Genomic DNA, 57,671 nt, shown 5'->3' with positions numbered 1-57,671 from the left:
TCAAACCGGGGATGGTCTTCACCATCGAACCGGGGCTCTACTTCCGCGAAGATGACCTCAAGGTTCCCGAACGTTTCCGCGGCATCGGGGTGCGTATCGAGGACGATATCCTCATCACGGAAAACGGCGCTGAGCGCCTCTCGGAAGATATACCGCGGACCATCGCTGATATCGAAGAATGGTTCACGCGGGTGCAGCGCTAATGAAAACCTCGCAAAATTCTCGCGTTTTTATTGGGCGGCTGGCCGGTACCCCCGTCTACGATCCCATTGGCGACCAGGTGGGTACCGTCCATGATGTCGTCGTGGTGTTCCGCGTCAAAGGGGTGCCATCCGCGGTCGGGCTCACCATTGATGTGGTGGGGCGGCGGCGGGTCTTCCTGCCCATTACCCGCGTCACTTCCATCGCAAACGGCCAGGTCATCATTACGGGTGTGCTCAATATGCGGCGCTTCCAGCAGCGCAGTTCGGAAACACTCGTTATGGCCCAGCTCATTGACCGCGAAGTGGTGGTGCGGGAAACCGGCACCCGCATGAGCGTCGTGGACGCGGCCATTGAGCCGCTGCGCGGGCGCGAATGGGGCCTCACCCAGGTGTATGTGCGCGGAATCGGCACGAATTCGCGCCATTCGGAAATCCTCAAGGTGAGCGAAGTGGCCGGCCTGTCCACCGCGAGCCACACCCAGGGAGCCGCTTCAATAGTCTCCCAGCTGGTGGATCTCAAGCCGTGGGATATTGCGGAAATTTTGCGTGATTTACCCGAGGAACGTATGCAATCGGTCGCCCGGGAGCTTACGGACGAAAAGCTCGCGGACGTCCTGGAAGAACTCGGTGATGAGGACCGCGTCACGGTGCTGGCCGGCTTGGATGTGGAACGTGCCGGTGACGTTCTGGACGTGATGCAGCCCGACGACGCGGCCGACCTCATGGCCGATCTGCCTTCTGAAACGGCCGCGATCCTCCTCGACTCCATGAGTGAGGGCGAAGCGCAAGATGTGCGCCGCCTCCTCACCTATGACGAGCGCACCGCCGGTGGTCTCATGACCCCCAACCCGGTGATCCTCGGCCCGGATGATACGGTCGCCCAAGCCCTGGCCGCAGCCTCCCGCCCGGATATTCCGCCGGCGTTGGCCGCGGTAGCTTTTGTGTGCCGCCCGCCTTTGGAAACTCCCACGGGGCGGTATCTGGGCGCGGTACATATCCAGCGGGCACTGCGCGAACCCCCGACCACAATGCTCGGTTCCATTCTGGATCGCAATACCGAAGGTGTGGATCCGGAAGCCCCCATCGGTTCGGTCACCCGCGAATTAGCCACCTATAACCTCACCGCTGTCCCGGTAGTAGACCAGGGGCTCCTCCTCGGGGCGGTCTCCGTTGACGACGTTCTCGACCACCTCCTCCCCGAGGATTGGCGCGATATGGATGATTCCTGGGAGGGCGCGGATTCTGAAAACGCCGCCGCATCCACGACGAACGAGGTGAACCGTGGCTAATGATTTCAATGAACCACTCGAACGCCGCAGCCGCTTGTTTCGGCGCCGGCGCCGCAAAGATCCGGAAGCTGCCGGGCGCGCCGCGGAAAGCATTGCCCGCTTCCAGGGCACCGCGAGTTTCCTGGTTTACTTGACCATTTTCGTGGTGGCGTGGCTGGCGTGGAACACCATGGCCCCCGAAAAATGGCAATTCGATTCCGCCGAATTTGGTTTCACCGCGCTCACGCTCATGCTTTCCTTGCAGGCCTCCTACGCCTCGCCCCTCATCCTGCTGGCCCAGAACCGCCAGGATGCCCGGGATAAAGTGAGCGCTGAGCAGGATCGCCAGCGTGCTGATCGCAACCTGGCGGATACCGAATACCTCATGCGTGAAATTGCGGGTTTGCGCGATGCGGTCGGCGATATGGCCACCCGTGATTTTGTGCGTTCGGAATTGCGCGATTTGCTCCACGAGCTTGATGACCGCAATATTGACCGCGCTGCCGAACGCGAAGAACGTATCCGCGAATTGCAAGAAGAACTCGATGCGGTCAAGGCCCAGCGCGAAGCCCGTGATGTCCCGGTTGATCCGGGAGATGACCACGCCCGCGCCGCGCTTGACCGCCCTAGGGAGGAGCCCGGTGCCCACGAGTGATCCTGTTTCCGATTCGGTGCCGCGCTCACCCGCGGCCACTGCCCTCACCAAGGATCGGGTTCTGGAAGCCCTCTCCGGGGTTATCGACCCGGAGCTACGCCACCCGATTACCGAACTGGATATGATCCACGGGCTGCGGGTGAGCCCGGAAGGTGATGTCACCCTCACGGTGCTTCTCACCACCGTGCACTGCCCGCGCCAAGACGTCATTGAAAAGGAAGTCCGCGAAGCCATTTCCCCGCTTGAGGGCGTGGGTACTATCACCATCACCATGGGTGCCATGACCCCCCTCCAGGTGCAACACCTCCAGCAGAAGCTGCGCGGAGGGCGCACCACCCGGGAGATCTCTTTCGCGCGCCCCGACTCCCCCACCCGCGTTATCGCGGTGGCCTCCGGAAAAGGTGGGGTTGGTAAATCCTCCGTCGCCGCGAATCTCGCGGTTGCCCTGGCCGCCACCGGCCAGCGCGTAGGCCTCATCGACGCCGATATTTACGGTTTTTCCATCCCCGGGATGATGGGAGTGGATACCCCCGCCCAGCAGCTCAACGGCATGATCATCCCCCCGGTCGCCCACGGCGTGAAAGTCATGTCCATCGGCATGTTTGTGCCCGGGAATACCCCGGTGGTCTGGCGCGGCCCCATGCTCCACAAAGCCCTCGAACAATTCTTTGCGGACGTCTACTGGGGAGATCTAGATTTTGTTTTCCTCGATTTACCGCCGGGAACGGGCGACGTCGCTATTTCTTTGGCTCAGATGCTGCCCCGCGCAGATATCCTCGTTGTCACGACGCCGCAAACTGCCGCCGCGGACGTGGCTGAACGGGCCGGTGCAGTTTCCAAGCAAACTGAGCAGACTGTTATCGGCGTCGTCGAAAATATGTCCTACCTGGAACTACCGGACGGAACAAAAAATACTATTTTTGGTTCCGGTGGCGGGCAGCTCGTCGCCACGAATCTCAGCGCGACCCTCGGGTACCCGGTTGAGCTTCTCGCGCAGATTCCGCTGGAGCCGGCGCTGCGGGAAGGCTGCGACGCGGGAACGCCGTTCGTCCTCGATATGGTGGACTCCCCCGCGCGCGATACTCTGCGCGGCCTAGCAGCGCGCATCCAAGAGCTACCGCGGCGCGGGGCGCCGGCTGACTAACGTGCGTGCGCTCCGGCCAGCTAGCCCGGCGCGCATACCCCGCGTCATGGCGCAGCGCACTATGATAGAAACACTGCTGCGCACGATCCCTGTTTTGGAGGAGGCTTATGTCCGATCGGACCCTGGCGTGGACATACGCTGAAGACGCCGTTATCGAGGGGGATATTACCCGAGCGGCCCGTGCCACCGCCGCTGAATTCTCTATTCGCTGCGTGAGCCCGGCCTGCGGGAACTTCCTCACCGTGCTGGCGGCCTGCGCGAAGGTCACGAACGCGGTGGAAATCGGGACGGGCAGCGGAGTTTCCGGCCTCTACCTGCTGCGGGCCGGGGATATTCACCTCACCACGATTGACGTGGAGTCCGAAGCCCAGCACGTGGCCCGCTCGCTCTTCGCTCGGGCTGGGGCACGCCCCGGGAAAGTGCGCATTATTAACGGTCGCAGTGCGGATATTTTGCCGCGGCTAGCGGCCCGCTCCTACGATATGGTTCTTGTCGACGGCGATCCCCTCGAGGCTGCCGGCGACTGTGAAGAAGCCTTGCGGATTTTGCGCCCCGGCGGCCTCCTGGTGGTGGCTGGCGCCCTCCAGGGCGGCAAAGTCGCTGATCCGGCGCGCCGCGAAGAACCCGTCGTCGCGATACGGCATCTCATTAAGGCGCTTATGCGCGCCGAAGAGCTCGATAGCAGCCTGGTGCCCCTCGGCGATGGCGTGCTGGTCTGCCGCCTGCGTTAACCGAACCGCCCTCCGATCTAACCGGGCTGCCCTTCGAACCAACCGAACCGCCCTTCAGATCCAACCGCGCCATGCTTGAGCACGCCGGTTTCTGAACGCACACTATCCGCAGGTTTCCGAGAGCTCCGCGCGCTCCGAGCACTCCGAACGCATAACATCCGGGGGCCGCGCCCGCTGGCTGGCCCCCGGATAGGTAGTAGGTACAGGTACGTTGGTGGTGGTTACTTCTCCACGCTTGCGAGAGCTTCTTTGAGGCTGACGCATTCTTCGTCGTTGAGTTCCAGGACGAGGCGTCCGCCGCCATCCACCGGAATACGAACCACGATTCCGCGCGCTTCACGTTCGACTTCCAGCGGCCCATCACCTGTGCGTGGCTTCATAGCTGCCATAGTGGTTTCCTTCCTGTTCGCCGCAACTATGCGACTAACGTCACCCCTAATTCTACTAGAAGTCTGCCACCTGTTCGCGGCGAGCTTGTCGTGTGGCTTGTTCCGCCGTGAGGGAGCGCTGACCTGCGATAAGAGCATCCACAGCCTCGCGAGCGGTATCCACCACGGTGAAAATATTCGGATCTGCGGGCGAAATCATACCTTCGCTGACCAGGCGCCCGCGGATCCACTCCACGAGGCCGCCCCAGAAATCACTGCCCACCAGCACCACCGGGAATCCGGCAACTTTACCGGTTTGTACCAGGGTAAGTGCTTCGAAAAGTTCGTCGAGGGTGCCGAAACCGCCCGGGAGCACCACGAAGCCTTGGGAATACTTGAGGAACATTGTTTTACGCACGAAGAAGTAGCGGAATTCAATGCCGAGATTGACGTATTCGTTGAGGCCCTGTTCGTGCGGGAGTTCGATCCCGAGGCCGATGGAGAGGCCGTCATTGGCCGCGGCGCCTTTATTGGCGGCTTCCATAATCCCCGGCCCGCCCCCGGTAATAATCCCGAAGCCCTGCTGGCTGAGGATATCGGCGGTTTCTTCGGCCACCCGGTAGTAGCGGGATTCGCGCCCGGTGCGCGCCGAACCGAAAATCGAGACGCAAGGCGGCACGTGGGCGAGCGCCCCGAATCCTTCCACGAATTCGGATTGGATGCGCAGCACCCGCCACGGATCGCTGAGAGTCCAGTCCCCGTTGCTCCGGTTGGAGAGCAGCTTGGTATCCGCGGTGACGGGCGGAATCTGGGTGCCGCGCCGGGTTTGCGCCCCGCGCCGATAGTCGCGTGTGTTCATGGTTTCTATTGTCCTTCGCTGCCTGCGCGCCTTCCACCCCGCTACGCGGAGCGGAAAACTATCTCAGGTCCGCTAGCCCGGCCGCGTCCAGACCGTCCACGGCCTTTTTGACGTCCTGTGCTTTCTCCCGCGTGGTCACCAGGAGTGCGTTTTCGGTATCAATAACGACGGCGCCCGGCACTCCCACTACGACGACGGGCTTCGCCGAGCTGTACACCAGTGAATCCGGCGCATCAATGGCGAGCACCGGAGCCCCCGTGCTTCCCGGAACCCGCTGGGCGGTGAGTTCGCCGGCGGGGATGCCTTCGGCGAGGGAATCGTAATCCCCCACATCGGACCAGCCCATATCAGCGGGAACCACGGCCACTCGCCCGGCTGCCGCGGCTGGTTCGGCTACCGCCCGGTCGATGACTTCCTTCGGGATGGAGGCCCATAGTTCTTCTACCTGCGCGGATTGCTGAGCCGAGTCCAGATCCCACAGCTGGGCTAGCTGGCGCAGCGGGGCCGCGATATCGGGGCGGTATTCGGTGAGCATATCCATGAGGGTGGCCGCGCGGGCCACAAAAATTCCGGCGTTCCAGTAGTAACCACCCTGCGCCAGATAGCTTGCGGCAGTATCCGCATCCGGTTTTTCCACGAATTTTTCTACCGCTAAGGCAGCGGTATCGCCCGCGAGCGGCCCACTGGCGAGCGACTCGCCAGCGCGCGACCCGCCAGCGAGCGGCCCACCGGCGCGAATGTAGCCGAACCCGGTGGCCGGCCCGGTCGGGGTAATCCCGAGGGTAACCAGGTAGCCGTGCTCTGCGGCGCGCAGCGCGGTGCGTACGGCCGCGGTGAAGGCCGCGGTATTGGAGATGCGGTGATCGGCCGCGAAGGAACCGACCAGGGCATCCGGGTCGGAGCGATGAGCGAGTGCGGCAGCGATACCGATGGCGGCCATGGTGCCGCGCGGGCTCGGTTCAACCACGTAGTGGAGGGGCGTGTGGATATCGGTGAGTTGCTCGCGGACGGCCGCGGCATGGGCGGTGCCCGTCACGGTGTAGATACTCGATGCCAGCGGGGCGAGCCGGGTCACCGTATCGTGAATCATGGTGTGCCCTGATCCAAAATCGACCAGGAATTTCGGGTGGCTGGCCCGCGAGAGTGGCCACAGCCGTGAGCCGGCTCCCCCGGCGGGAATAATCGCATGGAATGTCACGCCTAGCTGTCCTTTCGCTGCGAGCGGGCGAGTTCGCGTTGCCCGTTCACGTAGTGCGCGCGAGCTTCCTCAGCTTTGAGCTGCGCCTCACGCGCCTTTGATTCTAGCTTTTCGGCCCGGCGGCGAGCCAGGTTCCCGGCCAAACCACCCCATTCGGGAAGCTCTTCTTCCTCATCTTCGGTGGCGTTATCCGGTTCGGGCAGCAGGGAACCCGTGATGGGATCATGCGGCCACGTGAGTGTTTCCGGAACGGAAAGGGTGACGTAATTGGGAGTGGTGGTAGCCCGCAGTTCTTCCGGGTCCTGCGCCACATAAGCCCGGGGCGGGTTCGCCATATAGGCGGAGACCATGAGCACGATACGCGAAGCGAGGTTGAGCCAGAGCAGCAAGGTGGCGATAGCGGCGAAAGGAGCGAGGAGCGGGTTGCCGGACACGCTGGATACCGCGGAGGTACCGACCACCCGAATGATGGAGAGGAGAAGCGCACCGAGGGCCGCCCCCGTGATGAAATCGCGGCGGGGTACCCGAATCCCGGAGGTGAAGCGAATAATGAACATGATGACGAGCGCATCGACGGTGGCCGCGAGCAGGAAGACCGCGATTTTAGTTCCGAATTGCACGAGGGCTCCGTCCAACCCCAGGTGGGTGAGGAGCAGGGTTCCTACCGAGCCGACGAGGGAGCCGATGATCGCGGAGGTGAGGATCCCCAGGGCGAGCACCACGAATCCGGCCAGCCTGAAGAGGATACTCACCGCCCCGTTTTCGGTTCGCTGATTCACGCCGAACATGGCTCCGATGGCGGTGGAGAGCCCGGCCATAATGGACATGGCCGTCCACAACAGCACGGCGCCCGCGATGATGGTTGCCACCACCGAGGTTCCCGAAAGGATGAGGTCATCGGGGTTGATGAGCCCTTCCCCGGAGGAATCTTGAAGGATGCCGGGCAGGGCCGCATTGACGGCATCCACCACGGTTTCCCGCAGCTGCGCGTTCCTGCCGAGGGTGGCCATAAACACGGTCCAGGAAATGGTGAGGGCCGCGGTGATGGCGAAAAGCGCCGAGTAGGCGATTCCACCGGCGAGCAGGCCCCCGCGGGCTTTACCGTAGCGGCCGATCCCCCGCATAATGCGCGTGCCTTGCACCCATTCAACGAGGGCTTTTCCTTTATGTACGACGCCGCCCATGCCGCTTTCCGCCACCCGGGCCCCGCTGGGTGCACCCCGCCGGGCGGCTTGCCGCCCGCGCTGATCCACCCCGAAAGCCCGGGAAGTCCTATCCATCACTGTGTTCTGCTGTGTCACATAGCCATGGTACGTGAGGCCTACGACAAAAACAGAAGTTTTTGATTCCTCAACGAGTTTAGCCTTCGAGTTGGTAGTCCACCGTGAGTGGGGCGTGGTCGGACCAGCGCTCAGCGTAGGAGGCTGCCCTCCCGATGGTGAAACTTTGCGCGGTGGTGGCAAGTGCAGGGCTGGCCATATGGTAGTCGATACGCCAACCCACGTTGTTATCAAAAGCTTTGCCGCGCTGACTCCACCAGGTGTAGGGACCTTTACCTTCGTGCCCGTTGTGTTCCAGCAGGGCGCGTTGCACATCCACCCAGGGCCCACCGAACCACCGATCCAGGTAGGCGATTTCATCGTCGAGCACCCCGGAGGTGCGATTGTGGTTAGACTTCCAATTCTCAATATCGGCTTCGGTATGGACGATATTGAAATCTCCGGCGACCAGGGTGCGGGCGGCCGGATCAAATTGCGCTAAGCGGGCGCTTACCCGTTCCAGATGCGCGTATTTTGCCGCCATCTTTTCTGGATTATCCGCCACTCCCGAATGCAGGTAGGCGCTCACCACCCGCAGCTGGTAATCCGGGAGTTCTACTTCAAGCCAGCGCCCGCTATCCACCGGAGCTTCTTCACTGACTGGCTTTCCATCCGCGCCCACGCCCAGGTGATTCCGGATCTCACCCACACCGATGCCTTCCCGCACCGCGACCGCAACTCCGGCCCGGCCTTTGATATCGGAAACGGCCGTGTAGATCCGGTAGCCGGTTCCCGCGAAAATATCTGCGGTGATATCCGCGGGGGCACGCACTTCTTGAAGCAGGATGATATCCGCGGCGGTGGCTTCCAGCCAGGCCGCGATTCCTTTACGCGCGGCCGCGCGAATTCCATTGACGTTGACGGTGCTTATCCGCATCTCATTCCCCTCCGTGCCCTGCCCCGGACTGCTCCGGGAGGATCTGTGCGGCCGCGTGCTCTTCTGTTGGGCCCTGCTGTTCGGTTGCGCGCTGCGCCGGCGCGTCCGGGCCGACTGCGCCGCCTACTGCACTGCGTGGCTTCGCCCCATCCTGCTCCGCAGCGCAGCGTTCGGCCATATCTACGACGTTGCTGAGCAGCATGACGCGGGTCATCGGGCCCACCCCGCCGGGATTGGGTGATACCCAGGCTGCGTGATCGCGCACGGCCGGGTCTACATCCCCGAGGGTGCGCCATTTTCCTTCCGCGGTGCGCTCCCGGGTTACTCCCACATCAATAACGACGGCTCCGGGGGCCACCCATTCCGGGCGAACGAAACCAGCCCGGCCCACCGCGGCGATAATAACATCAGCGCGCTGGCACAGCTCGGGAATATTCGAGGTGCCGGTGTGGCAGAGCGTGACGGTGGCATTGATATTTTTCCGGGTGAGCAGAAGGCCGATGCTTCTTCCCACCGTGATTCCGCGCCCGAGGACCACTACGTGTTTGCCGGCAAGGTTGAGCCCGTGGCGTTCGATCAGCTCCACGATGCCGGCCGGGGTGCAGGGCAGCGGGGAGGTGAGCTGGCAGCTCACGCTTGCCACCAAGCGCCCGAGGTTGATCGGGTGGAGCCCGTCGGCATCTTTATCCGGGTCAATCGCTTCGATGAGGCGAGCTTCGGGAAGCCCGGCTGGGAGCGGAAGTTGGAGAATGTACCCGGTGCAGGCCGGGTTGGTATTGAGATCGCGCAGCGCAGCGGCCACTTCTGCCGCGGTGGCGCTAGCCGGCAGTTCTACTTGCAGAGAGGCGATACCCACCTCCGCGCAATCGCGGTGTTTGCCGCGTACATACGCCGCGGAGGCCGGGTCATCACCCACCAGCACGGTGCCGAGTCCGGGAGTGTAGCCGCGAGCGCGCAGGGCTTCCACCCGCACCCGCAGTTCATCTTTGATAGCGGCGGCAACCGCGCGCCCGTCCAAAAGTTGCGCTGCCATTACTCGCCTTCACCGCTCTGTGCACAGGTGCTTCCAGGGGCGGCACTAGCTGCGTGCCCGCCGCAGCAGCCGTTTCCGGATGCGCCCGAAGTGCCCGATGCGCCTGGAGCGCCAGAACCGCCCCCGACCTGATCGAGGCCGGCGTAGAGCGGGAAACGGTCCGCGAGCGCGCGCACCCGGGCACGTAGCTCCTCCACCGGTGCGGAGTGCCCGGCGATGAGAGCGCGGGCGATAATATCGGCAACCTCCGTGAATTCTTCCGGGCCGAAGCCGCGGGTGGCCAAGGCCGGGGTGCCAATGCGCAGCCCGGAAGTGACGAAGGGCGGGCGCGGGTCATAGGGAACCCCGTTGCGGTTGACGGTGATACCGATGCTACCCAGCAGGTCCTCCCCTTCCCGGCCGTTGATCGCGGCATTGCGCAGATCCACGAGGACCAGGTGCACATCCGTACCCCCGGAAATAATCGAGATGCCTGCCTGCGCCACATCGGCTTCCGTGAGCCGGGCTGCCAGGATCTGGGCGCCTTCCAGGGTGCGGCGCTGGCGCTCACGGAATTCTTCTGTGGCCGCGTAGCCGAGGGCCACCGCTTTCGCGGCAACCACGTGCATAAGCGGGCCACCCTGGTTGCCCGGGAACACCGCGGAATTGAGCTTTTTCCCGTATTCTTCCCCGCGGGCAGAGAGAATCATTCCCGAGCGGGGCCCGCCCAGGGTTTTGTGGATGGTGGTGGTGACCACATCCGAGTACGGGAGGGGATTGGGGTGCAGCCCGGCGGCAACCAGGCCGGCGAAATGGGCCATATCCGTCCACAGCACCGCGCCAACTTCATCAGCGATGGAACGGAAAGCCGCGAAATCCAGGTGGCGCGGGTAGGCGGACCACCCGGCGATAATCATGGCGGGGCGTTCGCGCAGCGCGGTTTCACGCACCTCATCCATATCGAGAAGATAAGTTTCCGGATTGACGTGGTAGGCGGCTACCTCATAGTTGCGCCCGGAGAAATTGAGTTTCATGCCGTGGGTAAGATGCCCGCCCTGATCGAGGGCCATGCCCAGAACTTTGCCCCCTGGTTTCACCATCGCGTGGTACACGGCGGCGTTCGCCGAGGCCCCCGAATGGGGTTGCACGTTCGCGTAATCAGCCCCGAACAGGCTTTTTGCCCGCTCAATGGCGAGGGTTTCGGCCTTATCCACCCATTCGCAGCCCCCGTAGTAGCGCCGCCCGGGATAGCCTTCCGCGTACTTATTGGTGAGAACAGAGCCCTGGGCTTGCAGAACCGCGCGGGATACGAAATTCTCCGACGCGATCATTTCCAAGCCTTCTTGCTGGCGGCGCAATTCCCCGGTGAGAATCGCGGCTACTTCCGGGTCCGCCACGGCCAAAGGTTCATCCAGTGGTGTACTCATGTCTCTCCTCCACACCTTCCACGCCTTCGCTGTTAGGTCGACAGTCTACCGCGGGGGTGCGACACAAAAATTGCAGCGAAGCTTTCCGGACCACGCGGGCCGTTGCGGCGTCGTCGTGCTGCACGCGGATGGGAACGACGGCGCACGGCCCGCGAGCAGCGAGCACCCGCGCAACAACGCCGCGCCGCACGCAACAACGCAGCGCTTAGGAAATCTTGGGTGCGCTTAGATCGGCGTGCGCCAAATCCGCGGCGGGGCTCTTCGTGACGAGTTTGTGGCCCCACCACAGGGCGAAGAAAAGCGGCAATCCGATATAGGAGGAGAGCAGGTCGAGCGCACCGCCGCCGGAGGTAATAATGAGGTAGCTCTGCCCCACGATCACCACCGCGCACATCACCAGCGCCACGATGGGGCCGGCCGGGTAGAACCGTGCTTTGAAGGGGAGTTCGTCGAGGCTGCGGCCCTGGGCGATGAAGGCGCGGCGGAAATTGTAGTGGCTCCACGCGATGCCCATCCACGTGATAAAACCGGCCAGCCCGGAGGCATTGACGAGCCAGGCGTAAGCTTTGCCGTCGCCCATGAAGGAGGAGATGAAGCAGGCGGTGGCCACCAGAATCGTGATGATCATGGCGTTGAGCGGGACGCCGCGGCGGGTCAGGCGCGCCAGGAATTTCGGGGCGCTGCCCTGTTCGGCGAGCGCGAAAAGCATGCGGGTGGATACGTAGAGACCAGAGTTCCCGGCGGAGAGCACCGCGGTGAGAATAACGGCGTTCATGACCGCGGCCGCGAAAGCCACCCCGGCGCGCTCGAATACCAGGGTGAAGGGCGAGACGGCGATATCGGAGATGTCGGTGCGCAGCAGATTCGGGTCGCTGTAGGCCACCAGGGTGCCCACCACCACGATCGCGCCGATGTAGAAGATGAGGATGCGCCAGAAAATTGTGCGGGTGGCGCGCGGGACGGTGGTGGCGGGGTCGCGGGCCTCCCCCGCGGCGATGCCCACCATTTCGGTGCCTTGGAAGGAGAAACCGGCCACCATGAAGACCGCGAGGATTCCCGCCCCGCCGTTCACGAAGGGCGCCTCGCCTTCCGTCCAGTGCGCGAGCCCCGGGCTGGCCCCGAACACACCGGCGATCATGAGCAGGCCCACCGCGATAAAGGCAAGGACGGTCACCACTTTAATGAGGGCGAACCAGAATTCGCCTTCCCCGTAGGTGCGTACCGAGAGCGCGTTGAGCAAAATGAGGAGAGCCAAAAAGACCGCGGACCACACCCAGCCGGGGGTGTCCGGATACCAGTACTTCATGACGAGCGCCGCGGCGGATAGCTCGGCGGCCACGGTGATTGCCCAGTTGTACCAGTAGTTCCAGCCGGTGGCGAAACCGAAGGACGGGGAAACGAAACGCCGCCCGTATTCTTCGAAGGAGCCGGCGACCGGCAGGTAGGCCGCCATTTCGCCCAGAGATTGCATGAGGAGGTAGACCATCATGCCGATAAGCCCGTAGGCCACCAGGGCCCCGCCCGGGCCGGCCTGGCTGATTGTTTCGCCCGAAGCCACGAAGAGTCCGGTGCCAATCGCCCCGCCCACCGCGATCATGGTGAGGTGGCGGGCGTGCAGGCCGCGTTGCAGCTGCGGCTCGGCGGATTGTTCAGCTTGTCCAGCTTGCTCTGGTGCCACGTTTTCTCAGCTCCTTCATCGCGGTGCCCCTGTGGGCGGGCCCGCTTCCCGCGGTGGCCGGGCCACCGCCTCAGTGCTTCGTTCGTACCGGCACACGGTAGTGTACGCTGCCACCGCGGCGCTATTGCTTCTCACACAGCGAGCCGCGGGTCTATTTCCGGCCGGTTCGAGGTGTAGTGGCGGCTCGTTCGGGGTGTAGCGCGGTTTAGCGCCGGGTGTAGGGGCGGGTTTAGTGCGTGCCTGCGGCCCGCCGCGCCCCGCTATTGTTCTGATATTCAATAAGAACGACGGCGCTGGCCACGTTGCCATCATGACTCATGGACACATGAATATTCACGCTCCCGAGGGTCTTATGAACCGCCCCCGCAATCGGTGCCCCGAGGATAATCGCGGGGCGCCCCCAGCGGTCATTGGTGACCTCGATAGCATCCCAATGCCCCTCGGGCAGCACCGGTTGAGAGCCATACAACGCCGCCGACCACGCCTTAATAAAAGCTTCTTTGGCCGCCCAGCGCGCCGCCAGATGCGGGGCGAGCTCCGCGGCCGGGATAACGGTCTCAAATCCGGCTTCTTCCGCGGCTGGGGTGGCGAAAGCCCCGGCGGCCTCGGTGCGGGTGTGGCGTTGGGCGCGGCGGATCGCGTAGCGCATTTCCCGCGCGGTAAAAACATTGCGGAAGCGGGAGCCGGGTAAATCCAGCTGCTGGGCGAAGGCATCGATGGCCACGGTATCGGTTCCAATTCCCGCGATCACGGAGTACTCCTTCCCGGTGACGTATCCGTTTAGCCAGCTCAGAGCCAAAGTGGCGCCGTCGTTCCCTATGACTTTCGCTCCCGTGTGGCTTTTCCCTTTTATGGTAGACGAGGCCGCCGCTCCCTGTCTGCTCTTCCCGAATTTTGCTTTTCCTCTACCATTCGCCGCTGAGCTGGAGAAAAATAGTCCCTATGGCATCGATAGAGACAACCGGTATCGAAATAGTCGACGATAGTGAGCGCACCGCGAAACCCCGGCATCTGTTCCTGCCGTGGTTCGCCTCGAATATCTCCGTTTTCGGGATGAGTTACGGGGCGTGGGTGCTTGGATTTGGTATTTCTTTCCCGCAGGCGCTGGTCATCACGGTCATCGCCGTGATTCTGTCCTTCGCTATTTGCGGGGTGATCGCGCTGGGCGGCAAACGCGGCTCGGTGCCCACGATGGTTATGTCGCGCGCGGCTTTCGGGGTCAGCGGCGCGAAAGTTCCGGGCATTATTTCCTGGCTGACCTCCATTGGTTGGGAAACCTCGCTGGCCATTACCGCAGTTCTAGCCACTAATACCGTGCTGGCGCGGCTGGGCTGGGCCGGGGAAGATTCCACCACCGTCAAAGTGGTGGCGGCGGCCATAGTTGCCACCCTCATCGTGCTGGGCGCGGTGGCCGGGTATCACATTATTATGAAAATGCAGGCGGTTCTCACCTGGATCACCGGCATCACCACCATTATCTATATTATTTTAGTTTTCCCGCATCTCGACGCCTCCGCGCTTTTCTCCCACTCTTCCGGCTCTGTTGCGGCCATGCTCGGCGCTTTCGTCATGGTGCTCACCGGTATGGGCCTGGGATGGGTGAATATCGCGGCGGATTGGTCGCGCTACCAGAGCCGCGAGGCGCGCGGCAGCCATATTATTTTCTGGAATACCCTGGGTGGTTCCCTCGGCCCGGTGGTGCTCATTAGTTTCGGGCTGATGCTGGCCGGTTCGGACGACGCGCTCTCCGAAGCCATCGGCGCCGACCCGGTCGGGGCACTGGCCACCATTCTGCCCACCTGGTTCCTCCTCCCCTTCCTCCTCACCGCGATTCTTTCGCTGCTCTCGGGCGCGATTAACGGTATTTATTCTTCGGGGCTCACCCTCCTGACCCTGGGGATTCGGATTCCGCGCCCCCTCGCCTCCCTCATCGACGGCGTGATTCTCACCGTGGGAACCGTGTATGTCACCTTCTTCTCGCCCACCTTTATCGGCCCCTTCCAGTCCTTCCTGGTCACTTTGGGGGTACCGCTTGCCGCGTGGACCGGCATCATGATGGCGGATATTACTTTGCGTAAGCGTGATTACGACGACGCCGCACTCTTCTCCCCCACCGGCCGCTACGGCAAGTACAACGTGACCTCGCTGGCCATCCTGGCGGTGTGCTGCGTGATCGGCTGGGGTTTGGTGGTCAACGGCTTCTCCGATGCCCCCTTCAATGATTGGCAGGGCTACCTTCTCCCCCTCATCGGCGGGGTGGACGGGCCGCTCGGCTCGGGCAATATCGGCGTGATCCTGGCCCTCATTATTGGCTTCGTGGCCTACTACGGGCTGTGCGGGGCGCGGGTGCGCCGCCAGGAAGCGGATATGCGCTAGCGCGCGCCGGCGAGGAGGGTATGTTTTTCCGGGCTGTACTGCGGATGTCGTACATACGAAGTACAGCCCTGAAAACAGATACCCCTCCCCAGGGTTGCATCCTGTTGGGCTGCTTAAAGAGCGAGATCGCTCATGAGCTCCTCGATGAGTTCTTCTTCGTATCGGCTTTCACCTTCCGGCATACGCCAGGTTGTGGTGTTGGGAAGTTCGAGCATTTTTCGCACGAAACCCCAGCCGGCGGCGTCGCCGTCCGCCCGGACATGCAGCCTGGCGCATGCGGATAGCTGAGTGAGGAGCTGGACCGCGGCCTGGCTGAGGTTGCCGTAAGTGCAAATAAGGGGCCGGGTGGCCGGCCCGAAGCGATCCGCGGCGGTTTCAATAACCGAGGGATTCTCGCATACATACACATCGGAAATATCCGAGCGCAGGCGCAGGCCAAGCCCGGAGCCCTGCTCGGAGCTCTCGCTAAGCCCAGAGACCTGGCCCGGCCTCGCTCCCACGCCAAGCCCGGAGTCCGAACTCAGTGCTGATCCCACGCCAAGCCCGGAGCCCAGGCTGCGCAGCGTTAACCACACGGGCTCACCCTGCACGGCAGCTAGGCGTGCCGCGGGCGCCTCCCCCACCAGGGGCAAATTAAGAACCAGCACTTGGGAGGAAACCCCGTCGCAGGTGATCCCCACCCCAGCCCAGGCCTGGTGCCAAGCCGCGGCATCGGCTAGCGGATCGAGGTAGGGTTCTACTCCGAGCGCGGCGGCAGTTCGCGCTACGGCCTGCCCGAGTGGCCGGGAGCGATCCAGGGCGTGGGCATCAGAAAACAGCCCGGCAGCCAGCACGGACAGCAACTGGCCTTCGAAGCGTGGCAGTTCGTGGATAACCGCCGCGATCTCCTCGGCGCGCTCCCGCCAGGAGGGTGCGCGGCCCAGAATAGAGAGAATCGCGCTCTCCTGCACTACCCCGAGCCCCTGCAAAATCCGGGTGCCGGCCGCCCGATCCAGCGCCACGCGCTCCCGGGCGGCCTCTTTTTCCGCGGTGATATCACGCAGCGGGCCACCTAGGTAGACCAGCAGCTCCTCAAGATCCGCCCCGTTATCACGCAGGCTCGCCCGCAGTTGCCGCGCCTGGAGTGGCTTATGCCCGCGGGCCCACCCGGCCGGGGTGAGCCGCTCCACCTGGATACGTTCCGCATCCGAGAGCCCCTTGCCCAGCTGCGAGCGCTCCGCCAACTTGCCTTTCTCGATTTTCTCCCGCGCCTGGCCGAGTAACTTGCGCGGCCCGGGCAGATTCGCCCACTCCAGGATATGAGCGGGAATCACAACAGCATCCCCTCAGCTTCCGGTTCCCCCACGGGAGATCGGCCGGCGTCGTCGACCCAAGAACAGGGCAATTCAATGGATTCCAAAGTATTGCCCGCCCACAATTCGAGGGTGACGTCCGCGCCTTCGAGGGGCGCGGGCGCCCGGACCACCTGGTAGATGGCGGCGGCCGGGACTTCCTTAATATTGACGAGGCGGCCGGGGCCAACGAGCAGCACGTCCAGGTCGAAGTCGCGGAGCATACTCATCATGACGCCCTTATTGGTGTCGTCCAGGCCGTCGAAAGCCTCATCGAACCAGATCGGGCGCGGCGAATTTTCCGTTTTCAGGTAGAGCGCGGCCAGGGTGCTGATAAGCGGCGCCATGAGCATCACGGCGCGGGCCCCACCGGAAAGTTCCGAATAGGAACGCGTGGTCAGCGGCCCCCAATTTCCCTTATCGAAGCGGCGTTCCAAGTTGATCTCATACCAGGTGCGGTAGTCGAGGCGCCGCGCCAATTCATCGGTCCAGTCGTTCAGGGCCTGGTCCTGGGCGCTGCGTTTGGCCTCGTCAATCTTGTTTTTGAGAGCGGCACGCACCTGGTCCTGGACCTCTTTTTTGAAGAGCGTGGAGCCGGTGACCGCGTTGAGCAGGTCAGCATTCGCGCCGGGCTGGAGTTTTACCCGCAGGGTGGTTTTATCGGTGCCGGTGGGGTGCTTGGCGAGCACCGTGTTAATACCCGCCACGATCTCCTCCGCCTCGCCAATCTGCTCGCGCAAGTACTCCAGGAAGGTCGAACCGAGGAGCTCATCGAGGGTTTCGCGTTCGCGCATACCGTAGGTGGTGGCGATATCGTCCACGGCTTTGCCCAGGCGCACGATGGACTCGTCGATGCTCACGCTCTGGCCGTTGGAATCGATGCGGATATCAATCTCGAGGAGCGGGCGATCCACCCGGGCCGTCACGGTTCTACCGCCATCCTCAAGCTTGGCCCGCAAATCCCGGATAGCATCCTCGGCTTTGCGCCGCAGCTTATCGCGGGTGGCGTAGTTATCGGCGCGCTGCTCGGGGCCTTCTTTCCAGCCCCGCACCGTGACTTCGCGGCGGACCGTTGCCACCTGCTCGCGCACATTCGTAATCGCCGAAGACTCACTTTCGGGTAGCTCCAGCTGGATTCTGCGCGCCAGGCCCGCATCGATAAGTTCGCGGAAGGCGGCGTAGCAGGTATCGCGGTTCGCGAGGGCGCGCTCGCGTTCCTCGGTCACGCGCTCCAATTCGTTACTGGCGCGCTCCAGGTTGACGAGGGCCTCGGAATGCTGTTTCTGGGCTTGCTCGCGTTCGGCTTCCAGCCGGGTGATCCGGGCGGCGCATTCCTCAACCTGCTCCAGAATGGCCACGTCACTCTGGTTCGCGGTTTCTTCCAGGACCCGCAATTCTTCGCTGTGGGCGGCCAGGGATCGCGCGGTTTCCGCCAGGCGCCCGCGGGCCTGCTCAAGACTCGCGCGGGCCTCCTCCAGGCGCCGCTGTGCTTTTTCCAGTTCGCCGCGCGCGGACTCTTCGCCGAGGAGTGCTTGGCGCCATGCATCCAGGTGGCGCAGCCCCCGCTGTAAATGCTCCCGCAAATTATCCAGGCCGTCCCGGTCTTTGGGCAGGGCATGCTCCGCGGCGTACTGCGCGAGCTCGGCCTGGTGGTTATCGCAGCGGGTGCGGGCTTCTTCCGCTTCCTTCTGTTTCGCCGCGGCCTCGGCTCTATCGGCCCGGGCACGCTCATCGTCCTTATTCCAAGCGGTCAGCAAGTTTCGCAAAGCAATATCGCTGGGGGCTTGCGCGTACTGGGTATCGAGCTCAGCGCCGCGCCGCTCCAGTTCTTCAACCTGGCTGGTGTGCGTTGCGATATTTGCCAGCAGCTGGTCTTTTTGGGTGGCCAATTCGGCCAGCCGGCGCCGGCGCTGCGCGGCCCGGGCTTCTTCACCCAGCCATTCGGCTACCTCGCGGACCGGCAGCGCGGTACCGGCCAGGCCGGCAGCCTGCCAGCGCCCGTCCACGCTAATGGCCAGGCCCTGCGCGGGCATCGCCGCTCCTGCCGGCACCAAAGCCACCCCCGCCAGCAGATTATCCGCCTGCCGGCCCAGGGCGCCCGCGGATTCGCCAGTTTCCAGGGCATCGGCCAGCGTCCGGCTAGCGGTGCTGGCCGGGAGGGGTGCGAGGAACGTGTCGGCGTCGTCGTATATACCATTTTCCGCAACCCAGGCGTCGAGGAGACCGGCGGCGGCAAGTGCCGCTTCAATATGGGCGAGGTCGGCGGGCGCGACTCCCGCGCGCGGGTTGAGGAGCTGCCACAGGACGGCGCCGGGCGCGCCGTCACGCGAACGCCGGCGCCACAGCTGCGGGGCGAGCGGGGCCTGGACGCCGGTGGATTCCAGCGCGGCCACCTCGGTATCGATTTGCGTGACTTGTTCGCGTAGCTGGCGAATCTCCCCGAGTTCGCGCTCGGTGCGGGCCTGGATCTCGTTTTTACGGGGCTGGTACCAGTCGCGACGGATCGCTTCCGTGAGGGTGCCGGCCGGGCAGGGGTAGCTGGTGGGGAGCTGGCTCAACCACGCCTCGGCGCCATCCGCGTCAACGCTGCTGGCCCACTCGGTCACGCTGCTGGAGAGCCGTTCGTATTCTTCTTCGACCCGATTCCAGGATTCTTCAGCGCTGTGCTTGCTTTTCTCCGCGCGGGCCAGGGCATTGCCCGCGGTATTTTCCAGCAGCATCGCCTGCTGCGTGGCCTGTTCAACAACTTTGAGCAGGGTGCGCGCCTGCCGCAGCTCCCCCTCGCGCTCGTCGTGCCATTGGCGCAGCCGCGCGATATCGACGGATGTTTCGCCGGTATAGCCCGCCGCGCGGAACGTGCTCACGGCGGTGTCTTTCGCATCGACCACGCGGCGCTGGGCCTGATCCAGGTTCGCGGTGCGTTCGCTCACCTCGCCAGAATCGTGTTCCTCGCGCTGGCGGCAGCGCTCCACATCCGCGTTATCGCGCTCGTGCTGGGAAGTATCACGCCGGACCAGTTCCCGCAGGGAACGCACCTGCGCCGCGCGGCTTTCCGCATCGCGGTAGGCGGCCGAATTGCGCAGGGCCTCATGCTGAGTTCTGGCCTGCTCCAGCTGGGCGCGCACCTCCTCCAGCGCGCTATCGAGGGCCTCTTTGCGTTCCCAGTTCTCCGCTAATTTCGCGCGGGAATCGTTTTCGTTCCGGGTCACCTTATCGAGTTCGGAGCGCGATTGCGCGGCTTCGTCCGCCGCGATGCGCAGCACCGCTTTGGTCCACGGCCACCAGTGGGTTTTGATGAAATCCTTAACATCGCCGAGGGCTTTTTTCGTGGTATCGAGGTCTTTGCGGATGCCGTCAAGGGCATCCCAGCCCCGCGCCAGTTTAGTTATCTCGGTGGTTTCCAGGGCCGGCAGCGCCTCGCGCAACTTATCGGTCACGAATTTGGATTCCAACTGCGCCCCGAGTTTCGGGGTGCGGGTAACCTTGAGGATCCGCCCGATTGCTTCCAGTTTCTCCCAATCGCAGCTGAAAAGTTTGCGCGCCACGGTTTTCCGGTAGGAGGTGGCATTATCGTGCACCTGCCAGCCGGGGGCAGTTATTTCTTTCGCGGCGTTCACGGTTCGCCCGGAAAAGATCGCCAGATCCCCGCGCACCCGGCTCTCCTCGCAGGTACACCACTTGGCGTGGAAACGAGTATTGCCCTCCCGCCAATAGGTGTAAAGCAGAGTAGTGAAGAAATGGGGCTGCCCGTCAATAACCCGACCGTATTCCACCCAGAGCCAGCCGTGGTAGAAGGAGAGGTCGCTGGTGCGCCGGTCGGAGCCTTCGTGGGTGGGCCGCACGTAGTAGCCGAATTGTTTCCCGGACCGCCCCAGGGTGTCGATTTTATCCGGGGAGGTATCGCCGAGCAGCGGGATGAGCGTGGTGAGGGCCATGAGGGTGGATTTCCCGGTTTCATTGGCTCCGAAAAGCTGGGCCCAGCCGTCCGCGAACCAGTATTCGACGGCTTCGAATTCCCACAGGTTGACCACTCCGGCGCGCAGCACCTGCCAGCGGTCCAGGCGGGGCATGGGGAAGCCGCCGTTTTGCCAGGCTTCGCGCCAGGCTTTCAGTTCATTCGCCTCCATGGCTCCTTGCTCCTCCTAAAACAAACTTTCGTCGACGACGGCGTCTTCTTCCAAATCAGCTCCCCGGTAGCGCGCCGCGAGCGGGCTCAAGCTCCAGCCTTCGGGCCCCGCTTCCAGCAGGCCGGTATCGCGCAGCCGTTCTTCGGCTTTCTCCGCCAGCACCCGCGGCGATTCTTGGAGCTCTTTGGTGAGCTTCGCCCCGAAGGCGGCGTGAATATCCGCGGCTACCCGCTCAATATCGGCGCGCGATACCCGCCGCCAACTGCCTTCCGCGCCGGGTGCCAGGCGGTCAATAAAAGCCAGGCACGCCCAATCGAGCGCGGTGCTGCTTGGGAAAAGCACATGGACGGCGCCCGGGAAGTTTCGATCTTGCGGAAGGGAGAGAAGGGCGACGTCGCTACGTATTTCCACGATACCGCCGGTCATTTCTTCCACGAGCGCCGCGATTCGGCCGCGTTGGGGGCCGTACAGGTAGGCTCGTTCCTCGTCGGTGAGCTGTTCGGGGTAGAGAGCTTGCTGCTCGATGAGGGCACGCATAATAACTTTGCGCCGGGTATCTGTTTCTTCTACCGGGAATAATCCCAGATCCACATCGTCAACGTTAATGAGCATCATGAGGCAATCGCGGTGGATGCGGTAGCCCGCCCCGAAACCGGAGCCTTCCCGGGCCCAGGTATCGAGCCGGATTTCATCGGTAACCCGGCTGAGTACCCCTTGGTCGCACAACCATTGCACCGCGGCGATGAATCTTCTTCGATGCGCGAAAGTATCGGGATCGTAGGGCCAGCCGTTGCGACTCGCGGAAGAATTGCGGACCTGATCGGAGAGCTCTTGCAGGGTGATGGAGTCCCCCTGCTGATCTTCCAGGCTGGCCGCCGCGTAGAGGCGCAGCAGCAGCTGGCCGCGATCCGGATGGGCGCCCACCGGCACGGAGTTTTTCCCGTCCAGCGGGGTGCGGCGCAGCCGGTAGCATTCGCCCACGTGGCCGATCCGGTAACCCAGCCGCTCGCACCACATCTCTAGGTCTTTAATATGGCGGCGCACTAATTCGGTCAGTTCCGGATTCGTCCACGGTGCCACCACGGGTGAGCACAGCAACCCGATGAAGGCCAGCTGTTTTTCGGCTCGATCCGAGCTAAACATCGTGACGCTCATCTGGTGAACTCCACAATCCCGTTGGCGAGGACCAAACGCCCAGCTTCCGTTTCGATAACGGCCGAGCCTTCCGTCCGGGTGAAACGCAGGCGCCATTTGCCGTCTTTGGTGCGGGATTCGCGCACGCGGGTGTCCTTTTTATGCCGGCGCGCCCCGGAGATCAAGTCGAGAAGCAGGTCGGCCTGGGTGCAGTTTAAGGTTCCCCATTCGCTCAATTCGCTCCCGGATTTCTTGGCCAGGGATTCCGCGGCATCGGCTATATCGAGGTTGCGCTGGGCGGCGAGCAGTTTTGCTTTGCGGATATTATCTTGGCGGTTGATCATTTGCGCTGGCCGGCCCCGTACCGCGCGCGGCCCGCGCACCCGCAGCTTGCGGCTAATGGGAACCGGCGGTGTTTCCCAGGCGGATTGTTGATGCCCGGCAGAGATATCCGGGACGGTATCGGTTACATGCTTGGCGGAGTACAAACCCGTCGTCGCACACCATATATCCCAGACCGTTTCCTCATCGGGAGCCTGTTCGAGGCGCTCGGCAAGGCGCAGGAGATCCGCTTTTCTGGATATCGTGCCGCTCACGGCCAGGAGGGCGCGGTGGCCCTGGATGGTTGGGGCGACGGCGTCTCGAATTTGGCGGCGCAGCCGTTTGGCTTGAGAAGCTGATCCGGTAAACCAGTTATCGAGCACGTCCAGCACGCGCCGCAGCTGCCGGGCGGTGGCGAGCAGAGTTTCTTCCGTGGCTTTCGAGCCGTGGCGCGGAATTGCCATGGCTTTCCACACGGACAGATCGGTGGCCTGGAGCTGGGCAACGAGCCGGGAGATGCTTTCACTGCACGCATCTACCCCGGAGCCCCACACTTCCGAATAGGCCAGAATCGTTTCGAGGGTTGTCACGATTTTGTCCCGGGTGGGTTCCCCGCCGAGCGCGGAGGCGAGCCGCGATTGCCATTGGGAAGCGGTCTCCCGCATATCGGAAAGCGTGCTTTCCACCTGCGCAAATGACTGGCTGGCTTCCGGGTATTCCGCGTGCTGGACCTGCTCGAGGGTTTCTTCCAAGAGCTTGGCGAGGATGGCCGGGGCCAGCAGCGATGCCGTGGATTGGGTGCCCAGGTCGTTTTCTATCGCGAGCGCGGCTTCGTGGAATTTCGAGCCGGCTTCGGTGAGTTGGTAGCGGTACCGATTGCGAAGGAAATCTTCTTCGGTTTCGGCGTCATCCTGCCAGGCGGTGCAGGTGCCCCACTCGACCAGGCTCGCCATACGCGCATCAAAATTGAATTCTTCGAGGAAGCGCTCGGCGCCTTCGGTTGGAAGGTAGCCGCGCACTAACTCGAATAAATCGTGATGGCTCACCCCGGTGAGGGTGAATTCGCGTTGTTCGTACAGCACCTTGACGATCAGCCGGTACTGCCGCGCCAGCTCGCTGGTGAGGAAGCTGGCGGCTTTGAGCGCGGCAGGCAGATCGAGGCCCGCCCACGCGGGAATATCCCCGGTGGGCGCGTCCGGCTGAGTCATCCCAGCACTCCTTGTCATTTAGTTCTTTTTGACCACCATTACGATAGCCCAGATGGAGAAGGCAATATTCACGATGGTGGCGAGGACGAAGAGAATAAAGCCAATACCGACGCTGGCAACCTCAGAGAATTCAGAAAGCTTGGACAGAGCGTTCATGCTACCGATGAATAGCAGAATCCCGAAAAGTAAACCCACCCCGCCGGCGGTGGCCATGGTCCACTTCTTCTTGATCACCAGAGCGAGCGTGGAGAAAACAGCTGCAATGAGGTAGCAAAGAATAATCACCCACGCCGATTCGGAATCCCCCGTCATCATGCTGGCGGAAAAACCAAAGGCCGAGGCGAAGGGCAGGAAAACGCTGAGCATGGCGAGCACCTGGGCGCCGATGAGCACCGCCGGAATAATCACATTCCACTTGGAAGCGCGCCCCGCAGAGGCCGCCGCGAAGCTCTGGCGCATCGCGCCGGCCTGCTGGGCGACCGCCGGAGCCACCCGGTTGCTAACGAAATCCTTGGCCCCGGTGGCGAATTGCTTGAGACCTTCTTTCATATCCCCCACGGAATTATCCGGAACCCCCGGCCCGGCTACCGCTCCCTGGGCGACGGCCTCCTGGTATTCCCGCAAGGTGGGTTCGCGGCCGTTATCCAGCTGGAAGCGAGCCTGCCACTGTTCGGCGGTGAGGGGCTGCGGGGCCTGCTGCGCGTGCGCGGCGGGCTGCTGGAACTGGGGTTCGGGCTGCTGATACTCACCAGCCGGCTGCTCCGCGGCGGGCTGTTCTTCCGGCTGCGCTGCCGGCTGCGCTGCCGGTTGCTGGGCCTGCGCAAACTGCGGAGCCTGCTGCGCCTGAGCTTCTGCCTGGCGCTCGCGAATCCAAGCAACCAGCGCCGGGTAGCACTGCGGGTGCACCGCGATAGCATCCCACAGGTCGGGGCGCTGGGCCGCAATATCGGCAAGATCCCGCGCGGTAATCTGCGGGTCGCCTAAGTTTTCGAGGGTCATTGTGCGCGGATCGTACATCATAGCGGTTCCACTTTCTCCCATAGAATTTCCGTACCGCAAAAACGCGGACGAAAACCCCGTGTAGCTACCAATACTTTCTACGGTTAATATACGGAGTTTTCTCCTGTAGCAACAGTATCCCAGTTACCCTAGGTACGTGGAGTTTATGAAAAACTCTACAGGTACGACGGCGGGGCTCATCACGCGAGTTCCACCTTCCACGTCACCGTACTCCATCTGTGAGGAAGGACCTCTTATGACTAACGGACCTGACCAGTTCCCACCGTCCACGCCGGTGCCCCCACCTCCGCCTCCGCCGCCTTCCGCGCCAACGCCTTCCGCGCCGAGCCCCGCGGAAGCGGAGCTGACCCGGACAATTCCGCCCGTCGAGGTGGTGCCGGCAGCACAGCCGGAGGCTACCCCGGCGCATCCACTCGCAGTCCCGGTTCCTCCCCCGCCTCCCGCACCGCCGGCTTCCACACCTCCGGCCCCCGCGCATGCCGCAGATGAGCAGCCCGAAGAAGAAGCTACTCCGCAGCCCGATCCGGAAGCCACGCTCGCCGCGGAGATCCCCGCGGCGGATTCGCCCGCGGCAGCGGCGCCGTCGCCCCTATCGCCCAGCGAGCCGGAAGCGTGGATCACGGCCGATGTTGATGCGGGCGCGCCCACGCGTACCGCGATTCCGCGGATGCTCGAGGATATTCCGAGCGCGGGCAGCGCCGGCGCAGCCCCGGATGCGGTACCAGCTCCGGATTCGGTACCAGCCCCGGGTTATCCGCCCGCTCCCGGTTATGCACCGCAGCCCGGTTACGGCGCCACGCCGCAGGGCTACGCACCTCCGGGTGGGTACGGCACCGCGCCGAGCCCGGCCGCCGGCCCCGGAATGCCAGGCGGAATGCCGGGCGGAATGTACGCCGCCGCCCCGGCCCCGGCGCTTCCGAAGGAAAAGAAATCCCATAAGAAATTGTGGATTAGCCTGGTGGTTTTGCTGGTGCTCATTGTGGCGGGAGTTATTGGTTTTAAGGTGACGGCCAGTAAATTCGCGCCGGAGAAAACTGCCGAGGCCTACCTCTCCGCGATTGTGGAGGGGAAGGCCAGCGCCGCGCTCGAGGTGTACGACCCGAATGTGCGGTCCGGGGAGCGCCTGCTCCTCAGCGACGAGATTTACAGCAAGGCCACGAATCGGCCCACCGATTTCGAGGTGATTTCCGCGTTTAAGCAGTCGCAGCCGGGCGGGAAAAATACCGTGCACGTGAGCGCGGAATTCACCATCGATATGAAGAAATATCCGGTTGATCTCACCCTCAGCGAGCGCGGCAAGAAATTCCTGTTCTTCTCCGAGTGGCAGGTCACTGATGCGCCGCTGGGGACCGTGGGGCTACGTTCCGCCACGCCGCGGGTGAATATTAATGGGGTCGACGTCGATCTTTCGACCACGGTGGACCCGGCCGACAAGAGCGAGCGTGCCAGCGGGTACTATCCGTTACCCGCTTTCCCGGGTACCTACACGGTGGGTGCCCAGGGCGGTGACGCCTTCGTGAGCTTCGGGGAGGCGCAGAGCGTAACCGTTCCGGTTCTTGGCTCGAGCTCCCCGGCCGCCATTGAACCGCGTTTCACTCCGGAGGTGGCCGCGGAGATCCAGAAGCAGGTGAATGCTCGGTATGAGGCGTGCATGCCCGCCGATACTTTCGAGGTGAAGGACTGCCCCGAATTGAATATGAGCGATCCTGTTTTCCAGGCCGTGACGGAGATTCGGCGCTCGTGGAAGGAAGAACCCAAGGTCGAGGTGGAGGCCACGAGCGTGCGCTACGAGAATGGCGCCTACGTGGGCACCGCCAAGGTCAAGGGCAAGGCCGTTATTAATTACAAGCAGCGCTACAGCGAGAAGGATCCCTGGAAGGAATCTAATTTCCCGGTCAATATCTGGGTGAACCGCACCCTGCGCTTCGAAGTGAAGGACGGGGCGATCACGGTGGATTTCTCCAAGGATAATTACGGCTGGTAAAAGGCGGCTGCGGTCACGGAGCGCTGATGTGACTACGCACTGCTAGACAGCAACCGGGGCGGGGTGGTTCCTCATGAACTACCCCGCCCCTTTTCGCTGCCCAGTTTGCAGTTATCACCTAGTTTTCCGGTACCGCCGCCAGGCTTTTCCTTAGTTCACCCAGGATTCCAGACGACTCGTTACCTCACTTCGAATACTTTCGGCTGAGAAGCCCTTATCCACCTCGAGGTTTTCTATCGTCACGCCTCCGTCTTTTACCCTCGCCGCCACGCGCCCGATAATCCGCTCATCACACAGAATCGGCATCCCGAAATATCCGAACTCCCGTTTATGCGCGGGCTTATATACCTCGAGCCGATAGTCTTTCCCGAAGAGTTCCCGCTGGCGCGAACGCGTCCAAATAAGCGAATCGAAAGGAGAGAGCAGCGTGATACTACCCGTCTCCCAACTGGCGCTATGCGCTTCCTCCATGAGGGCCTCATCAGCAAGCCACGTTCCGGCAAGCCCGCGCACTTCAACCGGTACATACCCGCTCGCGACACAGCGCTCGCGGATATTCGCACTTTTCGGGAACCTGAAATAATCCACCACATCGTCAAAGCGAGCGATCCCGAGGGCGCTCAGGGCTAGCGCAACGGTCTCGTTCAAGCTCGTGTCCTCATCGAGAAGCTCCGAACTCTGCAAACCCGCTTGCTCCGGCGTGCAGTAAATTCTTTGCCACTTCTCGTCTCTGCTGATCACCGCGAGGTCGCCGATGCTCAGCAACCATTCACACGCCGTTTTGACCGGGCTGCTGCGCTCCCAGCCCTGCCCCACCGCGCGCCCGAGCTGCGAATGCGCCGTGGGTCCGTTCTCGCGTATGCGCTCCAGCACGGCCCGCGCCACATCGTGATCGACCTGGGGACCGGATAACCCGTGCTCTTTAATGCGACGACGACGCCAATGGAGCAAGGGCCATATTGACCTGGGCATAAGCGAATGCGCGTGGCCCCATGTTTCGAAGAGGCCGGTGGAACTCTCGTGCAGCAGCGGCAAGCTATTTTTATCCACTCCGCGGGCGAGCAGAACCAATTCTTGGGATCTACGCACAGCCTGCAGTGAATCAATTTGAACGCAGCCGAGGCGCTGGAAAACATCGGCGATGGAGGCACCGGCACTGCGAGCTTCCGGGGCGAGCCCCTGCGCCGTCACCGCAATTTTCCGCGCGGTTGCAATATCAATGCGATACCGCGGTTCACTCTCAGGATTCACCATCACGGTATTGAAACATCCGCGGCCGCCCAGAAGCAAGAACGTGCACAGAGCGGGGCGGGGTGGTTCGTGATGAACTACCCCGCCCCGCTCTTATGGGATGGATCCGCTCTGCTTTAGCGCAGCTGGTACTTTCCGTTCACCAGGCGGTAGCGCGGATCGAGGAGCAGCGCTGCTTCGCCTTCGTGGCGGTCCCCCGCGAAGCGCTCGTCCACCGAGGTTTCTGTGTAGAGCGGCGCATGGCCGACCATTCCGGCAACCAGGTGGCGTGCACCTTCCAGCAGGCGCATATCAGCGCTCTCCCGCCACAGCTGGGCTGCCTTCGCGCCGTTGGTGCGCGCGATAGCCGCCTCGAAAGCCGCCGGGTGCACGAGCATCATGAGCGCGGAAACGTGCCCGAAGCCGAGCGAGGTCAGCACGGCCGCCTTGATATCGCCCACCTCGAGGACCTCGCGCGGCCACACCAGGTAGCTGCGTTCCTCGAAAGCCGGATCGGAGCAGTCCAGGGCCTTATTCCCCGGGATCTTCCCGGTGGCGAACATCTGGGTGATGCCAGCCATCTGGAAGAGCGCCGCCCCGCCCTTGGAATGCCCGGTCAGGGTCTTCTGGGAGACCACGTAGAGCGGGTTACCCGCGCTGCGGCCGAGCGCCGTGAAGAGGCGGTCGTGAAGTTCCGCTTCGTTCGGGTCATTCGCATTGGTGGAGGTATCGTGCTTGGAAAGCACGGCGACGTCGTCCACACTCACGCCCAGATTGCGCAGGTTCGTGGCCAGCACGGAATTCTCTCCGCCCATGCCGGCGGCCAGCGCTCCCAGGCCCGGTGCCGGGATCGAGGTTTGGATACCGTCCGCGAAGGAGCGAATATAGGCCACCACCCCGTAGACGGGCAGCCCCATCTGGGCGGCCACGTCGCCGCGGGCCAGCAGCACCGTGCCGCCGCCGCAGGCTTCCACGAAGCCACCGCGGCGCAGATCGCCAGCCCGGGAGAAGAAGCGCGGGTTGATGCCCTTCTTCGCCATGGCGGCAGAATCCGCCGTCGCATTCATATCACCGAAACCGATGAGGGACTCGACCTGCACGTCATCAATCGCACCGGAGACCACGAACTGGGCCTTGCCGGTGGCGATCTTATCCACGCCTTCTTCCACGGACACCGCGGCGGTCGCGCAGGCGCCGATCGGGTGAATCATGGAACCGTACCCGCCCACGTAGGCCTGCATGGTGTGCGCGGCGATCACGTTCGGCAGGGTTTCCTGGAGGATATCCTGCGGGTAATCCTTACCCAGGAAGCGATCCACGTACAGGCGGCGCATGGAGGTCATCCCGCCGAAGCCGGTGCCCTGCGTGGAGGAAACATCCACCGGATGCACGTATTCGAGCAGCTCCGCCGGGGAGAACCCGGCCGAGAGGAAGGCATCCACCGCCGTCATGAGGTTGTAGATAGCCATCCGGTCCGCGCTCTCCACCAGCGATGCCGGGATCCCCCACTTGGCCGGATCGAAATCGGTGGGGAACTGCCCGCCCACGCGGCGGGTGAGGGTGGTACGGCGCGGCATGTAGGTCAGTGCCCCGGCCTTGCGGGTCACCCGCCATTCGCCATCCTCCTCGAAGAAGCTGGTGAAGCTCGGATCCGCTTCGGCGTGGGCGCGGGCTTCCGCTTCGCTGCCCACCGTGAAGGTCACGTCTTTCTCCAGGTAGACCGGGGCGATATCGGTTGTTCCGATATCGGCCAGCGGCCCGTCATCCACGAAGGCGCGGATACCCGAACGTGCCACAACTTCATCGCGGTAGCGTTCGAAAATATCCTCTTCGGGAACCAGCTCGCCTTCGGGGGTGTACCAGCCCGGCTTCGGGGTATCGAACCAGGTGAGCAGGCCCATCATCCAGGCCAGCTCCAGCACCCCGGCAGGGGTGAGATCTACATCGCCGTCGCTTTGAATCCCGAGTTCGGCTTCCCACCGGGTACGCGAGCTGCCCCACGGGCCGGTTTCGCCCAGCCCCACGATGACCACGAGGTCCTCGGGCTTGGCGCTGCCGCTCCCGAAAGCACCCAGGTCCATGGTTGGCTGGTGGATGCTCACCGGGCTGGGCAGGGCCCGCACGCTCGGTGCGGCCTGCGCTGCCGGAGCGGGGGCGGCCGGCGTGATGCTCGCGGCCAGTTCGGGCAGGTTAATATCACCCAGCCCACCGGTCATATCGTGGATGACCGGCGCGGTGCGGGCGGCCGCCACCGATTCGGGGGTGAAGAGGGTGAGTAGTTCGCGCCCGGCTTCCGCCGTGGACCAGGTATGCACGCCCTTGGCTTCCACGGCTTCCACCAGCGGATCGTTTCCGCCCATGAGGCCGGTGCCGCGCACCCACCCGATCTTCGCGTGCGCGATGGTGGTGCGCTGGCCCCACGGCTCCACGCGCCACTTATTGACCACGGCATCGAGCGCGGCCTTGACTTCGCCGTAGGCGCCGTCCCCGCCGAAGGAGCCCCGGTTCGGGGAGCCCGGCAGAATCACGTGCAGGCGATGGTCGATGGCGGCATCGGTGCCCAGGCTCGCGAGGGTGCCGATGAGGCGTTCCACGCTCCACAGCAGCACGCGGGCCTGGTTTTCCGCTTCGGGGCCGGCATCGCTGAGGTAGCCGCTCACCCGCGGGGCCGCGAAGGGCACCAGGAGGTCGGGAATGAGGGCCGGCTTGACGAGCTTCGAGGTGGCACCCACCGTTTCGCGCTGTTCGGCGCCGATCCACGCGGTGATCGCGTCGACGTCGCGGAAGGAAGCGAGGTTGGCGGGGATGAGCCACAGTTCGGCACCGTTGATGGCGTTCTCGCGGTAGAGCTTCTTCGCGAAGTTCAGGCGCGCGGTGGAGATACGCGAGGAAGTGGCGACGACGGTTGCCCCGCCGGCCAGCAACCCGGCCACCACCGCACCCGCGATGGAGTTCTCTGCCATACCGGTGACCACCGCGACCTTCCCGGCGTAGATTCCCGGGGTGGTATCGCGGGCAGCGCGGGCGATCTTCGTCAAGCGCGCCGCGAGCTTGGGATTGCGGGCCGCCTGCCATTCGGCTTGGCGGGCCACTTCTTCCCCAACGCCGGTGAAATTGGCGTTCACTTCGCGCCCGAAGGCGATCTTGGCCACGTCCTCGCGGGCGGTGGCCCAGCGGTCGCACAGGCGCACGGCCTGGGCCGGGTCGAAGCGCGGGGTCACGAAGTCTTCCCAACCGCTGCCCAGTTCCGCGCTCATCGCTTCGCGCAGGGCCAGGTCATCCGCGGTTGCGGGCGCCTCGGGGCGCTCGTTGTGGCCGAGGCGCGCGAGCAGATCGCGCGCGGTTCCGGCCAGGATCGCGTCCATACGTTCGGCATACGCGTCCAGGGCAGCGGAATCGACGACGCCGCCCGCCCCGCTCCCGGTGCTCGGGAGGGCAACGTTGATGCCGTGGGCCGCGCCCACCGCCCGCACCGCCGCGTCGATGAGTTCATCGAGCTGGGCGGCCGAGGTGGGGGCCAGCGGGAGGGTAGCCAGTTCGTCACCGCGTACTGACTTACCTTCGCGGGTGCCCAGGAGGATGGTGGCGGTCACGTGGGCCACCCAGCCTTCGCCGAGCTGCCAGGTATCCTGCACCCGTTGGGCCACCCGGGCCGGCTTGGCACCGGCCGCACCGGTGAGCGAACGCAAGCGGTCCGCGATGGCTTCGCGCAGCACGCTTCCGAAGGGCTTATAGGAGTGGGCGGCCTGATCCACCTGGGAGACCAGAGTGGCCAGCGGTGCTTCCGCGGCGCCGTCCATGGAGGCCAGGTCGAATTCGGCGGTCATATCCATGAGGATCTGGTTGCGCTTGGAGGAAACCCCGTTGGTGAGGGTTTCTACCGAATCGGCATCGCCCATCTGATCCAGGCGGATCTTCGTGGACCAGGCCAGCAGGACGCGCAGGGCGTCCCCGGCCCGGAAGGGCAGGTCCGCGGCCGGTTGGCCATCGCCCGCCGGAGCGGCGGCGGGTGCCGGAGTTGTTGCCGCGGCCGGGGCCGCCGCAGCGGCGCCAGCAGCAGCCGCATCCGGTGCGGGAGCAGCAGCTTCCGGAGCGGCAGCCGCGGCTTCGGGTGCCGCAGCCGCGGCGGTATCGCCGCCGTTCGCCGCAGCGCCATTCGCGCCGTTGGCGCTCTGGGCACCACCAGCCGGAGCCGCGCCGTCCGCGAATCCGTCTTCAGCAACCGGAGCGCTGGCCACATCCTCGTGCAGGACCCGCTTGGCGTCCCGCTGCACGTTGTACACGCTCACATGGCGCTGGGCGTGCTTGGGCAGCGCGAGGGTGCGGGTGGCCATATTCGCCAGCGTCGGCGAAGCGGCCAGGCCGATTTCCACGATGTCTTCCACCCCGGCCTCAATGAGGTAATCCTGGGTTTCAATCCAGCGCACCGGGGAGGCAAATTGCCAGGCCAGCAGCTCGATTAGGATCTCGCGGGCGGTACCCACCCGGTCGCGCTCCACGCGCGCGGCCAAATCATCGCGAATCTCGCGCACCACCGTTGAGGGAACCACCTCGAGGATGGCATCGCAGAATTCTTCCGTCAGCTCGAAGGGGCGGGCCACCAGGTTAGGCAGGTAGCGCCCTTCAAGAATTTCGAGCTTAATATCCGCGGGAACAATAGCGCGCAGGGTATCGCCAAATTCGGCTACGCCGGTGCGCAGCACGCTGGAATGGAAGGGCACGTCAATACCGGGAACCAGCATGAAGGGGCGCTTGCCCCCGGCCTGCCGGGCCCGCTCATTGGCGTCCTTTTCTAGGGCTTCCAGGCCTGCCACGGTTCCGGCCACCGCGTACTGGGCGCCGGCCAGGTTGTAATTGACGATCTCGAGGAATTCCCCGGAAGCGGCAGCCACCTGCGCGACGTAGTCGCGCACGGCGTCGTCGCCCACCCCAAATTGGTTGGGACGCAAGGCACCCATGCGGTAATTCGAACGGCCCTGCTCATCGCGTTCCACCAGGTGATGCATGGTGGTACCGCGCCGGTACACGATTTCCAGCACGTCCTCGAGGCTGAAGACCTGCGAGTAGGCGGAGAGCGCATTGTATTCGCCCAGGGAATGCCCGGCGAAGTAAGCACCGCTTACCAGTGAACCCTGTTCACGCAGGCGCGAGGTCTGGGCGAAAGCCACGGTCGCCAGCGCCACCTGGGTGAATTGGGTGAGGTTGAGGACCCCATCCGGGTGGCGGAAGATCTCGTCACGCACCCGCAGTTCCACCGGGTTATCGCGCACCACCGCGAGGATGGAGAAACCGAGGGCGGAACGGGTGTGGCGGTCGGCGCGTTCCCACACCTCACGCACGGCAGCGGAAGCGGCCCGGTCATCGAGGGTCATGCCGCGGGCCTGGATGCCCTGGCCCGGGTACACATAGGCGGTACGCGGGGCGCTCACGGTGCAGGAAGCCTGGGAGACCACGGTATCCCCGCAGCGGGCGGTCACGTCGAGGGCGAGCCCGCCCCCGCGCACCCGGCCCACGCGCTCCACGGTAATATCCACCGCGTCGCCGAGGTTCACCATGCCGAACATGCGGTAGGTCCACCCGGTGATATGCATGGGGGCGCGCCCGGCCACCGGATCGGCCACCGCGTGCTGGGCGGCGGCGCACAGCCACATGCCGTGCACCAGCGGGGCGTCCATTCCCGCCACCAGCGCGGCGTTGCGGGATACGTGAATCGGGTTGAAATCACCGGAAACAATGGCGAAAGCCGTCATATCGGTGGGGGCCTGCACGGTGACCTTGCGCAGCACCGAGCGGGGGGTGTCGATAATATCGGCATCCACTCCCCCACGGGCGGCCGGCTCGGAGGGCAGTTCCGTGGTGGTGGCGCGCCCGCGCATGGCGAAGCGTTCCTGGAATTCCAGCACCACGGTGCCATCCTCGCGCGCAACATTCGTGCGGATGGTCAGCACCCGGCCGGCCGAAGATTCGGCCACGGATGCCACCCAGGAGCGCGCGGTGAGCTGCCCGGCTTCCAGGATCTCCTCCACCGGCACATTCACCTTTTCCAGGTGATCAAGATGCACGCCGGAGAGCAGCCCTTCAATAATCGGGTAGCCATCGGCTTCGCCCGAACCCATCGCGGAGTAGATGGTGGGCCAGCACGAACCGAGCAGCGCGGAGGGCACGGCCGCCGGGGTGCGCCCGGCCGGCGCGGTAATCCCCGCGTGCAGGGTGTTGATCTCCGGGGAGACCGCGAAAGTGAGGGTGGCAACGCCGTCGATCATCTCGGGTTGCTTGGTGATGGGGGTGCCGCCCAGGGTGGTGGTTCCCACCCCGGACATCGCGGCGAGCACCTCGCGCATGGCCGCTTCCAGGCGGGCATCATCCACCACGGGTAGCCCGCCGGTGGCTACCGATTCAGGCAGCAGCAGCGGGATGCGCATATGCCGCACCACGTGCTGGTGGGCCTGGGTGCCATCCCAGAGGGTATCGAGGGGCACGAAGATTTCCAGGCCCTCCGGGGTATCGCGGATTTCCGCTTCCGGAATGAGGTGGGCCGGGTTGGTGGCCAGGTGGCCGTGCCACACGATAAAGGGCGTTTCCCGCAGGAAGGTTTCGCGGTCGCGTGCCGCGCGGGAGAAGGCCGGCTGGGCCTGCGCCCCGCCCGCGCTCACTCGGGCCACGGCGTCTTCTTCGTAGCGGCCCAGGATATCGGCGATGGGTTCATCAACCTTGGTGATGGCGGCAACCGAGGTGGGTCCGGGAATAATACGCACCTGGTCCGCGGTGTAGCGCGGGTTGTGGGATTGCCACAGGGAATCCGAGCCCCAGAAGCGCAGCACCTGCTCGTTAATCACCGGCACGAAGGGCACCGGCTTGGGGTACTTGGAGGCCAGGGCCACGAACCACGCCTCATCCTGGGCGAGCACGGTGTGTTCTTCCGCACTCGGGTAGGCGGCGAGGAAGCGCTGGAGCGCTGCCTGCGGATCGGCGGCGGCATCGGCCTGGGTGGGGAAGAGCGTGGGAACATCCCCGCTTTCCGCTTCGCACAGGCGCGCTTCGAAACGCTGGAGCATTTCCCAGAAGCGGGTTTGGGTGGGTTCGTCGGCCCAGGGCACGGTCAGTTCCACGTAGCGGCGCAGGGCCTGGGCGTAGGTCATCTGCGCGATATCCCCGAAGTAGGGTTTCGCGGTGGCGTTGATCGCGGTAATGATTTCCTCGCGGCGCGCGGCAATAGCTTCGGCATCCCCGTCCACTTCCACGAGGAGGCGGGCGGCGCGGGCGGCCGCGTTTTCCACATTGTAAATATCGGCGTGCAGGGAGGACTGGGTGGAACAAATACCACCGCGGGTGGAGCCGGCCGCCACCCAACCGCCGTTATCGTCCGGGCTCACGCCGGGCGTATCAACGAGCAGCTGCTTGACGTCCGGATTCGTTTTCGCTTCCTTCGCGGCCATGGCCGCGGTTCCGATGAAAACGCCGTCCACGGGCATCGGGCGCATACCGTAAGCCTCGGCCCACGTTCCGGTAAGGAACGACGACGCCCGCTCGGGAATGCCCAAACCGCCACCCACGGTAATAATGAGGCCGGCCTCACGCATCTGGCCGTAGGTCGCGATGAGCAGATCTTCTAGGTTCTCCCAGGAGTGGTGCCCGCCGGCGTGGCCGTCTTCCACCTGGGCGATCAGCGGGGCGCCCGGGCAGGCAGCCGCGATCTCCACGAGCTGGCGAATCTGGGCCACGGTGCCGGGCTTGAAAGCAATATAGGGGAAACCTTCGGCGCGCAGGCGCGCGATAAGTTCGAGGGCTTCGTCCTTTTCGGGAATGCCGGCGCTAATGACCACGCCGTCCAGGGGCGCCCCGGCGGCGCGCTGGCGGGAAACCAGCCGGCGCGAGCCGAATTGGAGATCCCACAGGTAGCGGTCCAGGAACATGGTGTTGAACTGGGCTACCCGGCCCGGTTCCAGGTGCTCGCGCAGGGTAGAAAGGTTTTCCGCGAGGACTTCTTCGGAGACCTGCCCGCCCCCGGCGAGTTCGGTCCAGTAGCCGGCGTTGGCGGCGGCCGCCACGATTTCCCCGTCCACGGTGGTCGGGGTCATCCCGCCGAGCATAATCGGGCTGCGCCCGGTCAGCCGCGAGAAAGCGGTATCCAGGTAGGTGTGGCCCTTGATCTGGCGCAGCTGCGGGGCGTATTCGGACCAGTCGCGGGTGCGGGTCACGCGCGCCACCCCGGTCACCAGGTCATCGCGGGCCGCGGCGGTGGAGGCATCCACGTAGCTCACCCCGGTTCCGGCGAGGTTTTCCAGGGCGATGGTCTTGAGGTTCGGGCCCGGGCCCAGGTCCACCACGAAACCGGCCGGGGTGCCGCCCTGCCCTGCTTCGTCCAGGGCCGCGGCGAATTCCGCGGTCCAGTCCAGGCTGGCGGTGAGCACGGCGCGGGCCAGCTCATCGCTGCGTTCCACGTTAAGGGAGCAGCGAGCCGCCCAGGCGTCCACGAGGGCCACGGCCGGTTCGAGGAGCGGGGAATGGAAGGGGGCTCCCACGTTGAGGAATTCGCACACCGGGTGGAGGGCTTCCCCGCCGGTGAGTTTATCGGCGCGGGCGCGCGCTTCCCGTTCGGCTTCGCGTTCGATGAGGGCCACCAGGGCGGTGAGGGCGGCCGGGCGCCCGGATACCACGCAGGCTTCCCGGGAGTTAATAATGGCAACATCCGCATCCGGGACCTTGGCGGCCAGGCGGCGCAGCAGCGGGGCACCCACGCCCCGCACCGAGAGCATGGGGCTGGCATCCTTGCTCGCGGTAATCCCGAGTTCGCCGCTGACCTTGGAGGCAGCCGCCCCGATAAGCCGGGCGAGGGCGAAAATACTGGCCGGATCGCTGGATTCCACCATGGCGGCGGCCAGTACACCCTGGGAGTGCCCGATGGTGGCGGTGGGGCGCACCGCCAGGTCGCGGTAGGCCCCGTACTGGCTGAGTAGGATGCCGGGAACCGAAGTGTGGGGGGCACGCCCGGCGCTGGCCGGGCCGCGCAGCCCGAGCAGGTCGAGGCGCCCGGCGGAAATCACGGTGAGTTCGGGGAGCACCGGGGCGAGGATCTCCTCGGCCGCCGCGTCCACCTCGGTCAGGTCCGCGCGCAGCCGCGCGGAGGTGAGCAGCTCATCTAATTCGGCGCGCCAGGGGGTGCCCTGGCCGGCGAATTGGAGGATCCACGGGGAAGCCGGCGGGGTGGCCGTCAGGGATTCATACACGCTGGTCATAGTGTTCTTTCTGCTAGATGCGGGAGGTCCCGCGAGGCAATTCTTGAAAAATGGAAAGATCGAAAGGTGGGCTCTGGGCGCCGCGGTCTGGGCCCAGGCTCTACGCGCCGGAACGTTCCGGATGAACGCCCGCGCGCTCGGGGCGGGCCGCTACATGGGAATATTCCCGTGCCGGCGCTCGCCCGGATGCGAGCAGTCTTTGGTGGCGAGGATGCGCAGGGATTCAATGAGCACCCGCCGGGTATCTTCGGGGGCGATAATGCCGTCCAGCTCCCCGCGTTCCACGGAGAGGAAAGGATTGACATTCTCGCGGGTGTACTCTTCGATGAGCTGCTGGCGCACCGCCGCCACATCCTCACCGTTCTGTTCGGCTTCCCGCAGGCGCCGTCGCCCTGTAATAGCGACCGCGCCCTCGGCACCGAGCACCGCAATTTCCGCACCCGGCCACGCGAAGTTGAGGTCCCCTCCCAGGGACTTCGAACCCATCACGATATAGGCGCCCCCGTAGGCTTTCCGCAACACCACGGTCACGAGGGGCGTCGTCGCATTGGCATAGGACCAGATGAGCTTCGCGCCGCGGCGAATAATCCCGGCCTGTTCCTGTTCGGTGCCGGGCCGGTAGCCGGGCACGTCCACGAGGGTGATGACGGGCACGTGGAAAGCATCGCAGAATTGCACGAAACGCCCGGCTTTTTCGGAGGCGTCCACGTCCAGGGTGCCGGCATCCACGAGCGGCTGATTGGCCACGATCCCAACCGATTGCCCGGCCAGCGCCGCGAATCCCACCACGATGGAACGGGAGAAATGCTCCTGGACCTGCACGAATTCCCCGTAGTCCACGAGGTTCGCGATGACGTCGAGCATATCGTAGGGCTGCTTGGTGGAGGCGGGCACCAGATCGGAGAGGTGGCGGGCGCACTGGGTATCCGTGGCCGTTTCCTCGTAATCCCAACGCGGCAGCTCCGCATCGCAATGCGCGGGCAGGTAGGTGAGGAGGGTGCGGGTGTAATCGAGGGCATCGTCCTCATTCGCGGCCAGGTAGTGGGCCACCCCGGATTGGAAATTGTGGAGAGTGGCCCCGCCCAAGTCATCGAAGGAGACCTCTTCCCCGGTGGTTGCCTTGACGACGTCCGGTCCGGTCACGAACATATGCGCGTTATCGCGCGTCATAATAATGAAATCGGTGAGGGCCGGCCCGTACACCGCGCCGCCCGCGCAAGGCCCCAGAATAACGGAGAGTTGCGGGATAATGCCCGATGCCGCGATTGTTTTCTTGAAGATACGGCCGTATTGAGAAAGGGCGACGACGCCGTCCTGGATGCGGGCGCCACCCGAATCAAGCAGGGAGACCATGGGGATGCGCAGCTCAAGGGCTTTGTCCATGAGGGCAACGATTTTATCGCCCTCGGCCTCCCCCAGTGTGCCCCCGGAGACGGAGAAGTCCTGGGCGTATACCGCCACGAGTTGGCCGTCCACCTGGCCAATTCCGGTCACCACCGCGGCGCCCCGGAAGCCGCGCCCCAGGTTCCCGCCGGCGAACTGCCCGATTTCGGTGAAGCTGCCCTCATCGCACAGTAGGGCGATGCGCTCCCGGGCGGTCTTTTTGCCGTGGGCGTGCTGGCGCTTAGCGGCGCGTTCCTCGGCCTGGCGGGCCAGGTCGTTTTGGTACTGCGCGAAACGCACCCGGTCCACCTGCTGGGCGCTGTGATCCAAGGTTTGCCATTCGTGGGCGGAACGTAATTCAGTCAGCGACATGATTCTCCTTCGCTACTTTCGGGCAGGGGCTCACGTGGTGGCGCATAATCGCGTGCGGGCACGGACGCATAACGCGCGGGCAGGAACTGGGCTGGTTGCTAAGCATCGGCACCCACCACCCGCACGAGGGGTTGGAAGGCCGCCACGGTGGCCCCGGCCCGCACTTCCACGTCGGTCACTTCGCCATCGCGCGGCGAATACACATAACTTTCCATCTTCATGGATTCGAGTACCACGAGCAGATCGCCTTCGTGGACCTTGTCCCCCGGTTCCACCACCACGCGCACCACAATCGCCTGGATGGGCGAGTTCACCATTCCGCTCGGATCGGTCAGATCCTGGGCCGGCATCGCGGTGCGGGAGGCCGCCTGGGAGCGGCGCGGTTGCAGGGTGCGGCGGGCCACGTGTGAGCCGGTGGCGATGAGCGCGGCCGGGAGGGTCATGCGCATGCGCCGCCCATCCACTTCAATAACGAAGGTGTGGCGCGGTTCTTCATCCTTGACGGGTGCCGGGGTGCTGGCGGCCTGGGTATTTTCGTAAGCAGGGAGCACGGTATCTTCCAGCCAGCGGGTAGATGGAATATGCCCGGCGAATTCTTCCATGGCCAGCACATCGCGGTACATGGCGCAGGGTGTGGCCACCCCGGTAATCTGCAATTCCGCGAGGGCGCGGCGCGAGCGGGCAATGGCCTGCTCGCGGTCCGGGGCGGTCACCACGAGTTTGGCGAGCATGGGATCGAAATCGGCGGTCACAATATCGCCTTCTTCAATCCCGGATTCGATGCGCACCCCGTGGCCCAGCGGCCAGCGGATTTTTTCAATAGTTCCGGTGGAGGGCACCATGCCGGTGGCCGGGTCCTCGCAGGTAATCCGGAATTCGAAAGAGTGGGCGCGCGGGGCGGGAACTTCGGAGAGCTCCGCGCCGGAGGCAATGAGGATTTGTTCACGCACCAGGTCCATTCCCGTTACTTCTTCGGACACGGTGTGTTCCACCTGGAGGCGCGGATTCACTTCCAGGAAATTGACCCGCCCATCGGGTTCCACCAGGAATTCACAGGTACCCAAACCCACGTAATCCACCGCTTCGAAAAGCCGGCGCGACCATTCGGTCACGATCGCTTCGGCGTTGCCGGGCAACAGCGGGGCGGGCGCTTCTTCGATGAGTTTCTGGTTGCGGCGCTGGGCCGAACAATCACGAGTGGAAATCACCGCGAAATTCCCGTGGGAATCGCGCGCCGACTGCGTTTCAATATGGCGGGCGGTGCGGATAAAACGCTCCACAAAATAGGAATCCAGATCCGCCCCGTGGGCCGCGAAGAAGCGGTCCAGGTCAGCGGCTTCATTATGGATGGTGATACCGCGCCCACCCCCGCCGTCGGCCTTCTTCGTGACAATCGGGAAACCGAAACGCGCCACGAACTCGTCCACCCCGGCACGCCCCTGCACCGGGTCAGAAACGCCGGGCACCGGGGCCACGCCCACCGATTCGGCCAGCCGGCGCGCCTGGATTTTATCGCCGAGGCGGTGGAGCACCGCGGGGGCCGGGCCGATCCACGTGAGGCCCGCCTCAATAACCGCGGTGGCGAATTCGGGAACTTCGGAAAGAAAACCGTAGCCGGGATGCACGGCGTCCGCGTGGGAACGCTGCGCAATCGCGATGATTTTCTCAATATTCATATAGGTATCGGCGTAGGCGGTGCCCTCCAGCGCGTAGGCGCTATCGGCATCCTCCACGAATTGGGCTTCGCGATCAGCGTCCGCATAGACCGCCACCGCTTTCATCCCCATATCGTGGGCGGTGCGGATCACGCGCTCGGCAATTTCGGAGCGATTGGCAACCAGAATTTTTTTCATCACTACTTTCCTTCCGAGGGCGCAACCCGACCCAGGAGCGAGACTTCTCCGGTGGAAATACGCACGTCACCGGCAGTGGTGGCGACCACGAGGGCGCCGTCGGCTAAAATCTGCACCCCGCGCCCGTGCACCGGAGTATCGCGCGGGCGGTTGACGGTAATGCCCTCGCGCAGGGTTGCGCAGGTGGCATTGAGTTCGGCTAAGAGTCCCGAGCGTTCGGCCGCACTTGCGGAGCGTTCTGCCGCGCTTGCTTCTGCGTCGGTCGCCTCTGCATCGCTCGCTTCCAGGTGACACGCGCGTGTTTCGGGTACGACGGCGCCGCTAGCTGCCGCATTACCTATTCCGCTCTCACAGGCGCTCATGAGGGCGGCCAGCCGGGCCCCGAGCTCGCGCAGGTAGGCGGCGGCCACCTCATCGCGGCTAGGAACCGGGAAGCCGGCGGTGGCTAGCGAAGCCGAGGTGGGGGTAGGAAGTTCCTCGGCGCGCAGCCCCAGATTGATTCCCACCCCGAGCACCACGCCGATATTCCCGGCCGCATCCGTACTCACAACTTCACCGAGCAGCCCGGCCAGTTTCGCGGCGTGCAGGCGGGTAACAATATCATTGGGCCAAGAAATCGCCACGTTGGCCCCGAGCTTTTCGAGGGCGGCGCGGGCGGCCAGGGCCCCGGCGAACGTCACCCAGCTCAGCTCCGCGCGCACTGATTCTGGCACTGCGATGAGCACCGAGAAAAGCAGGGAACCATCTTTGGTGGCGAACCAGGAGCGGCCCATCCGCCCGCGCCCATCGCTTTGTTCATCGGCGATGAGGCCGCACACCAGCCCGGGTGCGGGCATGCCCCCGGAACTGAGCCAGAGTTCGGCCAGGTCATCCTGGGTGGATGTGGTCAGATCGGTATGCAGGAGCGCGGCACCGGGGAGCCCTACCTCCCCCAGCGCGCTCGCGGTACGCGGGAAGAGCACGTTTCCTGAATGCACGTTGCTCACCTCAGCCTTCTTTCCGGCGGGCACTCCGCCGCTAACCTACTAATGCGTAACCTTACGTAATCGTAACTTACGGATTCGTAACATACGCGCTCGTTCGGGGCGCGCCGCCGTTAGTCCCCTCACATCAGCGCCGCACAAAGCCCGAAAATACGCCAAAGCGGCCGTTATCTACCCGCATATTCACATTTTTATACATGCACACGTATATTTACTGGCTATACTTGGGACTGTTCCGAGTAATTTCCACCCGAACACTGAAAAAACATTCACCGTAGGGGAAGAAAATGAAGAAAACAATCGCGCTGCTTGCTGCCGGCCTCCTCACGCTGGGCGCCTGCTCCAATGATGAGGCTGCTTTGACGGATTCCACCGCCGCGGCCGATCCGGGTGAGTCCGGTTTCGCTGTTGATGGCATCGCGGCAGATTCCGCCGTCGCTGCCCTAGTTCCGGCGGATATTACCGCACGCGGGCAATTACGCAACGGCGCGTCTACCGATTACGCCCCCGCGGAATACCGCAAGGCAGACGGGCAGACCCCCACCGGTTACGATATTGACCTCACGCGCGCCATCGCGAAAAAGATGGGACTCGAAGACGGCACCACCACGCACGTGGAATTTGATTCGCTCCTCCCCCAGATCGGAACCAAATTCGATGTGGGCCTGTCCACCTTCACCGTCACCCCCGAACGTGAAGAAGCTTTCAATATGATTACGTATTTCGAGGCGGGTTCCGAATACGGAGTGCCGGCCAAGTCCAGTGATTTCACCCCGGATAACCCTTGCGGTTTCACCATCGGCGTGCAAACGGGCTCCTCCCAGGAGGAAGCCCTCAAGGAAGCCACCGCCGCGTGCGAAGCGAAGGGCGCCAAGCCGATTAAGATTATGTCCCTCCCGGATGTGCCGCAGATCGTGACCCGGGTGGTTTCCGGCCAGTACGATGCTATTTTCGCTGATTCCCCGGTGCTCGGTTACGCGGTGGCTCGTTCGAATGGGCAGCTGAAGACCACGGGTGATATTTATGATTCCGCCCCGGTGGCTATCGCGGTGGCCAAGGACAATCCGGAGCTCGCCAAGGCGGTGCAGGCCGCGCTGCAATCCCTGATGGATTCGGGTGAACTCAAGGAGATCTTCGCGCATTACGGCATTACCGAAGGCGTGCTGAGCACCGCCGAGATCAACCCCCAGGTGCAGTAATGGAGAAGATTCATCCGCAAGCCCGCGTGAAGATGAGCAATATTGTGTGGCTCATCGTCATGGCGGTGCTCGGGGCGATGGCGCTCAATGCGCTCATCACCAATGACGCTTTCCACTGGGATGTGGTGGGGCGTTATCTTTTCGATTGGCGGATCCTGCGCGGTATCGTCTACACCCTGGTGCTGACGGGGCTCGCCATGGTTATTGGCATTATTTTGGCGCTGACCATGGCGGTGCTGCGCGAATCAAGTAACGCGGTGCTGCGCGCGGCTGCCCGCTTCTATATTTGGTTCTTCCGCGGCACCCCGATTTACACCCAGCTCATGTTCTGGGGGCTGCTGCCCTCGCTCTATCAGAAGCTCTCGCTGGGGATTCCTTTCGGGCCGGAATTCTTCACGTTCCAGACCGACCGGGTCATCACCCCGTTTATCGCGGCGATTATCGGGCTAGGCCTCAACGAAGGCGCCTACCTGGCGGAGATTATTCGCTCCGGTTTGGGTGCGATTGACCCGGGGCAGCGGGAAGCCGCGGTGGCGCTGGGAATGCGTTCGGGCACGATTATGCGGCGCATTATTTTGCCACAGGCCATGCGTATTATTATTCCGCCCACCGGGAACGAAACTATCTCGATGTTGAAAACAACGTCGCTGGTACTCGCCGTTCCTTTCACCCTGGACCTCACCTTCGCGGCCCAGGATTTGGGTTCGAAAACCTACCTGCCGTTCCCCTTCCTCGTGGTCGCGGCGATCTGGTACCTGGTTATTACCTCGCTGCTCATGATGGTGCAGCATCGTATTGAACGCCATTTCGCGCGTGGTTTTGACGGACGTACGGCGACGACGGCCTTCCTGGACGTCACCCCCTAAGGAGAACAATGACTCACGCCATGGTGGACGTGTGCGACGTCTACAAATCTTTCGGTGATCACACCGTTCTCAAAGGTGTTAATCTCACGGTGCAGCGCGGTGAGGTGGTGGTGCTGCTCGGGCCTTCCGGTTCGGGTAAATCCACGCTGCTGCGCTGCCTGAACGAGCTGGAAACTATTACGGCCGGGCGGATCTACCTGGACGGGGAGCTGCTGGGGATGACCGAACAGCCCGCCCCCACCGGGTGGCGCGGAATGCTGGCCCGCCGCTCCGGTGCCGTTACTTCGCAAGGGACCTGGCTGCGGAAGCGCACCGAGGCGGAAGTAGCCGCCCAGCGCGCCAAGGTGGGGATGGTGTTCCAGCGTTTCAATCTTTTCCCGCATATGAGCGCGATGGAAAATATTATGGAGGCGCCCGTCCAGGTGGCGCACCGCCCGGAAAAGGAGGCGCGGGCCGAGGCCCTGGAGTTGCTGGAGCGGGTGGGCTTGCGCGACCACGCTAATCATTTCCCGGCTCAGCTTTCCGGCGGGCAGCAGCAGCGGGTGGCTATTGCGCGTGCCCTGGCCATGCACCCCGAGCTCATGCTTTTCGATGAGCCTACTTCGGCGCTCGATCCGGAGCTCGTGGGTGAGGTGCTCTCCGTGATGCAGGATTTGGCGCGCGGGGGCATGACCATGGTGGTGGTCACCCACGAAATCGGTTTCGCCCGGGAGGTGGCCGATAAAGTGGTGTTCCTTGACGAAGGCATGATTATCGACGAGGGCACCCCGGCGCAGGTGATCGATAACCCGCGCTCGGAGCGCACCCGTGATTTCTTCACCAAGGTGCTTTAAACGCAAGTACAAACGGTGCCGGCCACTCCCGTTATTGGGGGTGGCCGGCACCGTTTGTATGTACTGTGCGCTAACTCCGGTGTGCGGCGCTAGTGCCGCACGGCACTACTTCCGGTGGGCACGGTAGTACTCAATGAGCTGGCGGGTGGAAGAATCCTGTGCTTCCAGGGCCGCCGCGTCCCCGCTAATCGCCGGGGTGAGTTCCTTGGCCATCTGCTTGCCCAGTTCCACGCCCCACTGGTCGAAGGAGTCAATGCCCCACACCGCGCCCTGGGTGAAGGTGATGTGCTCGTAGAGCGCAATCAGCTGGCCAAGTACCGAAGGCGTGAGGGCCGGGGCCATAATCGAAGCGGTCGGCTTGTTCCCGGGGAATTCCCGCGCGGTCACGATCTCCTCCGGGGTGCCTTCCGCCCGCACTTCATCCAGAGTCTTCCCGAAGGCCAGAGCCTTGGTTTGCGCGAAGAAGTTGCCGAGGAAGAGCTCATGCTGATCGGCCTCCCCATCCACCAGCGCGAAAACAGGATTCGCGAAGGCGATGAAATCAGCGGGGATGAGCTGGGTGCCCTGGTGGATGAGCTGGTAGAAGGCGTGCTGACCGTTGGTGCCCGGTTCGCCCCAGAACACTTCCCCGGTGTGGGTGGTGACCGGGCTGCCGTCCCAGCGCACCCGCTTGCCGTTGGATTCCATGGTGAGCTGCTGAAGGTAGGCCGGGAAACGGTGCAGGTACTGCGCGTAGGGCAGCACCGCGTGGGTGGCCGCCCCGAAGAAATTGACGTACCAAATATTGAGGAGCCCCATGAGGAGGGGCACGTTTTCCGCGGCCGGTGCGGTGGCGAAATGCTCGTCAATCGTGCGGAATCCGGAGAGGAATTCTTCGAAATGTTCCGGTCCGATGGCAATGGCGAGGGAAAGGCCGACGGCGCTATCCACCGAATAGCGCCCTCCTACCCAATCCCAGAAACCGAAGGCATTGGCGGGCTCAATTCCGAATTCCGCTACCTTCTCCAGGTTGGTGGACACGGCCACGAAGTGCTTGGCCACCGCACCGGGATCTTGGATGCCGCGCGCGGCGAGCTGGGCGAGGAACCAGGAGCGGGCCTGGCGGGCATTGGTGAGGGTTTCCAGGGTGGTGAAAGTCTTGGACGCCACGATGAAGAGCACGGTTTCCGGGTCCACCCCGCGCAGGGTCTCCCCCACATCGGTGGGGTCAATATTGGAAATGAAGCGGCATTCCAGCCCGTCCTTGACATATGGGAGCAGGGCTTCGTAGGCCATCACCGGGCCCAGATCCGAACCGCCAATGCCGATATTGACCACGGTGGTGATGGCCTTTCCGGTCACCCCGCGCCAGCTGCCTTCGCGTACCTTGGTGGCGAAAGCGTACATCCGCTCAAGGACTTCGCGTACATCAGCCACCACATTGTGCCCGTCTACTTCCACGGTGTCATCGGCGGTGCGCCGCAGTGCGGTATGGAGCACCGCCCGATTTTCAGTCACGTTAATCCGCTCGCCGCGCAGCATGGCATCGCGGCGCTGAGCAACCCCGGTTTCTTCGGCAAGTTCCAGCAGTGCATCGCGAACGTCATCATCCAAATAGGATTTGGACAGATCCACGAAAAGATCGCCGGCGGTGAAACTCAGCCGCTCGGCACGCTGGGGATCCGCAGCGAAACGGGCCCGGAAATCAGCGGTGAATCCGTCATGAAGGTCATGCAGCCGCGCCCAGGCGCGCGTGGTTGTGGGGTCAATGGGGTGCGACATGGTTATCCTCATCCTCGAAGTAGTCTTTATCTCGTAGTGTAATCAACTTTGCGGCCTGGCGGCGCTCCGCTACCACATCTCGCGGGCGCGCCGCCGGACTCTAGCACCACACATGAGCCCACCATCTTTGACACAATGATCTTCGGAGGAGGAACCATGTCAGATCACGCAGATCCCGTATCCCTTGCCATTCTTACTTCGGGTGGGGACGCCCCGGGCATGAACCCGGTGGTGCGCGCCGTGGTGCGTACCGCTTTACACGTGGGCGCCCGCCCTTTCGCGATTCGCGAGGGGTGGCGCGGAGCTATCGATAATCTTATTGAGCCGCTGGTCTGGAGCGATGTGTCCTCCATTCTGGATAAGGGTGGCACGGTTATCGGCTCGGCCCGCTCCACCGAATTCCGGGAGCGGGATGGCATGCGGAAAGTGGCCGCGAATCTGGTACGGGCCGGAATTGACCGCCTCGTGGTTATCGGCGGGGATGGTTCCCTCACCGGTGCGGATACTCTGCGCGAACGCTGGAGTGGACTCCTCGAAGAACTGGTAGAAGCCGGGGAGATCGAGGCCGATCTTGCCGCGCGCCACCCTGAACTCCATATTGCCGGGGTGGTGGGTTCCATCGATAACGATATGGTCGGCACCGATATGACGGTGGGAACCAATTCGGCCCTGTGCCGCATCATTGATGCCATTGATGCTCTCACTTCCACGGCCGCTTCCCACCAGCGGGTCTTCGTGGTGGAAGTGATGGGGCGGCGCTGCGGCTACCTTGCCCTCATGGGTGCAATGGCCGGCGGCGCAGATGATGTCATCATTCCCGAGCTTCCCCCCGAAGATGGCTGGGAAGATGCCATGTGCGAAAAGATCCGTTCCGGGCGAGCGGCCGGGCGCCGCGATTCGATTATCGTTGTTGCTGAAGGCTGCATGGATCGGCACGGTGAAAAGATCACCGCCCAGCGCATCCAGGCCGCTATTAAAGAACGCACCGGAGAATCCCCGCGGATCACCGCCCTCGGCCACGTGCAGCGCGGTGGCACCCCGTCCGCTTATGACCGCTGGATGTCTACCCTGCTCGGCTACACCGCTGCCCTAGAGGTGATCCGGGCCGAACCGGGCGAAGAATCCTGCATTATCGGGATTCGTAATAATCGGCTCCAGCGCCTGCCGCTGGTGGAAACGGTTGCTAATACCAAGAAGGTCATCGACTACCTCGAAGAGGGCGATTACGAGGCTGCGGTGCGCTCGCGCGGCACCAGCTTCTCCCGCATCAAGTCCCTTTTCGAAACGCTGTCTTCCCCGCTGGGTGAAGATCGCTACTTCAAGGACGGCTGGCGCCCGCGGGTGGCCGTGCTCCACGCCGGCGGACTCGCCCCGGGAATGAATGCGGCCGCGCGTAGCGCGGTGCGGCTCGGCCTGGATCGCGGTTTTGAAATGCTCGGTGTGGAGGGTGGCTTCCCCGGCCTCATCCGCGGGGATATTCGCCCGCTGAGCTGGGGCGATGTGGATGGCTGGGTTTCGCTGGGCGGCGCGGAACTGGGTACAGCCCGCTCGGTCCTCGGCATCGAGGATTACTTCGGGCTGGCGCGCTCCATTGAAGCCAATGGACTGGACGCGATCATCATGATCGGCGGCCTGGCCGGCTATGAAACCGCGTGGAATATGGCGAAGGAGGCGGACCGCTACACGGCCTTCCGCCTCCCCCTCATCTGCGTGCCGGCCTCGATTGATAACAATCTGCCCGGCCACGATCTGTCCATCGGGGTGGATACCGCGCTCAATACCAATGTGGAGACCATCGATAAGATTCGCCGTTCCGCTTCCGCTTCCCGGCGCTGCTTCGTGGTGGAAACCATGGGCCGTAAATGCGGTTACCTCGCGCTTATGAGCGCACTGTCCACCGGGGCCGAGCAGGTCTACCTCCATGAGACCGGGGTGGATCTGGCGATGCTCACGAAGGAAAGCGAGCGCATGAACCGGGCCTTTGATGGCTCGCGTTCCCTCTACCTGGCTATTCGTAATGAGGATGCGTCCAAGTACTACACCGCGGATCTGCTGCGGCGGGTCTTCCAGCAGGAGGGCCACGGGGCTTTCTCGGTTCGTTCCACGATTATTGGCCACCAGCAGCAAGGCGGTATTCCCACGTCCTATGACCGTACGCTCGCGGTCTCGCTCGCGGCCCTCGCCATTGATGAGGTAACCGCGCAGCTGGAGAAGAAGGAGCGGGTGGGCGCGCGCTATATCGGCCAGCACAATGGCAAGCTGGAGTCCCATCCGATTATGCGCATGGACGAAGAGATGGATATGAAAAACCGGGTGCCGCTGGATCCGTGGTGGATTTCCGCGCTCCCCGTGCTCTACACGGTGGCGGCCCGCGAGGATACCACCCCGCTGGAGCACCTGGCGATTTACGACGATAACCGGTAGTCGCGTTTTCTTATAGCGCGGTGCTTGCGCCGCGCGCGGTGGGGGCGACGACGCCGCTAGCTGGCAGCGCCCCCACCGGCCGCGGCTGCGCACCTACGTGGTGACGGTCCCCACCCAGGAAACCCGGAACGCCTCTCCGCGATTTTCAACGCGGAGATCGATGCGCGCCTCGGCCCGGTCGCATTTTATTAGCGCGGGTGGTTCACTCTTCAAGAGCTTGGAGAGCGGTGGCACGGTGATGCCGCACTACGGATCGCACCTGGATCTGTTCCCAATCCTCGACGCCTTGGTTGAGCGCTTCGCGTGCTTGTGGTGTGCACGCTACCCCGAGCTCGTCAATAACTAAGAGGAGGATTTCTTCCAGGCAGGGCCGGAACCAGCGCCGGCCCATCGTGAAATGAATATCAGCAACGTGGGGAGTACGCGCTTCATTCTTGATGCGCCGGCGCGACCGGCCGGAATGAGTCCCGCCTAGGACTAAAGCGTGTGTCCATTCATCGCGGTGGGAATGGATCTGGATATGGGCGCAAGGAATATTCGAACGTGGTGAGCGAATATAATCCCAGCGCACCAGCGGCTCGCTGCTTTTCGCTCCTCGGATGACCGAGAACGTTGACTCATTAACTCTGAGTAAACCGGTTTCCGGATTAAGGAAAAGCTCGTAATCGAAACGGACGATAAGGAAACGTTCGACGCGAATATCGCCAAACAGGCTTATTGCCGGTGGGTTTTCTTTTCTGAGTGCTTGCCTCACTATCGAAAACCCGGGGTCAATTAGCTCCCCAATCCGCTGTAGATGTGCCGCAAACGCATCGACTCGCTCATCCAAGTGTTCGTTCACCACGGCACAACTCCTCGAAGCGATCTAAGCCTTTCATTTCAACATAAGCATCAGACTCTTTTGGTCCAAGCTGGTAGTTATCGGCGCGCCAGTCGAATTCTTCCCGGGTCATTCTGACCTCGCGCAAGATTTCCTCCTTGCGCTCGAGAATCTCTTCCAGCGAATCGTAAACACGATCCGGAAAATACAACCGGTCCTCGTAAATATCCTCGTAAATATCCATGTGTCTCACTCCTTCAATCGCCTCATGGCGGAGTAGTTGCTTGTGCTTATTCGTTATTTTCGCATGGTGCCAAGCCACGGCCTAGGAATTCCTTAGCTGCCTCAGCACTGGGGTACCGGAAATCTGGGCTACTTTTCGAGTGTTGCCAATACTCGGGCTGCGGTGGCGGGCTTGTTACGGATCACGGCTTCCAGCTGGATTTCCTCCCAATCCTCGATGCCTTGGTCGAGTGCTTTGCGTGCCCGGGGTGTGCACGCTACCCCGAGCTCGTCAATGACTAAGAGGAGGATTTCTTCCAGGCAGGACCGGAACCAGCGCCGGCCCACCGTGAGATGAATATCGGCAATGTGGGGCGTGCGGGCCTCGTTCTTGATGCGCCGGCGCGACCGGCGGGAATGAGTGCCACCCAGGACCAGGGCGTGTGTCCATTCATCGCAGTGGATTTTTGATCGTCTGTTTTATCAGCGAAAAGCCGGGGCGATCAGCTCCCCGAGCCGCTGTAGATGTGCCGCAAAATCATCGGCACGCTCATCCAATAGTGCGTTCACCACGGCAATACTCCTCAAAGCGGTCCAGGCCTATCATCTCGAAATAAGCGTCGGACTCTTTTGGTCCGAGCTGGTAGTTATCGGCACGCCAGTCGAATTCTTCCCGGGTCATTCTGACCTCACGCAAGATTTCCTCCTTGCGTTCGAGGATTTCTTCCAGCGAGTTGTAAACACGATCCGGAAAATACAACCGGTCCTCGTAAATATCCTCGTAAACATCCATATGTCTCACTCCTTCAATTGTGTAGTTTCGGGTGGTTTCCCGTCCTTCTCCGTCATTCTTGCATGATACGGAAGCACAGCAAAGAGCCAGTTACAACTCTGTGGACAAAGGGGACATTTCGCGATTCTGTGGATAACTTCTAGCCGGCTGCGCTCCCGCCGGCAGCGCTCCCATCGGCCGCGGCTGCGCGTACTGCTTCCAGGAATATCTCCCCCACCCGGCTCAGGCGTGCTTGTTTATCCCAGGCAAGCACGCAGGTCAAGCCGACCAACCAATCCAGCGGGATAAACACCAGGCCCGCACCGGCAGCCGCCACTCCCGACCCGGCACCAGCGTTCCCGCCCAGCCCCGCGTTCCCGCCCAGTGCCATATTCTCCAGCACGATAGCCTCACCAACCCCGGCCTCGACCATCACCCGAGCCCCGCGGCTCGTCCCGTAACGGCCCACTACCGTCAGCTGGTTTTCCTTATCCAACCAATACCCCAGCTCCCGGCTACGCTCCTTCGGCATAATCAACGACCGCTGAGTAATATCCGCCCGGCGAACCGTCCCGCGCCCCACCACGTCACTATCCGTACGCACCAACAACCCCCACCGGTCCTCACCGCGAAGCGCGAGAGTCTCCCAGGCCGTGCAATCCCAAGAATCATCGAGCACCGCGAAAGACGCAGTCCCCTCACCGATCATCCGGGTAGCCGCTTCACGCCCGCAGAGCGTGACCTGGAAACTAATGCCCGGGTATCGTGCCCGCACCTGACCCATCACCGGCGCCAGGCTATCTAAGGCGCTGCTTTCCCGACCCGCAATCACGATAGTGCCCTGCGGGTTATCCTCCAGATTCTGAAGCTCGGCCACCGTGCTATCCACGAGCCCGAGGATCTGGTGGCTACGTTCCACCAGGTAACACCCGGCTTCGGTGAGTTCCCTCCCGCGCCCGACCCTGCGGGTAAGTTGCTGGCCGACTTCTTCTTCCAAAAGCTGGATACGTTTCACGACCGCCGCGGTCGTACACCCGCACTTGCGGGCCACCGCGTCCATGGTCCCCAGTCGTGAATAAAGAATGAGGGTTTCTAATAATTCCAGTCTCACACCGGTACCTCGTTGTATGTCGTGATGCTAAAGGTTGAGATAGTTGAGTAATGTACGACGCCGCAGCTCCCCGCCGCGTGCTGTCGGTTAGCGGAGCATGTGCCGGGGCAACATATCCCGCCTGGAGTCCTCCCCACGCCGGGCGAGCGCGGACCTGGCCACCAGGAACGCAAACAGCAAAGATATAAGGATGGCGAGCACGAAAAGGGTCATCCACCACGACCATTGCAACCCATCCACCGCCGGCACCTCCACCGGGTCAGGCAACACCCGCTCACCCGTCACCAACAGGCGATGCGAATTCACCCCGTACGGAGTACACGTTAGAAGAGTGGCTAGGTCACGCCCCGGTACACGTACCAGCAGGCTTGGGTCGTGAGGGTCGACGACGTCTACTCTGACCACGCGATACCCAAACACTTGACCCTGGATTTCGAAGAAGAACTCGTCCCCGATACCCAGATCAGTGAGCCGGTCGAACATGGTAGAGGTCGGTAGGCCAGTATGAGCCGTCACCACACTATGCCGGTTTATACCGCCTACCGGTATATCGGTCCCGAACATATGCCCTGCACCCCGCTGGAGGGTTTCCGGGGAGGTCCCGTGGTAGATCGGGAGTTTCACCCCGATCTTCGGGATTTTCACGATCCCCATAATTCCATCCGGCTGATCAAGAACCCGAGCATATTCCTGATAGGCGGGTAGGTCGGTGGCAATGTCGTCAAGATAAGGGTCAAGAACCGCCATCCCCTGGTGGCTCGCGTTATAGGCGTGAGCACGCTCAATATAAGAGTTGCGTAGTTCCTGGGATTGGGTATTCACTTGGCCCTCGTAGGCACGGGAGACTACTTTGGATTGCCAGTTATTCCACACCGTCGAAGTAACCGGATAAGCCAGGCACAGGATCCCGATGAGGATCATGGCCAGCGGGGAGAGCCGGCGTTTATCCTCTTTCGGGTCGGTGTAGAAGAGCAGGCTCGCCAGCCCACTTTCCTCACCCACGCGCGCCGCCCGCCGCCCGCGAGCCACACCAGCGGCAGGGCCGCGCTGCGCCTTGGGTTCCACATGATGTGCTGCTGGAGCAGGTTCGGGTTCCACATGAAGTGCCGTCTTAGGCACCGCATTGGATTCCACTCTGGGTTCTGCCCTAGGTGCCGTCCTGGATTTCGTTTCGGGAGCTGGGGTGGGTGTCGGGGTATTGAGGGCACGCCGCCCACGCACCGGGCCCGTTTCACCTGTCACGTACCTACCCCCTCCCTGGCGTGGCCTTTCCTTGCGCTAGCCGTGCAATTCGTATTGCGCTACTCGTGCAGAATTAACTTGCGCTTGATAGATTGTGGGGCCAGTCGGACTGACCGGCCCCACAACCTTCGTTACCTACTCAGGCTGGCAAACCTGAACCGTTAGTTTTTCCTGTTTAGGCGTTGTTTTTACGCGAACGCAGGTGCGTCACCGCGCCACTCGCCACTAGGCCAGCACCAAGGAGGGCGAAGATACCCACCCCGATAGCACCGGTCTTAGGCAGGTCGAACCACTTACCAGAGTCCTTTGTCGGCACGTTCTTAATACCGGTCTTGTGAACCTGGTCAGGGGCATCGGTTACGGTTACTTCAGTGATCTCATCCGAGCGGATGAACTTCGCGGGGGCTTCCACCTCAACCACGTAGAAAGCCTCACCCTTCTTCGCCTTAAACTTCGGGGTCAAACCATCATCGCCGGTCACCTTGGTACCGAAACCAACCGAAGCACCGGTGCACTGGGCGCGATCCTTCTGGGCCACACACTTCTCTGCATCTGCCTTGCTGGCGAAGGCCACGAACTTCGCACCCGCAAGCACGCTTCCATCCGACGCATCAGTCTTGGCGATCTGGAAATCATAGAACTCAATAGTCGGGAACGGATTCGGGCCAGGACCCGGCTCCGGGCCAGGGCCAGGGGTCGGCCCGGGTTCGGGAACAATCGGGCCAGGGGTCGGCTCACTATCCGAGTGCCCGGGGATGAAACCAAACTTATTGGAAACCGAATCAAGAGCAAGATCAGCCTTGAGGGTGAAGGTCAGGTCCACGGTCACCACCGGAGCTTCCGAAGCAGTCGCCTTACCAGCAATAGTGGTCAGACCCTCGTCGGTGAAGTTCACCTGGAGGCGAGTACGCCCAGCTTCCACACCATCAGTAGAGGTAGCAAGGTTGTACTGAGATTCCGCAATTACTTCGCCGTTCACTTTGACAGCCTTGACCGCGGTCTTATCAATCACGGTGTAAGCATCAGTCATCGCATCGTCGAAAACCGCGAAGCCCTTGATATCAGCCCCAGTGATTGGGCCCTTCTTATTCAAAGTCGCCGAAATCGTGTAGGAAACATCATCGCCCGCACCCACAACCTGTTCGAAAGCACCAGTCTTCTTCACCAGGTCACGAACATCCGTATTCTTTGGGGTGACCGAAACATCATAGGTGTATTTCTGGTCAGCGGAAGAGGTGCCGGTGATTTCCGGGACCGTCATAAAGAACGGCTTAATATCCGAGGTATACCCAGCCGGAACCTCAGACTCCACAACCTTGTACAACCCGAGCGGCAGGTCCGCGAAAACAGCCTGCCCCTCGCCGGCGGTTTTCATCTTGTGAACGACGGTCGTGCTGAGCTTAGCCTTCGGGTTATCAGGATTCGCGTTCAGGTCCTTGATTGAACCCGCCACGGTTTCCCAATCAGCCATTTTCTTCATATCACCAAGGGTGACATCCCCAAGGGCATCCACCTTCGTGACCGTGAACTCGGCCCCGTTAACCGGCTTCTTCGTTGCGGCGTCCTGCTTCGTGATTGTAATCGACCCCGTTGTAGGAGCACCCGTAGCCCACGGCGCAACCGGATCACTTGTCGGTGCGGCGTTAGCTGCCCCGATACCCATTCCCGTCAGTGCCAGCGCACACGCCGCCACCAACGCTCTTAATGACTTCTTACGAGCCATACTTTTTCCTTCCCAATAATTTCAGCACCACAAGAAGTACTGACCAACACGCCAGGCCAACGCCAAGCGCTTATCGTTGAACTTGCTAAAAAACCTGCCCCTCATTCGGGCCTACCCCATCGTTTTCCCGATACCGGGTAAGGGATGGGTGTATCGGTTCACGCGCGGCGGCCCACCCCCTTCTTCCTACGGGTCTGAGCCCACCACCAGCCACCGGTGACCCCCACGATCAGGAGCGCACCCAGGCCGGCCGTACGGTTCATTCCAGCCCCACCCGTCTTCGGAAGCGCGGGCTGCACAACCTCCACACTCAAAGGCTTGCGCGCCCACCCCACACCTTCCACAGCGTTAGGCCCATTAGCCGCACCGGTGAGCGGGTCGATAGTGATACCGGGTTTCGTGGCATACACCCAACACCGATACGTGCCGAGCTCGGCCTGGGTGGCATTACCATCCACCTCACCAACCGTCCGGGCACCATTCCCTGCAAGCTCAACGCCATCAGGTGCTTGCTTCACGCGCACCAACTCCACACCCACAGGCAAGGCATTCTGATCCGTATCAGCCTGTCCGTCGTGTTTCGGGGCGCACACGGTTTGCAGGCTGATCAGCCCCGCATCCGTCGTAGAGGTGGCCTCCACGCTTAGCGGCTCAAGAACCGGTTGGCCCTTCACCACTGTGAGGGTGTCTTTAGAAACCGTGAGGGCAACATTCACGCATTCCCCAAGCTCGCGCTCATCCATATCCCGCTCACGCGTCTCAGTCTTCTTCGAAGCCTTCGCGGTATCCAAAACCCACTGGCGTTTACCCGAGTCCCACTTAGGCGGGGTCGTCGTCACCGTTCTGGATTGCGTAACCTTGCGGGTGTTGCAGTCTTTGGAGCCGTCTACCCAATCCGAATGTGTGACTTGAACCGGGAGCCTCGGAGTACACGCCTGATGCTCAGCGTCATTCATATCCCGCTCACGCGTTTCAGTCTTTGTCGACGACGCAGCCGTGTCCAAGACCCACTTCCGCTGGGAAGAGTCCCACTTAGACGGGGTCGTCGTCACGGTACGCGACTGCGTGACCTTGCGGGTGTTGCAGTCTTTGGAGCCGTCAACCCAATCCGAATGCGTGACTTGAACCGGGATCCGAGGAGTACACGCCTGATGCTCGTCATCGTTCATCTCCCGCTGGCGGGTTTCAGTCTTTGTCGACGACGCAGCACTATCCAAGACCCACTTCCGCTGAAAAGAGTCCCACTTAGAAGGTGTCGTCGTCACGGTGCGAGACTGCGTGACCTTACGAGTGTTACAGTCCTTCGCCCCATCAACCCAATTAGTAGCGGTCACCTGAGCCGGCGGCTGCGGGCTACACGCCTTGTGCTCACCGTCATTCATGTCACGCTGGCGCGTCTCGGTCCGCTTGACCGCCTTACCGGTATCAGGCACCCACTTGCGCTGCGACGAGTCCCACTTATGCGGGGTCGTGGTCACGGTGCGCGACTGCGAAACCTTCCTGGTGTTACAGTCCTTCGCACCGTCAACCCAGTTCGTTGCCGTCACTTGGGGATTCGGCTGCGGCGTACATGCACGATGCTCGCCGTCATTCATCTCGCGTTGACGGGTTTCAGTCTTCTTGCTCGCTTTCGCGGTATCGAGGACCCACTGACGTTTACCCGAGTCCCACCGATGCGGAGTCGTTGTCACCGTGCGCGACTGCGAAACCTTGCGGGTGTTGCAATCCTTCGCACCATCAACCCAATCCGTCGAGGTGACTTGGGCCGACGGCTGCGGTGTACATTGCCTATGCTCGCCGTCATTCATATCCCGCTGACGCGACTCGGTCTTCTTCGAGGCCTTGCTTGTGTCGAGAACCCACTTACGCGAACCAGAATCCCACTTATAGGGCGTTGTCGTCACCGTCCGGGACTGCGAAACCTTCCTGGCGTTACAGTCCTTCGCACCATCAACCCAATCCGTTGCCGTGACTTGGGCAGGCGGCTGCGGCGTACATGCACGATGTTCCCCATCGTTCATATCCCGCTGACGCGACTCAGTCTTCTTACTTACTTTCGCGGTGTCGAGGACCCACTGACGCTTACCGGAGTCCCACTTATATGGAGTCGTCGTCACGGTACGCGACTGCGTAACCTTCCTGGTGTTACAGTCCTTCGCGCCATCAACCCAGTTAGCAGCAGTCACCTGCGGATTCGGCTGCGGCGTGCATGCGCGATGCTCGCCGTCATTCATATCCCGTTGGCGGGTCTCGCTCTTCTTCGAAGCCTTGGCGGTGTCGAGGACCCACTGACGCTTACCGGAGTCCCACTTATACGGGGTCGTCGTCACGGTACGCGACTGCGACACCTTACGGGTATTACAGTCCTTGGCCCCATCAGCCCAATTCGTCGCGGTGACTTGAGCAGGCGGCTGCGGAGTGCATTCACGATGTTCCCCATCGTTCATATCCCGTTGACGCGTCTCAGTCTTCTTGCTCGCTTTCGCGGTGTCGAGGACCCACTTACGCTTGCCGGAATCCCACTTATAGGGTGTCGTCGTCACGGTACGCGACTGCGACACCTTACGGGTATTGCAATCCTTGGCACCATCAACCCAGTTAGTTGCCGTCACCTGAGCCGGAGGCTGCGGACTACACGCGCGATGCTCGCCATCATTCATATCACGCTGGCGCGTCTCGGTCTTCTTAGACGCCTTGCTCGTGTCTAGAACCCACTGGCGTTTACCCGAGTCCCACTTATGCGGGGTCGTGGTCACGGTACGCGACTGCGAAACCTTCCGAGTATTACAATCCTTCGCGCCATCAACCCACGCAGTTGACGTCACCTGGGCCGGCGGCTGCGGCGTACAAGCACGATGTTCCCCATCATTCATGTCACGCTGACGCGACTCAGCCTTCTTCGAAGCCTTGGAGGCGTCGAGAACCCACTTCCGCGCGGAAGAATCCCACCGATACGGAGTCGCTGTCACGGTCCGGGACTGCGTGACTTTCCGGGTATTACAATCTTTCGCACCATCAACCCAGTTTGTAGCAGTCACCTGCGGCTTCGGCTGCGCAGGCTTTTCTTTTACGGTTACGGTTGAGGGGACAAACTTTAATGAGTAGGTAGAAAGCGCCTCGCGCTTGAGGCGCAGTCCTCCCTGGCTGATCGGATATTCACCCGGGCCCAAACCATTTGAATATGTTGTTTCCAGTTGACCTTCGAGTTGGTTTTCAACACCCGCAGGCAACACGGTATACGTCAGAGATGGTAGTTGTTCGTCGGTGTAGATGGTGATCGGGTTCGCACTCACCATAATCCTGTCACGGTCCGCCGGACGAATGGAGAGTGTCTAATGGTTTGTGTGTGAGGGTGAAAACCACCTAGGAGATAAACCAGAATGACTACCGTGAAACAAGAC

38 protein-coding genes and 1 pseudogene (1 of these 39 running past the window's edge) are annotated in these 57,671 nt (G+C 62.8%); 11 read left to right on the top strand and 28 right to left on the bottom strand.

Annotated elements, in window-relative coordinates:
* From ACRQFC_RS01500 to ACRQFC_RS01480, 5 genes are all read left to right on the top strand, one after another.
* Nucleotides 1–203 carry the 3' end of an aminopeptidase P family protein gene (locus ACRQFC_RS01500; protein WP_320753627.1) on the top strand. 1,324 nt of this gene lie to the left of the window's left edge, so 203 of the gene's 1,527 nt are visible here — the last part of the coding sequence; its start codon lies off the left edge, out of view; the stop codon is at nt 201–203.
* Complete coding sequence (locus ACRQFC_RS01495) at nt 203–1,492, top strand: magnesium transporter MgtE N-terminal domain-containing protein (RefSeq protein ID WP_284896700.1); 1,290 nt, start codon at nt 203–205, stop codon at nt 1,490–1,492. Before ACRQFC_RS01500 ends, ACRQFC_RS01495 begins: the two co-directional genes overlap by 1 nt.
* Nucleotides 1,485–2,126: a DUF1003 domain-containing protein gene (locus tag ACRQFC_RS01490; protein WP_087070615.1), complete on the top strand. Its 642-nt coding sequence runs from the start codon at nt 1,485–1,487 to the stop codon at nt 2,124–2,126. The genes ACRQFC_RS01495 and ACRQFC_RS01490 overlap by 8 nt, the downstream gene beginning before the upstream one ends.
* Nucleotides 2,113–3,270, top strand: a complete 1,158-nt coding sequence (locus tag ACRQFC_RS01485; protein WP_284896701.1) for an Mrp/NBP35 family ATP-binding protein — start codon at nt 2,113–2,115, stop codon at nt 3,268–3,270. Before ACRQFC_RS01490 ends, ACRQFC_RS01485 begins: the two co-directional genes overlap by 14 nt.
* A gap of 107 nt (nt 3,271–3,377) precedes the next feature.
* Nucleotides 3,378–4,001 (top strand): O-methyltransferase, encoded by a 624-nt coding sequence (locus ACRQFC_RS01480; protein ID WP_284889137.1) that lies wholly within the window; start codon nt 3,378–3,380, stop codon nt 3,999–4,001.
* A 221-nt stretch (nt 4,002–4,222) separates the two neighbouring features.
* On the opposite strand, the gene ACRQFC_RS01475 is transcribed toward ACRQFC_RS01480, so the two are convergent.
* The 9 genes and pseudogenes from ACRQFC_RS01475 to ACRQFC_RS01435 all read right to left on the bottom strand — a co-directional run bounded on the left by ACRQFC_RS01475 (nt 4,223) and on the right by ACRQFC_RS01435 (nt 13,490).
* The gene (locus tag ACRQFC_RS01475; RefSeq protein WP_016442993.1) at nt 4,223–4,390 is read right to left on the bottom strand and encodes a DUF3117 domain-containing protein; all 168 of its coding nucleotides are present in this window, start codon (nt 4,388–4,390) and stop codon (nt 4,223–4,225) included.
* 55 nt (nt 4,391–4,445) lie between these two features.
* A complete protein-coding gene (locus ACRQFC_RS01470; protein ID WP_026429527.1) occupies nt 4,446–5,228 on the bottom strand; it encodes an LOG family protein in 783 nt (260 codons plus the stop codon).
* 58 nt (nt 5,229–5,286) lie between these two features.
* The gene (locus tag ACRQFC_RS01465; RefSeq protein ID WP_284896702.1) at nt 5,287–6,426 is read right to left on the bottom strand and encodes a mannose-1-phosphate guanylyltransferase; all 1,140 of its coding nucleotides are present in this window, start codon (nt 6,424–6,426) and stop codon (nt 5,287–5,289) included.
* 2 nt (nt 6,427–6,428) lie between these two features.
* Entirely contained in the window at nt 6,429–7,727 is a 1,299-nt protein-coding gene (locus tag ACRQFC_RS01460; protein ID WP_284896703.1) for a YihY/virulence factor BrkB family protein, read from the bottom strand.
* Between the two features lie 58 nt (nt 7,728–7,785).
* Nucleotides 7,786–8,622, bottom strand: a complete 837-nt coding sequence (locus ACRQFC_RS01455; protein WP_284896704.1) for an exodeoxyribonuclease III — start codon at nt 8,620–8,622, stop codon at nt 7,786–7,788.
* Between the two features lie 166 nt (nt 8,623–8,788).
* Nucleotides 8,789–9,655, bottom strand: a pseudogene (locus tag ACRQFC_RS01450) (bifunctional methylenetetrahydrofolate dehydrogenase/methenyltetrahydrofolate cyclohydrolase); the annotation flags it as partial.
* Nucleotides 9,655–11,061 carry a serine hydroxymethyltransferase gene (glyA, locus tag ACRQFC_RS01445; RefSeq protein ID WP_284896705.1) on the bottom strand — a complete coding sequence of 469 codons (1,407 nt, stop codon included), beginning with the start codon at nt 11,059–11,061 and terminating at the stop codon, nt 9,655–9,657. The pseudogene ACRQFC_RS01450 and the gene glyA, both read right to left, overlap by 1 nt.
* A 205-nt stretch (nt 11,062–11,266) precedes the next feature.
* Nucleotides 11,267–12,739 carry an amino acid permease gene (locus ACRQFC_RS01440; RefSeq protein WP_143231869.1) on the bottom strand — a complete coding sequence of 491 codons (1,473 nt, stop codon included), beginning with the start codon at nt 12,737–12,739 and terminating at the stop codon, nt 11,267–11,269.
* 229 nt (nt 12,740–12,968) lie between these two features.
* Nucleotides 12,969–13,490 carry a holo-ACP synthase gene (locus tag ACRQFC_RS01435; RefSeq protein ID WP_284896706.1) on the bottom strand — a complete coding sequence of 174 codons (522 nt, stop codon included), beginning with the start codon at nt 13,488–13,490 and terminating at the stop codon, nt 12,969–12,971.
* A gap of 191 nt (nt 13,491–13,681) precedes the next feature.
* Here ACRQFC_RS01435 and ACRQFC_RS01430 point away from each other — a divergent pair, with 191 nt between their 5' ends.
* Nucleotides 13,682–15,115, top strand: a complete 1,434-nt coding sequence (locus ACRQFC_RS01430; protein WP_284883281.1) for a purine-cytosine permease family protein — start codon at nt 13,682–13,684, stop codon at nt 15,113–15,115.
* A 113-nt stretch (nt 15,116–15,228) separates the two neighbouring features.
* Here the strand turns inward: ACRQFC_RS01430 and ACRQFC_RS01425 are convergent, their stop codons facing one another.
* From ACRQFC_RS01425 to ACRQFC_RS01405, 5 genes are read right to left on the bottom strand one after another with little or no spacing between them, the layout of a single operon-like run.
* Nucleotides 15,229–16,428: a DUF2399 domain-containing protein gene (locus ACRQFC_RS01425; RefSeq protein ID WP_284883280.1), complete on the bottom strand. Its 1,200-nt coding sequence runs from the start codon at nt 16,426–16,428 to the stop codon at nt 15,229–15,231.
* The gene (locus tag ACRQFC_RS01420; RefSeq protein WP_284883278.1) at nt 16,425–20,573 is read right to left on the bottom strand and encodes a TIGR02680 family protein; all 4,149 of its coding nucleotides are present in this window, start codon (nt 20,571–20,573) and stop codon (nt 16,425–16,427) included. Before ACRQFC_RS01420 ends, ACRQFC_RS01425 begins: the two co-directional genes overlap by 4 nt.
* Nucleotides 20,574–20,588: 15 nt before the next feature.
* Nucleotides 20,589–21,728, bottom strand: a complete 1,140-nt coding sequence (locus tag ACRQFC_RS01415; RefSeq protein WP_284883277.1) for a DUF2398 family protein — start codon at nt 21,726–21,728, stop codon at nt 20,589–20,591.
* Nucleotides 21,725–23,236: a DUF2397 domain-containing protein gene (locus ACRQFC_RS01410; RefSeq protein ID WP_284883276.1), complete on the bottom strand. Its 1,512-nt coding sequence runs from the start codon at nt 23,234–23,236 to the stop codon at nt 21,725–21,727. Before ACRQFC_RS01410 ends, ACRQFC_RS01415 begins: the two co-directional genes overlap by 4 nt.
* Before the next feature lie 18 nt (nt 23,237–23,254).
* Nucleotides 23,255–24,277 carry a variant leucine-rich repeat-containing protein gene (locus ACRQFC_RS01405; RefSeq protein WP_284896707.1) on the bottom strand — a complete coding sequence of 341 codons (1,023 nt, stop codon included), beginning with the start codon at nt 24,275–24,277 and terminating at the stop codon, nt 23,255–23,257.
* A gap of 214 nt (nt 24,278–24,491) precedes the next feature.
* Here ACRQFC_RS01405 and ACRQFC_RS01400 point away from each other — a divergent pair, with 214 nt between their 5' ends.
* Nucleotides 24,492–26,240 (top strand): zinc ribbon domain-containing protein, encoded by a 1,749-nt coding sequence (locus ACRQFC_RS01400; RefSeq protein WP_284896709.1) that lies wholly within the window; start codon nt 24,492–24,494, stop codon nt 26,238–26,240.
* Between the two features lie 150 nt (nt 26,241–26,390).
* Here ACRQFC_RS01400 and ACRQFC_RS01395 read toward each other — a convergent pair whose 3' ends face one another.
* The 5 genes from ACRQFC_RS01395 to ACRQFC_RS01375 form a co-directional block, all read right to left on the bottom strand.
* Nucleotides 26,391–27,494, bottom strand: coding sequence for a DNA glycosylase AlkZ-like family protein (locus ACRQFC_RS01395; RefSeq protein ID WP_284896711.1), 1,104 nt, complete (start codon nt 27,492–27,494; stop codon nt 26,391–26,393).
* A 113-nt stretch (nt 27,495–27,607) separates the two neighbouring features.
* On the bottom strand, nt 27,608–36,706 hold the full coding sequence (locus ACRQFC_RS01390) for a type I polyketide synthase (RefSeq protein WP_284896712.1): 9,099 nt from the start codon (nt 36,704–36,706) through the stop codon (nt 27,608–27,610).
* Between the two features lie 150 nt (nt 36,707–36,856).
* On the bottom strand, nt 36,857–38,461 hold the full coding sequence (locus ACRQFC_RS01385) for an acyl-CoA carboxylase subunit beta (RefSeq protein WP_234984488.1): 1,605 nt from the start codon (nt 38,459–38,461) through the stop codon (nt 36,857–36,859).
* Between the two features lie 98 nt (nt 38,462–38,559).
* Nucleotides 38,560–40,314, bottom strand: coding sequence for an ATP-binding protein (locus tag ACRQFC_RS01380; protein WP_087070603.1), 1,755 nt, complete (start codon nt 40,312–40,314; stop codon nt 38,560–38,562).
* A 2-nt stretch (nt 40,315–40,316) separates the two neighbouring features.
* Nucleotides 40,317–41,300, bottom strand: coding sequence for a biotin--[acetyl-CoA-carboxylase] ligase (locus ACRQFC_RS01375; protein ID WP_087070602.1), 984 nt, complete (start codon nt 41,298–41,300; stop codon nt 40,317–40,319).
* 284 nt (nt 41,301–41,584) lie between these two features.
* Between ACRQFC_RS01375 and ACRQFC_RS01370 the strand changes: the two genes are divergently transcribed.
* The 3 genes from ACRQFC_RS01370 to ACRQFC_RS01360 are packed head-to-tail and all read left to right on the top strand — an operon-like array spanning nt 41,585 to nt 44,195.
* The gene (locus tag ACRQFC_RS01370) at nt 41,585–42,496 is read left to right on the top strand and encodes an ABC transporter substrate-binding protein (RefSeq protein WP_087070601.1); all 912 of its coding nucleotides are present in this window, start codon (nt 41,585–41,587) and stop codon (nt 42,494–42,496) included.
* Nucleotides 42,496–43,362: an amino acid ABC transporter permease gene (locus ACRQFC_RS01365; protein WP_284883159.1), complete on the top strand. Its 867-nt coding sequence runs from the start codon at nt 42,496–42,498 to the stop codon at nt 43,360–43,362. The genes ACRQFC_RS01370 and ACRQFC_RS01365 overlap by 1 nt, the downstream gene beginning before the upstream one ends.
* Before the next feature lie 8 nt (nt 43,363–43,370).
* Nucleotides 43,371–44,195, top strand: a complete 825-nt coding sequence (locus tag ACRQFC_RS01360) for an amino acid ABC transporter ATP-binding protein (protein ID WP_087070599.1) — start codon at nt 43,371–43,373, stop codon at nt 44,193–44,195.
* Nucleotides 44,196–44,300: 105 nt separating this feature from the next.
* Here ACRQFC_RS01360 and pgi read toward each other — a convergent pair whose 3' ends face one another.
* Nucleotides 44,301–45,956, bottom strand: coding sequence for a glucose-6-phosphate isomerase (pgi, locus tag ACRQFC_RS01355; RefSeq protein ID WP_087070598.1), 1,656 nt, complete (start codon nt 45,954–45,956; stop codon nt 44,301–44,303).
* A 156-nt stretch (nt 45,957–46,112) separates the two neighbouring features.
* Between pgi and ACRQFC_RS01350 the strand changes: the two genes are divergently transcribed.
* Nucleotides 46,113–48,380, top strand: coding sequence for a 6-phosphofructokinase (locus tag ACRQFC_RS01350; protein WP_087070597.1), 2,268 nt, complete (start codon nt 46,113–46,115; stop codon nt 48,378–48,380).
* A gap of 202 nt (nt 48,381–48,582) precedes the next feature.
* Here ACRQFC_RS01350 and ACRQFC_RS01345 read toward each other — a convergent pair whose 3' ends face one another.
* From ACRQFC_RS01345 to ACRQFC_RS01310, 8 genes are all read right to left on the bottom strand, one after another.
* Nucleotides 48,583–49,134 carry a hypothetical protein gene (locus tag ACRQFC_RS01345; protein ID WP_234984487.1) on the bottom strand — a complete coding sequence of 184 codons (552 nt, stop codon included), beginning with the start codon at nt 49,132–49,134 and terminating at the stop codon, nt 48,583–48,585.
* A gap of 67 nt (nt 49,135–49,201) precedes the next feature.
* Nucleotides 49,202–49,444, bottom strand: a complete 243-nt coding sequence (locus ACRQFC_RS01340; protein WP_087070595.1) for a hypothetical protein — start codon at nt 49,442–49,444, stop codon at nt 49,202–49,204.
* Between the two features lie 128 nt (nt 49,445–49,572).
* Nucleotides 49,573–49,770 (bottom strand): hypothetical protein, encoded by a 198-nt coding sequence (locus tag ACRQFC_RS01335; protein ID WP_234984486.1) that lies wholly within the window; start codon nt 49,768–49,770, stop codon nt 49,573–49,575.
* A gap of 202 nt (nt 49,771–49,972) precedes the next feature.
* Nucleotides 49,973–50,215, bottom strand: a complete 243-nt coding sequence (locus ACRQFC_RS01330; protein WP_087070594.1) for a hypothetical protein — start codon at nt 50,213–50,215, stop codon at nt 49,973–49,975.
* 139 nt (nt 50,216–50,354) lie between these two features.
* Nucleotides 50,355–51,305 (bottom strand): LysR family transcriptional regulator, encoded by a 951-nt coding sequence (locus tag ACRQFC_RS01325; RefSeq protein ID WP_143231867.1) that lies wholly within the window; start codon nt 51,303–51,305, stop codon nt 50,355–50,357.
* 87 nt (nt 51,306–51,392) lie between these two features.
* Nucleotides 51,393–52,547 (bottom strand): class C sortase, encoded by a 1,155-nt coding sequence (locus ACRQFC_RS01320; protein ID WP_234984485.1) that lies wholly within the window; start codon nt 52,545–52,547, stop codon nt 51,393–51,395.
* Nucleotides 52,548–52,722: 175 nt separating this feature from the next.
* Entirely contained in the window at nt 52,723–54,270 is a 1,548-nt protein-coding gene (locus tag ACRQFC_RS01315) for a SpaH/EbpB family LPXTG-anchored major pilin (protein ID WP_087070592.1), read from the bottom strand.
* Between the two features lie 158 nt (nt 54,271–54,428).
* Nucleotides 54,429–57,239: a hypothetical protein gene (locus ACRQFC_RS01310; RefSeq protein ID WP_180948899.1), complete on the bottom strand. Its 2,811-nt coding sequence runs from the start codon at nt 57,237–57,239 to the stop codon at nt 54,429–54,431.
* Between the last annotated feature and the right edge of the window lie 432 nt (nt 57,240–57,671).

The sequence above is a fragment of the Actinotignum inguinis genome, from assembly GCF_051265835.1.
In the GTDB taxonomy this organism is placed as follows: domain Bacteria; phylum Actinomycetota; class Actinomycetes; order Actinomycetales; family Actinomycetaceae; genus Actinotignum; species Actinotignum timonense.
Note: the sequence above shows the minus strand (reverse complement) of the source record. Positions and strands in the feature narration are given on the sequence as shown.

Excerpts from the sequence above, each read along its gene's own strand:
- ACRQFC_RS01495 (WP_284896700.1), top strand. The coding sequence starts at position 203 with ATGAAAACCTCGCAAAATTCTCGCGTTTTTATTGGGCGGCTGGCCGGT.
- ACRQFC_RS01480 (WP_284889137.1), top strand. The coding sequence starts at position 3,378 with ATGTCCGATCGGACCCTGGCGTGGACATACGCTGAAGACGCCGTTATC.
- ACRQFC_RS01475 (WP_016442993.1), bottom strand. The coding sequence starts at position 4,390 with ATGGCAGCTATGAAGCCACGCACAGGTGATGGGCCGCTGGAAGTCGAA.
- ACRQFC_RS01470 (WP_026429527.1), bottom strand. The coding sequence starts at position 5,228 with ATGAACACACGCGACTATCGGCGCGGGGCGCAAACCCGGCGCGGCACC.
- ACRQFC_RS01455 (WP_284896704.1), bottom strand. The coding sequence starts at position 8,622 with ATGCGGATAAGCACCGTCAACGTCAATGGAATTCGCGCGGCCGCGCGT.
- glyA (WP_284896705.1), bottom strand. The coding sequence starts at position 11,061 with ATGAGTACACCACTGGATGAACCTTTGGCCGTGGCGGACCCGGAAGTA.
- ACRQFC_RS01430 (WP_284883281.1), top strand. The coding sequence starts at position 13,682 with ATGGCATCGATAGAGACAACCGGTATCGAAATAGTCGACGATAGTGAG.
- ACRQFC_RS01420 (WP_284883278.1), bottom strand. The coding sequence starts at position 20,573 with ATGGAGGCGAATGAACTGAAAGCCTGGCGCGAAGCCTGGCAAAACGGC.
- ACRQFC_RS01415 (WP_284883277.1), bottom strand. The coding sequence starts at position 21,728 with ATGAGCGTCACGATGTTTAGCTCGGATCGAGCCGAAAAACAGCTGGCC.
- ACRQFC_RS01410 (WP_284883276.1), bottom strand. The coding sequence starts at position 23,236 with ATGACTCAGCCGGACGCGCCCACCGGGGATATTCCCGCGTGGGCGGGC.
- ACRQFC_RS01405 (WP_284896707.1), bottom strand. The coding sequence starts at position 24,277 with ATGGGAGAAAGTGGAACCGCTATGATGTACGATCCGCGCACAATGACC.
- ACRQFC_RS01400 (WP_284896709.1), top strand. The coding sequence starts at position 24,492 with ATGACTAACGGACCTGACCAGTTCCCACCGTCCACGCCGGTGCCCCCA.
- ACRQFC_RS01395 (WP_284896711.1), bottom strand. The coding sequence starts at position 27,494 with ATGGTGAATCCTGAGAGTGAACCGCGGTATCGCATTGATATTGCAACC.
- ACRQFC_RS01390 (WP_284896712.1), bottom strand. The coding sequence starts at position 36,706 with ATGACCAGCGTGTATGAATCCCTGACGGCCACCCCGCCGGCTTCCCCG.
- ACRQFC_RS01385 (WP_234984488.1), bottom strand. The coding sequence starts at position 38,461 with ATGTCGCTGACTGAATTACGTTCCGCCCACGAATGGCAAACCTTGGAT.
- ACRQFC_RS01380 (WP_087070603.1), bottom strand. The coding sequence starts at position 40,314 with ATGAAAAAAATTCTGGTTGCCAATCGCTCCGAAATTGCCGAGCGCGTG.
- ACRQFC_RS01370 (WP_087070601.1), top strand. The coding sequence starts at position 41,585 with ATGAAGAAAACAATCGCGCTGCTTGCTGCCGGCCTCCTCACGCTGGGC.
- ACRQFC_RS01365 (WP_284883159.1), top strand. The coding sequence starts at position 42,496 with ATGGAGAAGATTCATCCGCAAGCCCGCGTGAAGATGAGCAATATTGTG.
- ACRQFC_RS01360 (WP_087070599.1), top strand. The coding sequence starts at position 43,371 with ATGACTCACGCCATGGTGGACGTGTGCGACGTCTACAAATCTTTCGGT.
- pgi (WP_087070598.1), bottom strand. The coding sequence starts at position 45,956 with ATGTCGCACCCCATTGACCCCACAACCACGCGCGCCTGGGCGCGGCTG.
- ACRQFC_RS01350 (WP_087070597.1), top strand. The coding sequence starts at position 46,113 with ATGTCAGATCACGCAGATCCCGTATCCCTTGCCATTCTTACTTCGGGT.
- ACRQFC_RS01340 (WP_087070595.1), bottom strand. The coding sequence starts at position 49,444 with ATGGATATTTACGAGGATATTTACGAGGACCGGTTGTATTTTCCGGAT.
- ACRQFC_RS01330 (WP_087070594.1), bottom strand. The coding sequence starts at position 50,215 with ATGGATGTTTACGAGGATATTTACGAGGACCGGTTGTATTTTCCGGAT.
- ACRQFC_RS01315 (WP_087070592.1), bottom strand. The coding sequence starts at position 54,270 with ATGGCTCGTAAGAAGTCATTAAGAGCGTTGGTGGCGGCGTGTGCGCTG.